Below are 57,671 nucleotides of genomic sequence, written 5' to 3'. Positions count from 1 at the left end.
AGATTTTGCGCGTATGTGCTGCAGCCTCGTAACCCGCGGTATCCGCAGCTTCATACAGAGCTTCGTCGATCATTTCGTGCTGCTGGTAGCGATGGCGTACTTCAGAGAACAAATCGACCATTTGTACCAGCAGGCGTTTCTCCAAGCGATTCGCGTACATATCGATCAAGAGGCTGTTCAGAATGATCGCGGTAAGCAGAATGATAAGCAGAAAGCTGATGCTGGGATTGAGCAAGAAAAGAATGATAGCCGATAGTCCCAATAGTAGAATAATAGTCAGCGTAATCTTCGCCGTTTCGCGACGCAGCTTGATTTCATCATAAGCATGAACACCGGACAGCCTTTTTCTGATCTTACGCAAGTATGCTGATAGAAGCGGTGTCTTCGACAGGATGACGTAACATTTTTGCAGCCATAGGCTGCTTCGTTCACGAATGCTGAGGCGCTTGAAAGTCGGATTCCCGAGAAAATGCTGCTGTACCGCCTGCCTCTGCCGGCTCATGAGCCAAGCGAGGACGGCGTAAGCCGCTCCGAACAGGAATAAAGAGAGAACGAGAATAAGGAATAAGGCCGTTTTAATGTTCATGGGCGGATCTCCAATGATAATCCATAAATTCACGGAACCTTTGTGCATCCGCTTCCCCCATCTGTTCTTCCATTTCCTGGACGTTAAACGGGGATAGCGGCTCTACTGCAACATATTCTCCATGCCTGTATTCCACAATGTTTCGGGATACGAAAGCTCCTCTCATCGAATCCCTTCCATGATGTAACAGCTGTGCTGAACTTCTGTCACTCCTCTCGGAATAGCCTTTCCCGTCACTGCTGCTCTGCTGAAAAGCTAGGTTCGTTACCGGTACGCACTCGGTTATCCGTTCGATATACCGCTTGCCGTCTGCATCTCTTTTCATATGAATATCAAAGTTAATCACTTGAACGACTTGCTCTTCCGCAATATGCTCGTTTTGAAACACGCCGATTTTGAGCAGGGAGTTCCGGAGTGAATAGACCAGGTCACGAAACGTCTTGGCATGATGCGTAAATACCGTAAACAAGCTCGCCACTTGTGACATTTGGATCATCCATGCCGCAACCTCGTCACTCGCAACCTCACCCAGAATATTGACTGTACCGTCCGTCTTCTTTTGCAAATCTAATCCTTCCTGACCTGAAATGCGTTCCGTCTCGCGAAAAGACAGGATATTTCTACGGCTGTATATTTTGCGTAAATGAAGCTCGAAAGCCATCTCTTGCACCCGAAGAGTGTATGTAGGATTAATATGCTCGATCATAGCCATGAGCAGCGTCGTTTTCCCGGATCCCTGTGCGCCGGTAATGGACGTTATCCGGTTTCCTTTCATCAGAAACGTCAGAAGTTCAATCGGCAGCTCCGCTTGATCCCCTGTAATCAATTGTTGAAGGGAGGCATTGTTGATATCAAACTTGCGCACGAAAAATGCCCAAGATTCAGCAAACGGTGGTCTGACGACAACGACCCTGGAGCCATCCTTCATTTCGTTAACCTTATAACCGTTCGCTTCAGACAGCTGGCCGGGATGATTATACTTATAAATATTTTGGCAAACGCGCTTCAGCTCCAGTGCCGAGCCAAAAGAGAGAAAACCCATATGCACCGATTTGCCTTTGTAAAACAGCCATACGCTCTCTGTTACCGACAACGGTCTTTGTTCCTCATTTTCGTCAGCAAACATGAAGGGAGAAAACGGGCTACCGTATGTTTCTGTCATTCCATCATCGTTCAACCTGCCGCTCACGCCTCCGCTGATCCCGTCGATGCGCTGATCACGCAAATCGTCCACCACGGAAAAACCTTTATACTGCTGGTAAATCCGTTGTACGACGATCTCCAGCTTTTCTTCGAAATCAAGCTTGATATACTCGGCCATAAACATGCGTTCAATATCCTCGGCCGTGACCGCGTACACCGGCTGATCCCCATACCCTTCTACGATTCTCGGTTCATCCAATCCGTAGTGCTCTAATATTTGCGATAAAGCTTCCTGCCCATATTGTTTTTGGTATAAGTAAAATATAATTTCAAATTGATCCTGCGGCGTCAAATGCTCAATATCCTCAAAAGGAATCGCCTCATCGATATGTTCCTCCGTTAAGCCATAGCTCTTGACGAGCAGGTCAGCCATGAATTGCTTAACATACCGCTTCTCGTGAATATCTCCCGAGATGCACTCCTTTAATGCCTTCCGGAGCTCGCTTCTTTTATGAAGCCTCCGCTTATAATCTTCTTCATGGAGGCCCAAATCGGTCAACTGGCTGTGAGTCAGTTCATGCAGCGTTTGCTTGACGAATTCGGTCATGTGATCAATGGTGAACTGCCCTGCGGAGCCGCTTACTCTCGCGACAGGGGTGCGGTAATCCAGCCATTTCACATAAAACAGCAGAGCTGCAAACAGAACAATCACTGCCATCAGAAGAATGTTCATGACCATTCCGGAAATCATTCATGCCCCCCTTTCCACCAGCTTGAGTGCTGAAGTCATCTCCAGCTGCGTTAGAATGTCTTTGTTTAACAAGCGAACGCTTTCCAAAAAGGCTGCTGAAGGCTGACGATTGTTTAAGTTGCGGCTGCGCTGCAGGTAGGGCAACACGCTGCGCATGTTCCACGCATCCAGAAAATCGGTTGTATAGGGTATCCCGTGTATCGGACCTTTGTAGCCGAATCTTCGTTTTACATTGTTCAACGTACAGTGAGAGTACTTGTCATACCGGCCCAGAACAACGATATGCGGCTTATCCTTAATGCCATCCGGACATCCGCCGTCCTTGAAGAACAAATCCAAGGCTTCAATTGACTGATTCAAATTGACGATAATCATGTCGGCCGCTTCAAGCAGCGCCTGGTCTCCGCTTCCTTCCTTGGGTTTACCGCTGCCTGCATCGGCAAACACAAGATCATAGCACTGGTTGGCTACGGTGCATATGGAATTCAGCAGCTGTTTGCGGTAACCGGGCATCGTTCCATCCTGCTTCGCATTTCCCTGTACGATATCCACCCTTTCCGGCAGCAGCGGTAGCGTGTAGTCCTGTAAATTATCACGAGTTAGTCTCCGATTCAAGCACAAACGTTCCAGAGCATCCATGCCGTGATCCTGGAAGGTAACCAGGGAATGATCCAAGGAATAAGACGCCGTCTGAAAAGCCCCTTCCACCCTTTCTTTTGCCATCCCGCCATGAGCTAATAACAGCTTCAGGCGATAATCCATGCCCATCGTGACAGCTGCCACTGCCGTGTGGGCCGAAGTCCCGCTTCCACCTTGCAGCGGACTCCAAAATGCGACCGTACTCATGCCCTACTCCTTTCCGCGGCTCGCAGCACGCGATGAATTTGCTTTTGATCCCAACCCGTCAGCATCTGAACCATCTCGCATACCTTTCGTTTGTACCCCCGGGTTAACGGCTTCATTTGCACGGTCCGGGTATGCTCATTCCGAAGTTTTACAGACCAGTCGAGCTCGTTCCAAGGCATGATGAGCGGATCATCCATCCAACAAATCGGGAGATGGCTGAAAAATCCCTCCAGATAGAATAAATCGAACCATTCGTCAGCGGTCCGAACGATGACTTTATGCATTTCCGGCTCCATATCCTCGCTGAAATGACGATGAATCGCATCTTGAAGCCACAGCCCTCCGTTTTCCAGTGTCCAGATTTCGTAATCCGTCACCCATATTCTCGCGCTTGCTTCCCTCCATGTTGCGGACGAGCAAAAATCAGGAATCTCCAGGTCGTAGATAACGTAATCATATTTCTTGCTTCCATCCGAGCACTCGAGATAAGCGTTCAGGGCGGCTTCGTCATCAAACCCGCAGGCGACGTCAAAACCGGAAAACTCGGTAATCCACAACGGCTCGTCAAATCGGCCAATGAAACTCGGATATTTTCTTTTTTCTGTCGCATCAACGAAAAGCACGCTGTAATTTCCCGCTGCCAGCATTTTGCAGACATACATCAATAGCTCGCTTTTGTCGCATATTCCGGCAAAAATCCATGTGTTCAAACCGCTCGCTCTCCTTTCCATTCAGCATATATCTCGCAGCGATTCCATCATTACGGCGGGCCGGCGATTCCCGTTCCATCCGCATCAGGGGCTGAATTCCTGGCATTTTGCTCAAGCAGCCTGTTATCCTGCACCCCTCCCAGTGAAAAAGAATCGGCAGCTTGGGACTCATTCGCAAGTGGAGGAAGCTGGTCTTGCTGATCGTTAGCTGCAGCGGACGTTGCGGTTCCTGCTTGTTTCAAATCGCCAAACATCGGTTCAGGCTGACTCACGGGAGCACTCGAGGCCGGATATGCATTTTCATTCAGATAGGATAAGCTCGACTGGGAATCGGCAAAGCTTTGAGCCTGTCTCTGCCTTCCGTCCGATGTTGATTTCGCCAAATCCTTTTCCAATGAAGTTCGCAGAGCTTCGGACAATTTTTGCTCCGCTTTCTTGACGATGTTCGGATTACTGGCTATCAGCTTGAGCACTTCGGTATTAACCGGATACGTCGGAATCGCTTTGTCCTGCATCTGAGGCTCTACATAGGTGACCGCATACAGCTTGGCATCATGCATGTAAGCATCCACCATGGCACTGGAGAAAGAAAGGATTTCCTGCTCGTTCAACGTGATCCATATTGAAGGACTGGCCAGCTTGTCGATTGTTTTCTTGGGCAAGACAATGTAATCCTGTCCAGTAGGAAACTGGATGCGTACGTCGATCACCTCATGCTCCACTAAATTCGAGGGCAAAGCGACTACCTGCAGCTCCCTGTTTCTTAGATCGGCTGCCAGCGGCTCCTTGTCGTAAATCATGGCATCCGTCAGTGCGGTCCCTTTCTTCAGCTCGATCTTGGCTATTTTCACATCTTTCTCCCCGCCGTTTTGAATCAGGTTTACCGGAGCAGCTCCAAGAGGGAGCTTCACCTGTACCAAATCCTTGGTTGTAATGGCTTCTCCGGCCGCGATATCCCTGGCGAGAACCCAACTGGAAGGCATCTGTTTTTCTTCTTCCGAACGAGCCTGCTCAATTTTGGCGATCTGTGCGCGATAATCCGCCTTCAGCCGGGCTTCTCTCGCATGGTGCTGCACGCTGCTGAATATCGCATATCCCGCAAACACAACTCCCATGACGGCGGCTCCAGACAGGGCCGCATAGAGCATATGCCTCGTTCGCTGTCTCAGCTTTGACATGTACCTGCTCATTCTCCTCTCTTATATTCCGAAGTCAGCTGAGTCCAAACCTGAATTTTCTCCTCCGCTGAATTCCGGTCAATGTCCCTTGAAAAATATGGTGCAAGGCCCGATCCATCTCTTCGCTTTGATCAAACGGATCCATCTGCAAGGGCAAGGAGAAAACCCTGGTCGTATTCAGCTGCTTGCGAAGCCGATGAACGGCGTCCGATTGGGCCAGCGGCAGAAAATACATCCACTTCTGCTGCGGATATCTCGACAATCCCCGTACCATGTCCATCACATCCTGCTGCCTCCATTCCGCACCTGAAGCTACCACGATGGAGACGTCAGCTCTTAGAAACTCCTCGAACCGTTCCCTTTCCCGGTAAGTGCCCAAGTCGATGACCACATAGCTGTAGCTTCCGGAAAGCAGCATGATTACGTCTGCTCTCGCAGTCTGCCGCCAATAGTCCACGCCGTTCACTTCAAACTTGCGATTCCCTGATCCATGACCTCCCCGCTCTCCATCAACAATCTGCTGAATTCTCCGAAAAGCCGGGGATTTGACGTTCATTTCTACCAGCGCTACCTTGCCTTGGCCGCGAGCCAGAAAGTGGCTGATTGCTATGGCCGTATGCGTCGTGCCCGTTCCGCTTCCCGCTCCCAACACCGCAATGACTTGCGTGCCTGGCTTGCCTGTTAAGCCGCGTATTCGCTTCGGATCGGTAGCAAGCTCCTGGCGAGCGGCCGTTCCCAGCTCTTTCCGGACTTGACGGGCCGACACATAGCGATCCTCAGGTCTAAGCTGCAGGAGCTTGCGGATGATCGGAACCAGACTGCGCGGCAGGTCGGCACGGAAGCTTTTCGCCGCTTGATCCGACCATTCGGTATATTCGCCGGCGGTTGATAGATAGAGGAGAATCGCCCCGAGTCCGTACAGATCGGTTCGGGCATCGCTTTGCCCCGAGCCGTATTGCTCTGGAGCCGCAAATCCGACCGTCCCCAGCTTGACCGTGTCCTGTGACTGCTCCTGCTTATAATTCCGGGCAATGCCAAAATCGATTAGCCTGAGTTCCAGATGCTCCGAAACCATAATGTTCGACGGTTTCAAATCCCTGAAAATGATCACCGGATCATGCGTATGCAAATAATCCAGAACCTCCAGCAGCTGATCCGCAATCTGAACGATAAATTCGCCGGGAATCCTGCCGCGATAACCATGAAAGTATTTCTCCAACGTAATCCCTTGGATGTAATCCATTACCAGATAGGTATATCCGTCATCATCCGGTGGAAAAAAATCAACAATTCTCGGAAGTCTTGCATGGCTCAATGAAATCAGCAGCTGCGCTTCTTCCCTGATGCTGCTATGCTGCTTCGGATCGGAAATGCTTTCTTTGATCGCCCACAGCTTGCCGGGGAGCTTCAAATCTTCAACCAGATAAACATGGCTCATTCCGCCTTCACCAATTTTACGGATAACCTCGTATCTCCCCCCAATCGTCAGTCCGATATGCAGCTTGGAAGGATGATCCATCTCGTTCCCCCGCTTTCTTAGACACAAAACAAAAAGGGAAAGCCTCCGGGAGCGGCCGATTACGGAAATCCGTAATGCCTTACTCCGGGATGCTTTCCCTTTATTTATGTCAGGATGAATTTGGTATCATTATATAGCAATGGCAATATCTGTGTAAAGATCTATTTTCAAGTTCATGACTCGCTTGATTTCAGCAGCCATAACATTCACTCCATTAATATTTAATCATATAAAGCGTGATTTCATCCCGATTATGGAACAACTGCTTCGCCCGCTGAATTTGCATATCTGCTGCTTCGAACGAGGATATGACGTCATCGATCAGCGCCATCGGCTTTTTGTGCATCAGCTTAACCGTGACGACCGCTGTCCCTCCCGTTCTTAAGCTTGGAAGCAGCTCCGTTACCAGCTTGACCATCTGCTTGGGGCTCCAGCTCATATCGCAAACCAGCAAATCAAACTCGCCGTCTTGGAACTGTACCTCAGACGCATTTTTTTTGTAAATGCGCAGCGAAGGATGCTGCTGCAGTGATTCATGCATAAGAGCAGGGTCCACCGCCGTGACTCGCAGTCCACGCTCAAGCAGGAATGATGTCCAGCCTCCAGGTGCCGCGCCAATATCAAGACCGGTATCAAACGAAGCAAAATCGATACCGAAGCTTTGTTCAGCCTCCAGCAGCTTGAATTTCGCCCGTGAGATCTGTCCTTCCTCCCGCTGAAACCGGATAGCGCCGCCGCTCCAATCAGACAAGTTATTCACAGGCTCAGACACGCCGACATACATTCGATCTTCAGCCGCAAACACGGATATCACCCAGACCGCATCGCGCACAACAAATTCAGCGCTTAGCCCTGTAAGCATGCTTTGAATGCTTTCCCGCAGCTGCCCGGCGCTTTCCTCCAGTATGCTGCTATCCGCTTTTCTTACCTGCAGGGATACTTTTGCACCGTGAAGCTTGTCCTGATGCATCAAATACTGCACCAGCTGTTCAAAAGCGTTATCCGCCTCTGCATTCAGTTCAAGCTGTACGGGCTGAAGATGCCGCAAAAAGATAGGGGGATTGCTGACGATCATATCCACCGCCCGATCGGCTCCCTCAAACAGCGTTACCAAGAAGGTTTCGCCGGAAATCAGCGTTCTGCTCTTCAGCTTGCCGAATCTGCGCCGGAGCTCCTCCTGCGCATAGGGAGCAAAGCCATGGTTCGCCGTGCAGATGAACCGGGATGCTTCGTTGTTCATTTCTTCGGTTTGTAATAGTTTATCATCCAAAATGGATTACCCTCCAGAAACCACTTTAATCCAAGGCCGGCCGCCGTCCCATTCGATCCTTGCCGGAATATCGTAGGTTTGTTTTATCGTTTCATCGTTTAGAACCGTTTCTTTCGGACCTGCTGCCGCGATTTTGCCATCACGGATCAATGCCGTATGCGTAAACATCGGCATGATTTCCTCTACGTGATGCGTCACATAGACAACCATGATATCCAGATCACCTAGTCGTTCGACCTCCGCCAGCATTTTCTCGCGCTCATACAAGTCCAGGCCGGCACAAGGCTCGTCCATAATCAGCAGCTTGGGCTCGGTCATCAGACTGCGCGCCAGCATGACTTTTTTTCGTTCACCTTGCGACAAGGTCCCGAGCGGATGGTAAGACAGCTTACCCAAATTCATTTCTTCCAAAAGCTTCAGGGCCCGTGCTTTGACTTCCTCAGGAATTTCCTGATAAAAGCGCAGAAACGCATAGGCTCCGGTTGCGACAACCTCCCATACCGGATCGCTGAGGTTCAGCTTCTCAAGCAAATTCGGGCTGATATAGCCGATTTCCTTACGGACTTCACGCACATCGCATTCACCGTAAAGGTTGCCAAGTACCTCAATCCGGCCTTCGCTTGGAAAAAGATATCCCGTAAGCATCTCGAGAATCGTCGTTTTGCCCGAGCCGTTCCGTCCCAGAATGACCCAGTTTTCCCCCTTTTTCATTTCGAGAGATACATGATCCAAAATTTGATTTTCTTCTCTCCGCAATGAAACATCCCGCATCGATATCATCAGAGCACTCCCCTTATCTGAGCTAAAAGGTCGGCGACCGACCCCATGGAATATACGACCTCAGGCTTGCGGCTCCGCTGGGCATCGGTGATTAAGAGCGCCGGAACGCTGCGGATCTTGTACTGCTCCACGACTTTTGGCAGCATGTTCACATCCGCTTCAGCAATAATCCCTTCGGGCAGCATATGCTCCGTAACCTCCAGCATGCGCCGCGCAACCTTGCAAGTCCCGCAAAACGGAGTATGCATAAAGACCGCAAGCGGCTTGCCCTTGCTCCACAGCTCTTCAAGCAGCTGCTTTTCGTCAAGCTGCCTCATGCCTTCCCCTCCTCTGCAATGCGCAATAGCATCTCGGGAGGGATCGGTCCATTATGCAGCTTAACATGCCCGGGGACAGACTGGTACAAAAGCTCGTACATTTCCTTCTTTCCCCACATGCTGGACGTATGCAAAAAGATTTCCTTAGGAAACCGCTGCATCGAGATCATCCCAAGCACCACGGATTTACCTGTAGGTTCACCGGGGCCAAGATCGTAGTCAAGCGATAAAATGTCGACCTCGCACTCCCCAAGCATCAGGAGGCACTCCTCAGCATTTTTGGCCAGAGCGAATCCTTGCGGACAACGCCGGCAATCATCCAGAAATACATGTATCACAGCCGTTTCCCCTTTCTCCCGGCCTTCACGTTGTCAAAAGACAGGCTTTATCTCAACTTTGCCTGATCCAAAGCCCGGTTTATCGATTCGATTTCATCCCGGTGGGTTCCATCGCTTCCTGCCTCCGTCTCCAAAATCACAGGTTTGTGCTGAAATTCCGGATAGGAAAGCAGTTTGACTATGCCATCCATGCCAATATACCCTTCACCGGCGCGGGCATGCCGATCCTTGCCCGATCCTGACGGATACTTGGAATCGTTCAAATGGACGGCCGCAAGCTGTTTCCAATAGCCCAACTCGCGGCCGCGTTCCATAAAATGCTCCGTCTGACCGGGAATCCATGTATTCGAGGCAAAGGCATGGCAGGTGTCCAGGCAAAAAGCGATTTTTTGCGGCTCATCCGCCAAATTGCGGACGTTGGCCAGCTCCTCCAATGTGATTCCCATCGAACCGGGCTGTCCCGCCTGGTTTTCCAGAAGGATTTTGGCTTTGCCCTGCCAATCCGCCAGTGTTTCATTTAAACATTGTATTATATTTTTATAGCCTTGTAACGGGTCCGCGCTTTTTAAATGACCGAAATGTACGACAATTCCGATAGACCCGCAGGCTTCGGCGATCATCAGGTCATTTTTCAGGGAAGCCACGGTAGCCTCATAAAGGTCTCTTCCACGCGTAGCGCCCGCAGCGATGTTGACCGGATACGGTGTGTGGGCAATGCTCGGAAGCCCTTTTTCAAGGCAAAAACGCAAGCAATCCGCCGCAGCGGCAGTATCGAGCTCTTTCCATGCCAAGCTGCGCGGATTTTTAGGAAAATATTGAAAAGACACGGCTCCCATATCCCATGCCCGCCTGGCCGCTCTCCCGAAACCGCCGCGGGTACTGACATGACAGCCGATCCAAATGTTACTGCTCATGCTGGCAGGACGGGCAGAAAAACGCTTTGCGTCCTGTCAATTCCACTTTGTTTACCACCCCGCTGCAGCGTACGCAGCTTTCCCCTTCCCGGTCGTAAACGTTGCACATCTCATCATACCCGCCGGTCACCGCATCGCCTTCCATAAAAGGCGCTTCCATATAGCCGCCATGCTCCAGCGCCTCCGTAAGAACCTTGACAGCAGCATCATATAAACGGCCCACGGCTTCCGCGGAAAGCTCCTGTATTTTGGCGGAGGGCAGCAATCCTGCTTCAAACGCGATTTCATCCGCGTAACAGTTGCCGATGCCCGCAATCACATGCTGATTGACGAGCAGGCTTTTCAAAGCCCCGCGACGCCCTTTCAGCAGCTCAATAAAACGCTCCTTGCTCATGCGGCGGTCAATCAGCTCCGGCCCTAACGGCTTCAGCGCCTCCTCCACCTCTTTGGCGGTCAGCAGATGAAGATAACCGAGCCGAAGCCCTATGAAGAACAGGGTATGCTGTCCAAACGTAATTTCCACCTGGGTACTCCGGTCGGGCCGGTCCTCGTCGCTACCATAGTATAGCAATCCGCCAAGCATCAGATGAAGCAGGAGACGGCGGCCATTGTTCATGTGGAAAATCAGATGCTTTCCCCGTCTCTCCACAAAAATGGCACGCAGTCCCAAGAGCTCCTGTGTAAACTGGTCCGCAGGCACGTTCAGGGACTTCTCCCGGTTGACCACGACCTGGGTAATCGGTTGGTTTATGATGTACTCCGAAAGAAGTCTTCGGTAATTTTCCATTTCCGGCAGTTCCGGCATTGATTCATCGATCCTTTCGTATACAGCAATGATGGTCTGCATCTATTTGGGCGTTCTATGCTCGCGTAGTTAAAAGCTCCGTTAATTCGTACAATTCTTTGCAGATGATATCCGGTTCAAGCCCTGCTGCCTGTATATTCGCTTGCAGGTTTTCCTCCGTCGTCAACCCGGTCAGCACTAGAATGGTCTGGCAACCGGCTGCAGCTCCTGCGGCAATATCCGTACGCATGTTATCTCCGATCACAGTCGCTTCCGCTGGAGAGATTCCCAGCCGATCCGTGGCATACTTCATGAGGTGGCTCGCCGGTTTGCCGATGATGACGGGCTCGGCAGCTGCCGCAGCTTGAATCGAGGCACTTAAAGCACCAGCTCCCGGCACCAGTCCCCGATCCGATGGAAGCAGCAGATCCGGATTGGTCAGCACGTAGTTCGCCCCTTCGCGAATCCAGTGAACGGCCTGTGCCAAGGTTTCGTACGTAAACGAACGATCGATCCCCTGCACGACATATTGCGGCTTCTCTACCACGATGCGCAAGCCTGCCTGCAGCAGGGCTTGCCGGAGTCCTTCTTCTCCTAGCATAGCCACCGCGGCTCCTGGAGATTCTTCGCCGATATATTTCGCTGCCGCGAGCGAGGAGGTGCATACCTCCTCAGCTGACGCGGGTATTCCCATCTCGCTCAAGTGCTTGGCTACGCCTTCTGCTGTCCGGGAAGAATTGTTGGTAACGAACATATAAGGGATATGACGTTCTTTTAACGCTTGAATCAGCGTATCCGCCCCGGGTATGCGGTTGATTCCATGATACAAAGTTCCATCCAGGTCAATGAGCAGCCCCTTGGTTGCTTTATACTGTGTCATTTTTGCGCCTCTTTCTGCTTAGACAGATCCATAGGATCAGGCAATCATGAATTAGCAAGAGAATATCCATGCGATGCTATTTCCCGCTTTTAGCCAGGAAATTTCTCCTTCGAAGCGGATATTCCCCTTATTTCCTGCGATAATGCACATTCTATTTTAAGAAAAATGAAGAAACGCCGCAACTCATTCCAGCATTCTTTCGAAAAACGCGACGTATTTGACACTTTTTCTCCGCCGTTCGTCAAAGTACATAGGCTGGCAGCACTTTTTGAACGCAAAAAATTATGCCTGATGTCACTTCCTGCGCTTTCCCGGAAAATAATCCGTCCACTCTCGCTCCGCATTTTACCGGTCTGCTATATAGAATGAACTAAAGAAATGAAAGTTACAGGCCGCAATGGGCCGTTATATCAGGAAGTTCAATGAAAAACTTTAGTTCAATCTATACAGCTAAAAAAAGCTCCGGCCGGAGCTTTTCGTTTCCTTCTTCAGTTTTTAACGTGAACTTAGGTATGCCTTTGAACCGGGAATAAAACCAGTTCTTCCGCCAGCAAGGTATTCGGAAATACCGTCCGTGCTTCGTCAAGCAGCGGCTGCAAATGCTCCATGTCTTTATATCGGGAGCTGAAATGCGTCAGAATCAACGCTTTGGCCCCAGCCCGCAGCGCAGCTTCCGCCGCTTGAACCGAAGTGCAGTGATGATAATTATAAGCTGATTCCTTTAAATCATCCATGAATGTCGCTTCATGAACGAGCAAATCCGCATCGCGCGCCAGGGTCAGCACGTTGTCGCAAGGACGGGTATCCCCGAGGATCGTTACGACCCGGCCCTTTTTAGGCGATCCCAAAACATCTTCCGGCTTCAACATCCGGCCATCGCCCAGATCGATGCTTTCTCCGCGTTTAAGCTTGCCGTACACAGGACCCGGTTTAAGCCCATACTCGGACATCCGCTTCAGATCAAGGCTTCCGGCTTTATCTTTTTCAGTAATACGATAGCCATAACTATCCACCCGGTGGTCTAGCAGCAGCGATTCGACTGTAAATTCCTGATCCTCGTATACAGTTCCCCCCGTGTGTTCGACCACCTCAAGCTCGTATTCGATTCGGGACTGGCTGAGCGTCAGGCTGACATCTATAAACTGCTTTAGTCCCGGTGGACCGTACATGGTCAGCTTCGTCGTACCGCCTTGATAAGCTCGACTGGACAGTAATCCCGGCAGGCCGAAAATATGATCGCCGTGCAAATGGGTGACAAAGATTTTTTCCAGCTTGCTGAGCTTTAACGAAGATCGCAAAATCTGGTGCTGCGTTGCCTCTCCGCAGTCAAACAGCCAAAACGTGCGCCGTTCTTCGAACATGCGCAGCGCCATGGACGTTACGTTGCGCTGCAGCGAGGGCACTCCAGCATTGGTCCCCAAAAATTCAAGTTCCATCACAAGCAACCTTCTTTCTATGTATGTCAAAAAGCGAAAAAGAGCTGCTGCTTCATAAAATGAACTCAAGCTGTGTTCTTCTTCGCCATGAATTTTGGGTGTCATCAGGGAAGAAGCTACTTTTCTTTCGTTCAATTTACATTTAACAGCAAGCAGCATCCTTTTATACGCTATTCAGGATTTGTCGGCAAAAAAACCTCCAGAAGCGGAGGATTTTTTGCTCGTATCACCTCTATGAAGAGTATATCATTTAGCCTTGTCCACATTAAAGTAACGGGCTTCCGGATGGGCAAACACCATAGCCGATACCGATGCTTCCGGCTCCATCATGAAGCCTTCCGTAAGCTGAACGCCGATATCTTCCGGTTTCATCAGATTAAATAACGGCTCCTGATCTTCCAGATCCGGACAAGCCGGATACCCGAAGGAAACTCGAATCCCTTGATAGCGGGCCCCATGGCGCTGCTTCATGGTCATATCGGCAGGATCCGGGAAGCCCCAGCTGTCCCGCATGATGTGATGGACCCGCTCCGCAAGCGCTTCGGCTGTCTCGAGCGCCACCGATTGAAGGACATGGGAGCGAAGGTAATCGCCTTTATCCTTCCATTCGGAAGCCAGCTTGGAAATCCCCTGCCCGGCTGTCACCACCAAGAAACCTACGTAATCCATCTGTCCGCTGTCCTTGGATTTCAGGAAATCCGCCAAGCACAGGAAAGGCGGCACGTTTTGCCTTGGAAAGCTGAACGTATGAAGCACCTTCGTCGTATCCTCGGGATCGTATATGACAATATCATTTCCCCGGGATTGGGCCGGGAAGAAACGATACATCGCATGAGCCTGAATAATGCCTTCCTTCGATGCTTGATCAAGAATGCTGTCCACCGTTGCTTTCAGTTCGACCGCCTTCTCGTTGCCATCGGCCAGCAGCTGTTCCACCTGTCCCCTCAGCCCCAAATGATGACCAAGGAGCATCTGCATATTCATATACGGAACGATATGCTTGATCGGGTAGTTCCGGATAATATGACGCTCCATATCCGGCGGATTAAACACCGGCACATCCGTCGATACGCTGGACTTGGCCGCTCTGGTCGGTTCCGGCATGGCCTTCGGCTTTTCGACTTCAGCAGCCAGCGCTTCGAGCTCAGCCTGCATTTCAACCTGCATCAGCTCACGCTGGATGGGATCCATCAGCTTATTGGCCAGATCCAAACCGTCCATGGCATCCTTGGCGTACACGACCATGCCTTCGTATTCAGGACGGATCCGGGTTTTCGTAAATTTACGGGTCAGCGCAGCTCCGCCCACCATGATCGGAACGTCGACTCCTGCATTTTTCAAATCCTGCGCGGTAAGAACCATCTGCTGTGCAGACTTGACCAGAAGGCCGGATAAGCCGATCATATCCGCTTTCTCTCTGCGGTAGGCTTCAATGATGGTTTCCGGTGCTACTTTTATACCCAGATTGACGATCTGGTAACCGTTATTCGAAAGGATAATTTCTACCAGATTTTTCCCGATGTCATGCACGTCGCCTTTCACGGTGGCCAGAAGCATTTTGCCTTTCACGGAGGATTCATTCTTTTCCATGAACTGCTCCAAATAGGACACGGAGGCTTTCATTACTTCGGCGCTCTGCAGTACTTCGGCCACGATCAGCTCGTTGTTGTTGAACAGACGCCCAACCTCGGACATGCCTTCCATCAACGGACCGTTAATGATTTCGAGCGCTCCGTATTTTTGCAGGGCTGCTTCCAAATCAGGGATAAGCCCTTCCTTGGAGCCCTCGACGACGTATGAAGCCAGCCGCTCCTCCAGCGACAGATTGGACAACTTTTCCTTCTTCTCGACTTTCTTGTTACGGAATGCCGCAACAAAGGAGGCCAGTGTTTCATCATTTGTATCGTAGATCAAGGCTTCCGCAAGCTTGCGTTCTTCCTCCGGAATCGAAGCATATCGTTCCAGCTTCTCCGTGTTCACGATCGCATAATCCAGTCCCGCTTTCGTGCATTCGTATAAAAAGACCGAGTTCAGAACCTCACGCCCGGCTTCCGGAAGACCAAAGGACACGTTGCTGACCCCAAGAATCGTCTGGCATTCCGGCAAAGCTTCCTTAATAAGGCGGATCCCTTCAATCGTCTCCTTCGCGGAGCCGAGATACTGCTCATCGCCTGTACCTACCGGAAAGACCAGCGTATCGAAAATCAAATCTTCCGCTTTCAAATGGTATTTGTTCACCAGCAGATCGTAGGATCGTTTGGCTACCTTTAATTTGTCATCCCGATGAATCGCCTGTCCCGTCTCATCGATCGTTCCGACGACGACCGCCGCGCCGTATTTATGAATGAGCGGCGTCACCCGCTCGAATTTTTCTTCACCATCTTCAAGATTAATGGAGTTAATAATCGCTTTGCCCTGGGAATAACTGAGCGCAAGATCGATCACTTCCGCGTCCGTGGTGTCGATCATCAGCGGCACTTTGACCTTCTTCACGACGAGCTCGAGAAACTGCTTCATGTCCTCCGCTTCATCGCGATCAGGGTCCTGAACGCACACATCGATCACATGAGCTCCGTTTTTCACTTGTGCGCGGGCAATTTCCGAGGCTTCCTCGTATTTGCCTTCCACAATGAGACGCTTGAATTTGCGCGAGCCGAGCACATTCGTACGTTCCCCTACCATATACGGCCGGTTGTCGGATTCAATATAGACCGGATCTATCCCCGAAATGGCCGGCGAATGGGTTCCTTCCATTGGACGCGGATCATACTGGCTCATCACATCGGACAAAGCCCGAATATGATCCGGGGTCGTGCCGCAGCAGCCGCCCGCGATGTTCAACCAGCCCTGCTTTGCGAAATCCTCCATTTTACGGGCAAGCGAATCCGGTGATTCGTGATAATGCCCGTTTTCGTCCGGCAGACCCGCATTTGGATAACAGCTGACTGCCGTCTTGGCCATAGCCGACAAAGAGCGGATATGATCGCGCATGAATTCCGGTCCTGTCGCGCAGTTCAATCCCACCGAAACCGGGTTCAAATGCTCCAATGAAATATAGAAGGCCTCGATGTTTTGCCCTGCAAGCGTCGTTCCCATCGGTTCAATCGTACCGGAAATCATCACCGGCAGCGTGATGCCGCTGTGATCGAATGCCCGCCGAATCCCGATGCTCCCCGCTTTGACGTTGAGCGTATCCTGACTCGTCTCAAGGAGCAGTGCGTCAACGCGCCCCTCAATTAAAGCGTAGGCCTGTTCTTCATAGCTGTGAATCAGTTCCTCGAACGTAACTCCGCCAGTGACCGAGAGCGTCTTGGTCGTCGGGCCCATGGCCCCGATAACATACCTCGGCTTGTCCGGCGTGCTGAATTTGTCGGCTGCCCGGCGGGCGATCTCCGCTGCCTTCAGGTTTATCTCTCTCGCTTTTTCGGGTATATCATATTCCGCAAGCACAACGGAAGTTGCGCCAAACGTATTCGTTTCAATTAAATCTGCTCCCGCTTCCAGATATTTTTCATGAATTTCTTCAATTACATCCGGACGCGTCAGCACCAGCATTTCATTACAGCCTTCGAGCTCGTCCCCCCCAAAATCCTCTGGACCAAGCTGGACCTGCTGGATCATGGTGCCCATTGCGCCATCGAGTATCAATATTCGTTGTTTCATTATTTCCTGCAAGCCAGGTCTGTTCATGTTATTTCCTCCCTGCAAAACGTTAGCTCTTAGTTTAACAGAATCCTATCTATTAGAAAAGTGCCAGAAAACGCTCTACCCCTACACCTAAAAAGGAATACGACATCGACAAAGGTGAAGGGGTTCGTTATAATATAAATTAATCCAAGTGGAAAAGAGGGGTAACCAATGGCTGAAATCGTTATTCGTAACACGAACGAAAGAATCTCTGGAGACGAAAACGTTCGTGATTTTTTAAACAAACAAAATGTATTATATGAAAAATGGGACGCTTCCAAGCTTCCTGCCGAGCTGCAGGATAACTTTCAATTGACGGATGATCAAAAAAATCAGATCCTCAGCGTCTACGACGAAGAGATTCGCGATTTGGCCGCGCGCCGCGGTTATCAAATTTGGGACGTCATCACGCTGTCCGATGCAACCCCGAATCTGGATGAACTTTTGAATAAATTCGAGGAAGTTCACACGCATACGGAAGATGAAATCCGGGCGATCGTTTCAGGTAAGGGCATCTTCGTTATTAAAGGCAGCGACGACTTGGGTTATTTTGATGTTGAACTTGAAGCCGGTGACGTTATTTCCGTACCTGAGAACACGAACCATTTCTTCACACTCATGGACAACCGTAAAATCATTGCCGTGCGTCTCTTTATCGAAAAGAACGGCTGGGTTGCCTATCCGGTGGAAGATCCTAGCTTTCAAAAGGCCTAATTCATTCATGAGCTGAATGTTTAATAGCATGTAATTTATTAAAAAGAACCTGCCCTTTTCATGACAAAGGCAGGTTCTCTTTTATGTCGCTCCAGCTTCATGCCGGGTGTTATTTGCTGACCGTCAGCTTTTTCGTAGGCATCGTGTGCTGTGGTCCATAGGTTACATGGGAAGTAATGCTGTAGGTTCCGTCGTTCGCGAATGTTTTTTCAAGCACGTATTTTCCATCGCCTTTATTTTCGGCAGCGACCTTTTCATGAGCACTGCTGTCTCCCTCTTTGGCGATTTCAATCATGACTTCATCCGCTTTGTCCACTTTCTTATCCTTCTGGGTCACGTTGACCTCAATGGATACCTGCTGCCCTACTTTCACTTGTTCCGGCGTCCAGCTTAAATCCACGGATAACGGATCCATCATCCCCTCATCCATGTTCATCCCGTCATGGCCGGTATTGCTGCCGCAGCCCGCCAAAGCGAAGACGACTAGCAGCATAACGCCCATCAGCCACCATCTGTTTTTCATATGCTGTCACTCCCTAAGATATCATTGATTATGTATGCTTACGATACCGCAAGCTTTATCTATTATACATGTTTTGTACTCTTTCAAAACACAGGCAAGTTCACAATTTGGTGACAAATGTCACATGATAGTCACACCAGGGTCGCCACAAGACGCCAAAAAGTCTGATTCAGCGCAACAAGGGTACCTGGCTGTATCAGACTTGTCTTGCTTCAAAACTATGAAACCATTCTACAGCCCTTCAAGGATTCCGTGAAGTTCAGAAAGATGCTTGATCTCATAATCCGGTTGGATTTCCGGGTTGTGCGGTCTGTTGTTACGGTTGATCCAAACCGTCTTGATGCCGGCGCTCAAACCGCCCTTGATGTCCGTGGTCAGCTTGTCGCCTACCATGACAGCATCCTGAGGAGAGATGTTCAAACGGGATAGGGCATGCTCGAAAATACTTGTATCCGGTTTTCCTTTGCCGAAGCTGCCGGAGATGATAATTTCGTTAAAATAAGGGATGAGCTCAGGCACACCGTCGAGTTTTTCCTGCTGTAATCCGGGACAGCCATTCGTAAGCAGCAGCAGCTTGTAGTTCCCTTTCAACTCGTCAAGCACCTGAAAGGTCTCTTCATACACATGCGGACGAGAACGTCTTTCTGCTCCGAACTGGTCAGCCAGCTGCTGCGCCAACTGCTCGTCATCTACGCCAAGCGCCTGCAGACCACGGTTCCACGATTCCTTCTGGTAGCTCGGAATCAGCTCGGCCATCCGGCGGAATTCAGGCTGCTGGCCGACTGTAAATTGTCCCCACAGCGCTTCAAAAGGATTGATTCCGATCATTTTGGTAAATGCGTACGTGTCATATGTTTCGTACAACGCTCTTGCCTCACGACGAACCGCGGTTTCAAGCGCGGCAGCATCGACGCCTTTTTGTGCGGCAGCCGTATCGCAAGTGGCGCGGAAAGATTCCTCCACGCTCCGTTCATCCCACAACAGCGTATCATCCAAATCGAAAAACACAGCGGTAGCTCCCATTTTCATCCATCCCTCTCCCGAATGCATTATCTTTTATTTTTCAAATGGAATGTCAAACGTCGTGGCGAAACGCTCGAGCCGTTCACCCATGGCTACCGTATCATAACGGTTGATCAGCCGGGTGAATACCCAGTTGCCGCCTTTGCTGACTTTTCCTTTTTTATTTTTCGATCCTTTAAGCTCAATGACAACCGAACCCGATCCGACTTTGATCATTGCGATCTGATCCGCAGTCAGGCGCCGGTCGCGATTAAATTTGATCGTCGAAATTGAGTTTTTGTCGACCTTAAGAAATGGACGGCGCAAAAAGATGACGACGGCGAGCAACACATACAGTCCAACCACAATCCAGGTTAAGGATGTACTCATCACTGCCTGATCGCTTGCAACGCCAAGCAAAATGTATATGGCCGCTAATGCCACCAGCGTGATCGGAAGGACGAAATTACGGCCTCTGAAAATATCTGCTGACGACGAGCCATTCGACGCATACAGCGACGGTTTCCCCTGCTTTTTACGCTGTTTGTTCACTTGAGCTGTGTTTTTTTGGACCATTCTTTCCCAGGAACGGGACATCGGACTTCCCCCTTAAGCATCCTAATATCATGTATTTTACTTGCCCTTACCGTCCTGCTGGTCTTCTACCCACTCAATCGTCTCCAATTGGGCTTTGAAGTTGCGGCGGACATTTTGAAGATATTGTTCCCGCAGTTTGGCACGTTCCTCTGTTTCTTCCTTGCTCAGCCCCGATTCTTTCAGTTTGCGGGCGAGCTCGTTAATCCGCTGGACTAAGCTGTCGATATCCATACACTACTCCTCCATTACATCAATTCATACCTAACTTTGCCATGAGAAAAAGAGCTTGTCAAGGTATGCACCTTTCCAAGCTCTCAAGCGTGAAAACTATTCATATAAACTATTCATATATAGGAAGAGACAGCACATCTCCGGCTTCAATTTCACTCGTCTTCAAATGATTGGTCTTCTTAATGACCCGAATATAATCCCTTGTATCCATATCCTTCGGTTTATAATCCACGGCAATCTCCCAAAGCGTGTCCCCTCTGGAAATCACCACTTGTTCCATGGGGATTTCATCATGAGCAGATCCGGCAAATACGCGGATCATGCCGGTGCAGCCGGCGATAATGATGACTGCTGCGAGCACAAGCTTCAACAATAAGCGGCGGGAAAACAGCCCAGACATGGTTTGAATCTTTCCTTCAGTGCTCCAATTGCTTCCCGCATGAATAACTTCATTATTATAAATACTCTTGTATGTAGTATGTTTCAACATAATATAATCTCCTCCAAACGTTTGTTCTTGTCTGAAAATAATATAACACGAACACATGTTTTGTTCAATAGTTTTTTCGAACGATTGTTCCCCTTTTTTTTCAAAAGAAGACGAACTGGCTCATGCGACTAGAACAAATGGAGTTATTATTATTTTATTGGAAATCAATGGGTAAACCTGGTAAGGAAGACGCCTCGCATCCAATCCTGAAACAAGCAGACGAATCATATGGTTAACGGTTGATTTTTTTAGAACTTGTGTTTGTACGAACGGAAGTTCTATGTTATAATTTTACCAAACGTTACTAATGGGGTTGATGGGGAATGTCGAAGATATCTAGCCGGCAGCAAGCGATATTGGAATTTATCAGAAACGAAGTGCGGGCCAAGGGTTATCCCCCTTCCGTCCGCGAGATCGGTGAAGCCGTAGGCTTGGCTTCCAGCTCAACTGTCCACGGTCATCTGGATCGGCTTGAGAAGAAGGGATTAATCCGCAGAGACCCTACGAAACCTCGGGCCATTGAGATTTTGGGTCAGGAAGAATCCGAGAGCAGCAACCTGTTTACACATACAATTGCAAGAGTACCTGTAGTAGGTAAGGTAACAGCCGGTGTGCCGATTACCGCTACAGAGAATATCGAGGATTACTTCCCTCTCCCGCAGCATTTTGTCGGTGACGAGAAGGTGTTTATGCTTTCCGTCATGGGGGACAGTATGATCGAAGCAGGCATTCACAACGGGGACTATGTCATTGTTCGTCAGCAGCAGACTGCGGATAACGGAGATATCGTCGTTGCGATGACAGATGAAGATGAAGCGACAGTGAAAACTTTTTATAAAGAAAAGGATCATATTCGTCTGCAGCCCGAGAATCCGTCCTATTCACCTCTCCGGTTGAATCATGTGACGATTCTGGGTAAGGTTGTCGGCTTGTTCCGGGATATTCATTAATTTTGCCGTACAATTGTACAAGCCCTTGTTCTTTCGTTAAGAGAGAACAAGGGCTTTATATTTTGGCTTCAATCCAACTGCCCTTGCTGCCACAACGTGGCTACCTGTCCTAACAGGCTCTTCGTCTGATGTACGCCAGGATCAGCATTCATCATCCACACCCCTCCTCTTCGCGTCTCGGGGTATGCGATCATCATACATTGAAATCCACTACCCCAGCCCAAGGATGATATTTCCAGGCCCTCGCTGGATGGTTCCAGAAAAACGCCCAGCCCCGTCCACTTAAAGCAGCCTTGAGGTTTTATCATCTCTCCAGCAGTTTCGGCGGATATTCCCAGCTTGCCCTCTCCCTGAAGCGAAGCCAAAAGCTCCAACATTAACAACGCAAGATCCGTTGGAGTTGTCCATAACCCGGCTGCAGCCGGATAAGGATATATGGGGTATGGTTTAAGCAACCTTTCCCCATGCTTGTTATGTCCGCTCGCCGAGCCGGCCCGGATCTCGGCATCCGCCAGCACGATCCGGCTGTTGTTCATATGTAAGGGTTCGAAGATTCTATCCTGAAGTAGCTGACCAAAGTTCACACCCGTCACATCCTCGATCAGCAGCTGGAGTACGCCAAATCCGGTATCCGAGTATATAAATCGGCTGCCAGGCTCCGCGGTCAATGCAGCAGGCTCCGGGGAATAGGGGGTGGTGCCCTCCAGCAGCTGAGGCATTGCCGGAATGCCTTGTTCGCGAATATATTCACCGTGCCCCCCTTTAGGATCGACAAAGCCGGCCTGATGGCTGAGAAGCCTGCGCAGCGTAACCGCACGGAAATCATACGAAGGATGCTCGGGGATGGTCCAAGAGGTCAGATATGGTCTGATATCCTCATCCAAACCCAGAACCTTTTCCTCAACCAATAGCAGTGCCAATATGCTGGCCGCAAACTTGCTGATCGAGCATGCGTTGAACATCGTATCCGCCTGGACTGCCTGTCCGCGTCCCGCCTCCATTTCGCCATGACACTCGCTACGTTTGAGCATCCCGTCTTCAATAAAAGCGATGCTAAGTCCAGGTACATGCCTGAGCCGCATCATTTCAGCCATATTCCATTTATCCGTAATCAAAACTCAACCCCCCGTTCCATCTTCGCTCGTCAGGAGCTGTTAACTCAATTATAGAACATTTGTTCCTATTTTACAATATGCGCATCACCTATGAAAGTAAACAGCCTCACTCTGATGCTTCCTTCAGGTCTGACATGGCCTTAACCAACGATTCCGTCTTGCAGTGAACACAAAAAGCCCTGCCTAACAACGAGGCAGAGCTCACGAAATAAATTTTCGAATGTCTTGATTCCGAACAAAGCGGCTGCTTAATCTTACGGACACGCGCTGCTCATATTGGACTTGGATGCCAAATGTTGACGGTATTCAGTCGGCGTAACATGCATCCGCTTGCGGAACACCTGCGTGAAGTGCTTCACGTCCTGATAACCGATTTTCTCGGCGATGTCGACCAGCTTCAATTGCGTATGCTCCAGCAGATAGATCGCCTTCTCGATACGCAATCCGGTGACATATTCCTTAAAACCGCTTCCCGTCTTTTGCTTAAACACCTGGCTGAAATACGCCGGATTCAGGAAAACGACGGAAGCCACCTTTTCAAGCGTGACATCGGTATTATAGTTAGCCCGGATGTACTGTACCGCAACTTCCATCGCACGGTTTCCGCCCGGCGCGTAATAATCGAATTCAAACGATTCCGTATCGCGGCCCATTTTTTGAATGACGCCCGGTATGCTGTTGAAATCATGGATGACATCCGAGAATTGAATCTGAAAAGGAACCTTGACGTATTTTTTCAGATGGCTTTTCAGTTCCTCCACCAAGCTGCGCATGTGTTCCTTCGAATCCACCGTCATCAGACCGAGCAGACTTTTTCCGTCCAGGCTGGTGACGAACCCTTCACCGTACCTTTCAATCAGCTCGTTCAGCACGTTTTCTACGATATAATGCTCCAGATGTACAGCGTGATCGCTTTCCATTTTGATCAAGGCGAGCTGAAAATGGGGGTGGCGCTCCACGAACGGAGCAATATCCATATTCCCGATATCCAGTCCCATCGCAAAACGCTGAAAGACGGCTTCCCGCAAAAATTTCAGGTTGCTGCGCAGCATCTTGGTTTCCTGCTCCTGTTCGGCATCCCGCCCCACTTCCTCGCCAAGCTGCGTCATCATCGAGACGAGAAGCTCCTTGCCGATCGGCTTCAGCAGATAATCCTTGGCCCCCAGCCTGACCGCTTCTTTGGCATAAGCAAATTCCGAATAGGCGGAGATAATAACCCATTTGACATGCGGATAACTTCCGCGCGACAGCTGCATAAATTCCAGTCCGGTCATCCCCGGCATCAAAATGTCCGTCAGCACCACGTCTATCGGATCACTTCTCAGGATCTTGACGGCTTCGTCCGGACTTTCCGCTAAATATACGCCGTGCTCAGGAAAAGCCCTGCGGATCGTCCGTTTGATTCCTTCACGGATCACACTCTCGTCGTCCACGATCAAAATGTTCATTGAAAGTCCTCCCCTCTCGGCGGAATCGGAATCGTGATCCTCACCACCGTGCCCACATGAAGTTCGCTTTCGATATACAAACCGTAAGTCTCGCCGAACATCATGACCAGCCGGTCATGCACATTCCGGAGCCCGATGCCCCTTCTTGAACCGTTCCCTTCACCGTTGGTCGTTTCTACTTGTTTATGTGAGAGCATATCCCTGACTCTGTCCAGAGTTTCTTCATCCATACCTGCACCATTATCTTCGATCCGAATCATCAGTTTGTTCCCCTGCGCTTCCGTACTCACCCTCAAGTATCCTAACCCGCCCTTGGGCTCCAATCCGTACTTCACCGCATTTTCTATAATCGGCTGAATCGTCATTTTGGGCAGCCGCACGTCGATCCATGCTTCTTCGGCCGTGATATCGGTTCGGACCCTTCCGCCCAGCCTCGTTTCGATAATCGTCAAGTAATGCCGGATCTGCTCCAGCTCGCGTCCGAGCGTGGTCTGCGATGCCTCCTCCCAGTTGCTGCTGTATCTGAACATTTGCGACAAAGACAGCACGACCCGGCTCAGCCGTTCATTCTCCTGCTCATCCAGCATCCAGTAAATCATATCCAGCGTATTATACAGAAAATGAGGATTTACCTGGGCTTGCAGCGCCTGCAGCTGCGCGTTCTTTTCGCTGACCGTCGAGATTTTGATCGTCTCGATCAGTTCATCCATCCGGTGTACCATCCGGTTAAAGGAGGACACCAAACTGTTTATTTCATCAAAAGAGTTCACGTTTACCGAACCGCTGAAATTACCCATTTCTACCTTTTTCATCTCCCGGATCAGCAGCTTCAGCGGCGACGCAATATTCCGTGAAACGATGGAAGCCAGCACCGTAGACAAAATGATCAGTACCAGCACCACGATCAGCAGAAATTTCGTCGTCTGATATACCTCTGCCCGGATATCTTTTTTCGGGGTTAAGCCGTAGATCGTCCACCCGGCTATGGAAGTGTTTGCGCCTATGATCAACTGGTCGGAGGTATTGTCCACCACAATATTATCATCGGGCGATGGTGCCGGCAGCTTATCCAGCTCGGGGCGCTTTGCCCCCTTCTTTTCGGATGAAGCAATGATTTTGTGGTCTTCCCCTAGAATGTACACGCGCGTTCCCGGGCTGATGCTCACATTAGAGAGTGCTTCCATGATGGGGGAAGGATTCGTCTCAATCACGAGAATGCCGATCTCCTTATGGTTGGTCAGATCATACAATTTCCGGCCAAAGACGAACACCTTCTCCTGCTGCTGCATCGTGTTGATCGGCGACCCGGGATACAAGCCTAGCCATACCATATTGCCCGAGGATTCACCGAGTTTTTTGTACCATTCGGTTTGGGCATAATTGTTGTCGATGACGCCGGCAAACTGCCTTTCGTAGCTGTACACCTTGCCATCCTTCGATAAAATATGAATGCCCACCACTTCGCTTCGCGAATAGTAGGCTGCTCCGATAATATTGGTGATCGTACGCTCATTTATGACGCCGACCGCCGGATTCGAAGCGGTTTCCTGCAGCAGGCGCGTCAGCTCATAGTTGCTGTTCAGCGACTTGGACAAGCTGTTATATCCCTGCAGCATCAGATTGAATAGGCCGGCCGTCTGGGAAATGTTCTTCTCGGCGATATCGCTTACCTTCGAATGTATAATGGCAAGAGTACGATTGTAATACAGCACGCTGACAAGAATCAGAATTCCTGTCATGCACCCCATAAAAAGCAGGAACAAGCGGTTTCGTATGGATCGGAAGCGTCTCACAAAAGATGCGTTCTCCTTTCAAAAATCGACATTTCGTGTCAATTTTAGCATACTATCCGCTTGTTCCGTACTAGAAAATTTCTATATCAGCCCTTGACGGCGCCAGCTACCATCCCCTGCGTGATTTTATCCGCGAGCAGGAAGTACACGATGATGACCGGGAGCGCGCCAAGCACCAGAAAGGCTCCAATCGCGCCATAGTTGACCGAATACTGGCTGACGAAGCTGTTCACGCCGAATGGAAGCGTTTTGAGCTTTTCAGATGATATGAAGGTTGCTGCCAAAATGTACTCGTTCCAGATGTTAATGAACGTCAGAATGCATACCGTCATTACAGGCGGAACCGACACCGGCAAAATGATGCTTCGGAAAATTCTTCCGATGTTTGCACCGTCCATGACAGCCGACTCTTCGATCTCATGCGGAATGGTCTTCATAAACCCGCTCAAGATGAACACCGCGATCGGCATGGAAAAAGCGACATAGGGCAAAATTAGCGACAGATGCGTATTCAGGACGTGAATGTTTTTGAAAATAATCATCAGCGGCAGCAGTGTCGCCTGCATCGGAATCATCATCCCGACGAGGAACAGCAGCATCACGACTTGCCCGTAACGCCAGCGGAAGCGGCTGATGGCATAAGCGCACAGTGAGCTTAGCAGAATAACGGTCAGCATCGTTACCGATGTCACGAACAGGCTGTTCAGCAGGTAGCGAAAATAGTTCCCCTCCAGCGCGGCGCTGTAATTGCTCCACTGCGGCGCATGCGGGAGTGCGAAAAAGCTGCCAGACAGAATCTCTTCATTGGTCTTCAGTGAATATAAAATCAGCCACAGCAGCGGATACACCTGTGTCACCACCAGGATGGACAGGAACACGATCACGATCGTTTTTGCAATGGAATATCGTCCCCGCCCGGCAGCCGTCGCCGGCTTGTTCAATGAAACTGCAGTGCTAGTACTCATGGCGATGCCCCTCCTTTACGAGAACCGTTTTTCCAATTTGTTGAAGATCAGGTTGATCAAGAATGTCGCAACCAGACACAGAATGACCAGGAACGCGGCGATCGAGCTGCCGTATCCGTATTTCATGGACAAGAACGACATGTTGTACATATGGGTCGAGATGACATCCGTTGCATGCGCGGGACCGCCGCCCGTCATGACCATGACCATATCGAAGGCCTGCAGCGAGCCGATGAATGCAAGCACGATCGATATTTTAAAAATCGGGATGATATTCGGGAATGTGATGTAACGGTCGGCGGCGAAGCCGTCAGCGCCATCGATTTTGGCAGCCTCGTAAATTTCCTCCGGCACGTTCAATATCCCCGTATACTGAATCAACGTGTGATATCCGAGATACTGCCACAAGGCTACAAAATACAGTGAGTACATGGCGACGGAAGGTTCGGTAAGCCAGGCATGCGCCCAGGATCCAAGACCGATTGCTTCCAGCACCTGATTCAGCATGCCCCCCATCGAAGCAGGGTTATAGATTGTTTTCCACAGCTGTCCGACCACGACGACCGACAAAATGACCGGCAAAAAATAGCTCGATACGAGAAAATTCGGTCTGCGGATATACCGTTTCAGCAGGATGGCCACCAGCAGCGCGATAGGGATTTCCGCCATGGAAAAGACGGAAAACATCAGCGTTCTGCGCACGGAAGGCCAAAAAACCGGATCATGAAAAAATAGATTCCTGAAGTTGTCCAAGCCGATGAATTTGGATTCTCCGATCCCGTTCCAATCCAGCAGCCCGCTGTACATGGACACCATAATCGGCACAAACACGATCCCTACATAAATGATCAAGCAAGGCAGTACAAACGCGGCGATCGTCAGTCGGGAGACCTTCAGCACGTTCATAATTTACCCCCTCCTCTTCTGACTGGTTCTTTAAGGAGCAGAAGGGAACGGCATGCAGCCTTCGGCACGCGTTCCCTTCTCCACGGTCATGCTTATTTGTTGTTTGCTTCGAATGCAGCCTGATGCTCTTTGGCAACATCAGCCGCGTCCTTCTTCTGGGCAAACAGGTTCTGGATGCTGGTCAAGTGAACTTGAGCCGTGCCCGGATTCATCGTATTATCGAATGCCAGGTCTCCACCCTTCACTTCTTTGAAGAGATTCAGCACTTCCATGGCCATATCGGAGTATCCGGCTGCTTTAAAGTCGCCGTCCACTTTTTGACCGATACCTACCGCGCCTTTCGCATCGAACGCTTCTTTAGGGAAGTTGGTCATGAACCAGTTCAAAAACGCTTTTGTTTCTTCCAGATGCTTGCTGTCTGCGGAGATTGCGAACGCGCTGCCTGGTGCCAGCATGAATTCGTCCGGATTGCCTTTACCGTTAATGGTCGGGAATTTGAATACGCCAACCTTACCGTTTACGGAAGAGGTTTCGATGCCGCCGGTTGCCCAGGTGCCCATGAAGTACATGGCCGCCTTGCCTGTCTTGAACAGGTTCTCACCTGCGTTGTAGTCGAAGGAGGTTGCGCCTTCCTGGAAGGCTCCGGCCTGTACCAGGTTTTCGAACGCGTCTACCGCTTCTTTGAAGGCAGGATCATCAAACGTTTTCTTTTTCTCGAGAACGTCCTTCAGGAATCCTGGTCCATTGTTCGTGCGAAGCAGCATGTTCATGAACAGGAACGAACCCGTCCAGCTATCCTTCTCACCGATTGCCATCGGCTGGATGCCTTTGGACTTCAGCGTCTTCACCACGTCGAGCATTTCTTCGAACGTCGTTGGCACTTTCACGCCGGCTTGGTCGAACAGCTCTTTGTTGTAGTACACAACGGCGATGTTATTGCCGTCAGGGAGAGCATATGTGTTGCCGTCAAAGCTGTACCAGTCGAGCAGACCATCCTGGAAGGTGTCTTTAAGTCCGTTCTGGTCCAGCATATCGTTCAGCGGTGCCAGCAGCTTCGCATCGACGAAAGGCTGCATCTGTGCTGCAGGGTTCACGACCGTAATGTCCGGCACTTCCTTGGAAGCCGCTTGGGTTTTGAGCTTCAGCTTCTGCTGGTCGGTGTTCAGGGAATCCAGCTCGATTTTCACGTTCGGATGATCCGTTTCGTACTGCTTCACCAGCTTATTCATCAGCTTGTTCTTCGGATCGGTCGGATCCGGGTAGATGTTTTGGAAGGTAATCGTAATGTTCTTTTCCTTCGGTGTTTCCGTCGTATTGCTGGATGTGCCCGAAGCATTGGAGGAGGTGCTTCCTTCATCAGACTTGCTGCCGCCTCCGCATGCGGTCAAGCTAAGTGCCAGCGTGCCCGCCATAACAAGGCTTAACAATTTCGACATCTTCGCCATCGTTTAATCCCCTTTTTGTTTGGTATGAACCCATTATGCAGGGAAATGACGATTATAGGGAGGTGTGAAATTCAGGTTTTAGGTTTGTTTTCTATAGATTCCATCCCATGTCAGTCAACATTCGTCATAAATCAGCAATCAACTGGCTGTTATAGGAATCATTATCAAAAATCGCTTTTAATTAAAAAAGTTAACCTTTCTGGGCTTCGAGCTGCCTCTTGTCATGATCTTGGTCTTTCTTCGAATGCTTCCTTTAGTTATGACAACACTGTAATTTTCATTCTGTTTATTTGCCGACCCATGCGTTTAATATATATCTGAACTTCCAGAATGACGAATGTAAGGAGAATTACGGTATGGAAAATCATCATATTCAGCAAGCATTAGAAAGTCAGTCGGATACGATTGTGCATTTAGTCAGCGGAGAATTTTACCGCGGGATCTGTCAAAAGAACGACTCCAGCACCTTCAAGATCCTGACCGATGCCAATGAAACGATTACGATCCCTTACTGGACCGTAAAGCGAACGGTTTCGCAAAAATAACAGACCTGGATTCCCCTGATGGAGCCGGGTCTTTTTTTTATTCCCGGACCGCCCTATCATATATGAGGAGCCTAAGTCCTAGGCCATTCCAAAGTCTCGATTAAATTGCTGTAAGCATATACAATGAAGACGCGTGATTAACTAGACACAAGGAGACAAAGAAATGCGGACTTTCCTGAAGCTGAACCTCATCAGCATGCTTTATGCGATTACGTTTTTCATCCTGACGGAGCTCCTAGTGAATGTTTATCGGCTTGAAAGATTATCAGGTTACGAGCACATGAATACATTGATCGACGGCGTGATGTTAATCATTATGATATTGGCGCCAGTCGCTTTTTACTATCTTACCCAGCGTCTCTTGAGACAGCGCAAATCAAAGTACGCCGCTGCATTTTTATGGATCCCTTATTATGTACTGGCTATTGGCGCCTTTGCCTTGATGCTTCCGCTCACGGACCCGCAAGAGCAGCCTCTTCCCGCAGCGGGCTTGATCATTATCGCCCTAGGGCTGCTGCTTCCCGTTCTCATTACGATGATCAATGTCGCCACGACGATCCACAGCGATGCCAAAGGATCAGGGACTAGAACCCGTCATTTTTGACGCATTTCAATCAAACGGAATGGACTTATAGGGTGTAGCGCATCAAAAGTATGTTTTATTTCCGAAGATTACCGACAAGAAACACCAGCAGCACCAGCGGAATATAGATCTCTTTCAGCAATTCCGGTCCTTTTACGGTCAGGCTGACTACGATAAAAATCGCGACAAAACCGGTCTCCTCGCGTAAGTATTGACCAAACGTATGCTTCTTGATCCGGTACACCATAATACCAACATACAGCGCCATAAGCACCGTATAGACTATTGTAATAAACATATTCTGCAACTCCCATCCACAACGTTAAGTGTCAATCACGAGCTTTTCTATTTTATCTCGAAAAACGTACACAGGAAAAGAACCTGCTGAAGAATACTTCAGCAGGTCCTTTGTCGTCGGTATTCAATCGAGGAAAATCACAGGACATGAATAGACGGTTTGATATTTCCGATTAATTCATTACCAGATGAAGGCTTTAGAAATGATGACCAGCAAAATGAACAGAACCAGAATCGCTCCGATTCCGCCACCTCCAAAACCACCGTAACCGTAACCTGCTCCTACTCCGCCAACAACTTCGCTCATGTTCTACACCTTCCTTTACTTTAGAGATATCGTATCATATGGAAAAATCGGCTGATGGTCAGGGCGCTTCGGTAAAAAACAAAAAATCTTTCCAAAGCGGAACCTAATTTGTCATGTTCAGAATCAGAATTGATTTCTTTTCAACATGTATTTCATCCGTTTCACAAAATCCTTGTTTATTGGATCAATGAGACATTTTTTCGATAAACACTCATGGATAATAAAGGGATTTCAACATACATAAAATGAGGTGGACGCGTGAGATGGATACATGGACCGTATTTTTATGGATCGTCTTAGGCTTAGAAATCATATTTTGGTGACTACAGGGCATGTACATTTATTATTTATATGTTGTTAGCTTCACTAATTCCCGTTGAAGTACCGTATCGCCAGTCTGTGGTTTGAAGGGGGATCGGGTTACGCCATATTGGTTTTTGAACTTCTTAGTATATACGACTTGCTTTCTTTCATCTATATCCCTCCGTCATATATCTCGAGTAAATACAAAAGAACCTGCCAGCATAATGCCAGCAGGTTCTGAGTGGGATCTTTACTTAGAAGAAGAAAGATCTAGTAATGATAACAAGCAAAATGAACAAAACGAGGATCGCTGCTGTACTTGTGCCCAAACCTCCGTAGCCTACTCCTCCTACAACTTCGCTCATGAGTGTGCCCTCCTTTAAAATAGAGTACATCATATCTTATGGAATCAGCCGAGCTTTGGAAGGGCGATAAGGTAATTAAAATTAATTTGAATATCCGGGGAAACCATGCTTCGTTTTTTGGCTTCCAGCTCATTCTTTTGTAGGTGAGACATGACTTACTCTGATGTAGGCTAATCCTGATCGATCCGATTTTGAAAAATGGGTTCAAAAGTATTGTTATTTACTTCCCTTTACAAGCGGGAATACCAAGGGTAAGATAGACAGGATTTGATGAAAAATTTCCTTTGAAGCTGTCGGAAGAGTGCTCTCTTCCAAGGGCTTCTTTTTACGATATATGATTGGAGGATACATTGTGTTTGCTCTACTTAATAAAATGCGAGGTTGGCTAGAAAAACGCTCTCCTGCCCAGGCTATAACCGGCTATTATTTACTTGCCGTAACGATATCTATCGGATTATTCAGCCTTCCAGGCGTTTACAGACGTGGCACAGAGGTAAGCTTCTTTGATACGGTATTCACTGCAGTTAGCGTCGTAAGCGACACAGGACTTGCGGTACTGAACGTTGCAGATACCTTCAGTGTTTTTGGATACTTCATCATTATGTTGGTGCTGCAATTCGGTGGACTTGGGATTATGGCGATGAGCACCTTCTTCTGGATCCTTATTGGACGTAGAATTGGATTGCGTGAACGCCAGCTTATTATGGTAGACAACAACCAGTTTCAATTATCGGGGCTGGTTCAATTCATCAAGGAAATTCTGGGAATTATTTTGCTCGCTGAACTCATTGGAGCTGTTGTTTTCGGAATACACTTTCTTCATTATTTTCCAACCTGGCAGGAAGCCTTTCTGCAGGGATTGTTTGCCTCAGTCAGTGCAACAACGAACGCCGGAATGGATATAACAGGACAATCCCTGATACCTTTTGCCCATGACTATTTTGTACAAATTGTTACCAGCTTCTTGATCATATTCGGAGCCATCGGATTTCCTGTATTGATTGAAATAAAGACTTTTTTAGCAAGAAAAAGAGACAAGCAGGCTCAGCCATTTCGTTTTTCCTTATTTGCCAAATTAACGACATCGACGTATGTCATTCTTTTGATCGTCGGGACAATTCTTATTTTCCTGCTTGAATATCAGCATTATTTTAAGGGAATGTCATGGCATGAGGGCTTCTTCTATTCGTTCTTCCAAAGCACTTCAACCCGAAGCGCAGGATTAACGACGATGGATATCACTCAAATGTCAGAATCTACTCTGCTTGTTATGAGCATCTACATGTTTATCGGAGGATCTCCAAACTCTGTAGGCGGAGGAATTCGAACCACGACCTTTGCAGTATGTACCTTATTCGTATATCACTACGTCAGAGGGAATCGAGAGATCAAAGTGTTTAACCGAGAAATTCATCCGGATGATGTCATGAAATCACTGGCGATTATGCTGCTTGCCATTATCATGTGCGGAACCTCCGTTATTGTGATCAACATTACGGATCCGCATCATCAACTGATATCCATCATTCTGGAGGTGTGCTCAGCCTTTGGTACGGTAGGGATGTCCACCGGCATTACACCGGAACTAAGCGCCTTTGCCAAATGTCTGCTGATGCTGCTCATGTTCATCGGTAGAATCGGTCTGACATCGTTTATCTTTATTATTGGAGGCAAAAAAAAGAAACCGAAAATTCATTATCCTGTGGAGAGAGTGATTTCGGGGTAACACACAAAATACCTGTGCCGAGGATCCCTTTGATTGCACATCCGAATCCATCAAAAATTGATCTGAAATGATGCATCCTGATTTGTAAGAAAAAACTCACCCGAAAAGGTGAGTTTTTGTGTGTAGAGTCCTGAGTCAATAACCATTTATGAATGGGTGTGTTTTACTCATTATGAAAGTAGAATGGTAAGCTAAACATTAAGCTCCCACCAACTAACATTGATTGATACATCAGCATTAGCTTGTTCATTTTGTAACAGAACAACCAATGTTTGATTGGTCGTCCTGCTGGGGATGAGCCATTTACCATCAAAATGGATTTCTGTCGGTCCACCTAATTGTTGAATCGTTTGTAAAAGCACGCCACCAGTAACCGGGTTCCCGGTTTGAGCTACCCATGTTCCAGTGACTACACTCGCATCTGCAAATCCCCAATTGGTATTACGAGGTGTTGCTGACGTCCCACTCACGCTCAAGGTAGCATTGCGATACATGCTAATTACTGAAGAAACAGATGATGTAGCTCGAATTAATTCAAACCGGATAGTCTTTCTTGAATTTGCTGGATTCGTTAATGCGAGAGCCAAGAAACCATTTGCACCACTAACAGATTGGCTTCCGGTTGTAATAGTATAATACAACCCATTTTGAGCGGCCGAATACTCCGGAGGTACTGCACCTATAGGATTATAGATCGGATTATTAAAAACATTGTTATTCGTCATTCATTTTCCACCTACATTACTCTCTTTTATCATTATTTTTATGTTATCAATAAGAATAATGCAAATGGCATTTCTACCCTTACACGCTTAAACAGACCTTTGTACCAAGAAACTTTTTTGCTGAGAATGGCACAAAAAAGACTGGGAACCAACCCCCAAAATACCTAATCCCTCCATATGCCCCCAAAACTAAAAACCCCTCACGCCATACGGCGCAAGGGATTTCCATCCTAGTACAGAGTCATGTATTGATCGCGTTCCCAGTTGTGAACTTGCGTGCGGTACATGTCCCATTCGATTTCTTTCAGCTCATAGAAGTGGGCCAGCGCATGCTCGCCGAGGGCTTCGATGATCACTTCATCGCGAACCATTTCGTTCAGCGCTTCTTTCAAGTCGGCTGGCAGGCTTGGAATGCCTTCCTCAATGCGCTCTTCTTCGGACATCACATAGATATTGCGGTCGATAGGAGCCGGAAGGTTCATTTCTTTGCTGATGCCGTTCAGACCGGCACGCAGCATAACAGCCAGTGCCAGATAAGGGTTTGCAGCCGGATCCGGGTTACGCACTTCGACGCGGGTACTAAGTCCGCGGGAAGCCGGAATACGGATCATTGGGCTCCGGTTGCTTCCGGACCATGCCACGTAGCAAGGCGCTTCATAACCTGGTACCAGACGCTTGTAGGAGTTTACGGTCGGGTTCGTGATCGCCGCGAAAGCGCGTGCGTGCTTCAGGATCCCTGCCATGTAATAGCGTGCTTCCTTGCTGAGGCCAAGCTCGTCGGACTCGTCGTAGAATGCATTCACGTCGCCTTTAAACAGCGATTGGTGACAGTGCATACCGGAACCGTTCACGCCAAACAGCGGTTTTGGCATAAAGGTCGCATGCAGGCCGTGCTGGCGGGCAATCGTTTTAACAACCAGTTTGAAGGTTTGAATCTGGTCGGCTGCCTTAATGGCATCTTCATATTTAAAGTCGATTTCGTGTTGACCTGGAGCCACTTCGTGGTGGGAAGCTTCAATTTCAAATCCCATTTCTTCCAGGGTAAGCACGATCTCGCGGCGGCAGTTCTCACCAAGATCCGTCGGCGCAAGGTCGAAATATCCGCCTTGGTCGTTCAGTTCCATCGTCGGGTTGCCTTTTTCATCGGTTTTGAACAGGAAGAATTCCGGTTCCGGGCCTACATTCATCGAAGAATAACCCATAGCCTCGGCTTCCTTCAGGTTACGCTTCAGAATTCCGCGCGGATCTCCGGCAAATGGTGTACCGTCCGGCATATATACGTCACATATCAAACGTGCAACGCGATCTTCAGCCACCCACGGGAAAATAACCCAGGTGTCAAGGTCCGGATAGAGGTACATATCGGATTCTTCGATACGAACATAACCTTCGATGGAAGAACCATCGAACATCATTTTGTTGTCAAGCGCTTTTTTCAACTGACTCACCGGAATTTCCACGTTTTTGATCGTTCCGAGCAAGTCGGTAAATTGAAGGCGGATAAAACGTACATTCTCTTCCTTGGCGATACGAAGAATATCTTCTTTAGTGTAGCTCACAGGATCCTCTCCCTTTCCAATTATAAATCTGATTATTTTTTATTAAAAAACCGGGATAACTCACCTTGAATCAATGATACCTGCCCCGGTCTCTTACCTGAAACGAGCTGCTGCTTCAGCAGGCGGTGTAATTGGGATTCTGACATTTCTTTTCGTTTCACTTCCGTATCCGCAGTAATGACAGTCGCTTCCTCGGACTCCTTGGACACCGGATTCATGACCTGCTTGATGCCGGCGATGTTCACGCCTTTCTCAATCAAAGACTTAATTTCCAGCAATCTTTCCACGTCGTTAAAAGAGAACAAGCGCTGATTGCCCGAGGTACGCGCAGGCACAATCAGGTTATGCTGTTCATAGTACCGGATTTGTCTGGCGGACAAATCGGTAAGTTTCATCACAATACCAATTGGGAACAATGCCATGTTTCTGCGAATCTCATCACCCATGACTCATCTCAACCTTCCAGTAAACTTTTCTCACTCATATTGTACATTTCCTGATCTCATGCGTCAATAACATGTCAGATAAACTTACAATAAATTTTGATCTTTCATCTTTTGCAGCGCTAACATGACCCCAAATTTAACATGAGAGTATGTCAAGCCTCCCTGCATGTAGCCGATGAAAGGTTCACGGATAGGTGCGTCTGCGGATAATTCGAGACTTCCGCCTTGAATGAAGGTGCCGGCAGCCATGATGACAGGATGTTCATAACCGGGCATGTCCCATGGCTCAGGCACGACATGGCTGTCCACGGCGGCCGCGCGCTGAATTCCCTGTACGAATGCGATTAAATGCTCCGCGCTTTTGAAAGAAATGGCTTGGATGAGATCAGTCCGTGGTTCATTCCATGCCGGCTTCGATACAAAACCCGCCTCTTCGAACATCGCCGCGGCGAAAATGCTCCCCTTCAAAGCTTGTCCGACCAGCGTCGGTGCCATGAACAATCCCTGATAGATTCCGCGCGTCGTGCCCAGCATAGCTCCGACCTCGCTACCGATGCCAGGTGCTGTTAACCGGTAGGCGCACAGATCCACAAGCTTTTGCTTGCCGCAAATATATCCTCCGGTTTCAGCAATGCCGCCACCGGGGTTTTTGATGAGGGATCCTGCGATCAGATCGGCTCCCACCTCTGTCGGTTCCTGCACCTCGGTAAATTCTCCGTAGCAGTTATCCACGAAAACGATCACGTCCGGCTTCATTTCCTTCACGCGTCTGACCATTTCGCCGATTTCATCGACCGTGAAGGAAGAACGCCAGTCATAACCTCTGGAGCGCTGAATACCGATCACTTTCGTCGATTCATGAATGCCTGCACGAACGGCCTCCCAGTCAATGCCGCCCTCTTTTGTCAATTCCGCTTCCCGATAGGTAATGCCGAAATCCTGCAAGGAGCCGGTTCCGTCGCCTTTTCGTCCGATGACCTTATGCAGCGTATCGTAGGGACGTCCCGTAATGTAAAAAAGCTCGTCCCCGGGTCTGAGCACGCCAAACAATGCGGTTGAAATCGTGTGCGTTCCGGACGCAAAATGCGGGCGTACCAGAGCCGCCTCGGCTCCGAATACGTCCGCATATACCAAATCAAGCACTTCTCTGCCCCGGTCATTATACGCATATCCGGTCGAACCTGCGAAATGAAAATCACTTACCTGATGCTGTTGAAAAGCTTCGATGACCTTCCACTGGTTATGGTCGATCACGCGGTCCAGCTTACGAAATTGTCCTTCAATCCGCTCTTCAGCGGCTTCCTTCCATTGTTCCAACTCGCTAGCAAACTGTTTCATGTCTCCGAATTTCTCCTCCAAGTCAATCCATCAATCTTTTACGAGATAGGGCGCAAGCTGATGCCCCCATTTCTCGTAATCAGGCTTGTGTACCTGCACTTGATAGATCATATCATGTTCGTCGGCCTGTTGTCCCACTACATCTCCCACCCTGTACAGCAGTGCCATGGCGTTTCCGTCCTCCGGCGGGATCCGGAACAGATGGATTCCGCCGGACAGACGGTTTTGAATCTCTTGTTTTAATATCTGCAAATCTACCGGATTCAGAGCGCTTAACTTCAAATATCCCGCACCGGAAGGAAGCATTTCCTGCTGCTCCTTTGTGCAGATATCGATTTTATTGAAAAGAATCAGCTGCGGCTTATCCGCGGCTCCCAGCTCTTCCAGAATCGAATCGACGACCTTCATCTGCTCGTCACGCATCGGGGATGAGGCGTCGACCACATGCAAAATCAGATCTGCTTCATTCGCCTCCTCCAGGGTCGCCCGAAAAGCGGCTACCAGATCATGAGGGAGGTTCTGAATAAACCCTACCGTATCTGTCAGGATCACTTCGCTGCCTCCAGGCAGCTCGAGCGTCCGTGATGTCGGGTCAAGCGTGGCGAATAACTGGTTTTCAATGTATACATCCGCGCTTGTCAACTGCTTCAGGAGGGTGGATTTACCGGCATTGGTGTATCCGACCAGCGCGATTTGGATCGCCCCGCTTTTTTGCCGGCGCCCCCGGTACAGCTTGCGGTGCTTAATGACCGCTTCCAGCTGCTTTTTCAAATCCCCGATACGGCCGCGGATATGACGTCTGTCCGTTTCGAGCTTGCTTTCCCCCGGACCCCGTGTTCCGATCCCGCCGCCCAGACGAGAAAGGTTCTTGCCGTGTCCAGACAACCGGGGAAGCAAATAAGACAGCTGCGCCAGCTCAACTTGGATGATGCCCTCCCGGGTTTTTGCCCGCTGGGCGAAAATGTCCAGAATGAGCTGTGTCCGGTCGATGATTTTCACATCCAGACTCTGCTCCAGGTTGCGGACCTGGGCTCCGGACAAATCATGATCAAAAATAGCCGTGTTTGCTCCCACGGAGTCGATAGAAATCCGAAGCTCCTCCACCTTGCCTTTGCCGATCAGCCAGCGGGCATCCGGTACGTCCCGGTTTTGACTGATGACATCCAGCACCTCGACGCCGGCCGTTTCAGCCAGACTGACAAGCTCCTGTAGGGAATGCTCCGGATTCATGCCGGTCCGCTTGACTTCATCCGTCACTAGACTAACCAGGACTGCCCGGTCGCGAATGTTCGTGTTCGTATTGTGAATGGTGTGTGCCACAATGATCTGCCCCTTTTCCGCTATCCTGCAGTCCTTCGCAAATTTACACCGTCCCCTTCACGTCAAGCTTGAAATCTTCCGTCCTCAACGTCATCAGCTCAAGCTTTCCGGGGTTCGTATGTGAATATAGATTCAGCAGCCTCACAGCTTGATTCCGAATCGATTTTTCAATCGTGTTCCGGACGTACCTGGCGTTGCTGAAGGCGTGTTCGGTCTCATGCTTCTCTTGAATCAGATGCTGCCTTAGTTTCATTATCGCCTGCGGCATCAGAATGTAGTCTCTTTCCTTCGCCATCAGCTCCGAAATCTGGATCAGCTGGTCAACGGAATAGTCCGGAAACTCCACCTGGATTGGAAAGCGGGATGGAAGACCCGGATTCGTCTGCAGGAAAAAATCGATCTCCTCCGAGTAGCCGGCCAAAATAAGAATAAATTGATTTTTGTGATCCTCCATGGCCTTGACCAGCGTATCGATCGCTTCCTTGCCAAAATCCTTTTCACCCCCGCGGGCCAAGCTGTACGCTTCATCGATGAAAAGAATGCCGCCCAGCGCCTTTTTGACCAGGTCCCTGGTTTTCTGGGCCGTATGACCGATATATTCGCCAACGAGATCCGCGCGCTCCACTTCGATCAAATGACCTTTACTGAGCACGCCCATCTTCTGGAACAGCTTGGCGATGATGCGTGCCACCGTCGTTTTTCCAGTTCCGGGATTTCCCTTGAAGACCATATGGTATACCTGCCCTCCACAGGCAAGGCCTGCCTCCTGGCGCATATGTGCGATCTGGAGCAGGGCATAAATTTCAAAGACGAAATCTTTAATATTTTCCAGACCTACAAGCTTATCCAGCTCTTTTTCGATTTCCTGGTACAGCGTATGCTGGACGAGGCCTTTTGCCGCTGGGGCGGACTCTTTCTCGGGAACTGCGCTGCTTAATACAGGAGGCTCCTGGCTGCGTAAAATAACATTGATTTGTCTGGATGGCCTGCCTTCCGGCCGGCCGTTCGCGGCCGCAACACGCCCGTTCATGCATCCATCACCTCATATCACGCAAGATGTGTTCTCTATTCAATGTATTCTACTTAAATAGCGGTTATTAGCAGTTTCAGCCTTATTTCCAGCCAAGCCGGATCAGCAGCTCATCGACCTTCCACTTGGTATAAGCAAGTACCTCCCGGGGTTTGTGATATTTCATTTGCAGCGTCCGTGATTCTGTCAGCCCAAGCTGGGGATGATTGTATTTCAAAAAATCCGCAATATTTTTGGAGCGCATCCCATGATACTGATGCGTAACAATAACAGCACTCGTCCATCCCCGCTCCTTCATAATCTCTTGGCTGAAAAGGAGATTTTCATAGGTGCTTCGCGCCTTGTTTTCCAAAACAACCGATGTCTCCGGAATGCCGTGGGCAACCAAGTACATCCGCATGCCCTCGGCTTCCGTATACTTATACTCCGGCCGATCCAATCCGCCGCTGACGATGATATGACTGAATTTCTTTTCCTGGTACAAACGCAGCGCTTCGTCCAACCGCTCCTTCAACCCCGGACTCGGAGAGTCGCCCCACATGGAAGCTCCCAAAATGATAGCGACGTCGCTAGGCGCATCCAAATTCGAGCTTTGGGTACGATCCATCTTCCACCAGACGTATCCGCCCCATAAACAGCCTAAGAAGACGATGACGGCCAAACCGTAGAAGGCGAGTTTCAGCGGGGAGCGCTTTCTGGGGGAAGATAACAGCGCCCTCTGTTCAGACATGTTCATGTTCTCCTCCTGAAATCTCCATTCTCGAACAGCCGCTTACGGTGATCCAGCGACATGAGGAAATACGGAAATTGATGTGCCTTGATATCATGCAGCACTTCCCTGGCCGTGGTGTTCGCAAGCATGTAATCCTCTTTTGTGATGACGCCTCTCGACAAAGCTTCTTCCAGCTCATCCTCATCCAGGAGGAAAACCTCTCCGTTTCGTAAAACGACGATATCCAGATAGAGGTCATCGAACCAAGGAACTCCTTGCTCCGTGACGCCCTGCGTCTTGCAGGTGTCTATGTACCATTGAATGATTTCCTGACGCTCATCAAACATGGCGGTGACGATGTAATGGCTGTTTTTAGGAAAATACTGCAGCCATGAGTATCCCTTATCGGCGATACGATACGTATGTGTACCGTAATGCTTCCAGAGAGGCTCCTTCAGGTTATAAATCGTGTAGAGCGTTATGTACCCGGTGAATGCATCACTTTCGACATAACGGCAGGCAAATCGCCGGCGGGAAATCCGGCGCCAATTCGCTCGATCACCAAATTTTCGTTTCATGGAAATTTCCCTCTCCAATATGTTAGCTTCAGCTTATCACATTTAGGAAACACACTCAAAATCTATACCTTTAATATAGCGCAAGAGCAAGCGATTGTATAAGCAAAAATGAAAAGGACTCCCTAAAAGGGAGTCCTCTTCTCATCCGTATGATCGTAATCCCTTAGGGATTGGTGCCGTCTATAGGCAGCCCTGAGCCGGTATTATCCTGCTTTTTGACGCCGTCCCCAGGTCTGCCCGGATCGGTTGAGCCGCCGCCGGGATCCGGAGGTGCTGTCGTTCCGGTATCGGGTCCGCCGCTTCCTGCTCCACCTGGGCCGGTACCTGCACCGGTGCCATTGCCCGGGTTGCCTTGTCCGTTGCCATTTCCATTGCCGTTATTGCCGGGATTGGAATTTCCGTTACCGTTCCCCATGTCGTTACCGTTTCCGTTGTTACCGCTATTGCCTTGATCGGTGCCGTTTCCTTGGTCCGTATTCCCTTGATCGCTGCCATTGTTTCCGTTCTGATTTCCTTGATCGGTATTTCCATTATTACCGTTGTTTTCATCAGGCGGAATCTGCTCGTCTGGCGGCCCCTGAATCGTGACCGTCACCGTATTCGAAGGATCGGATTCGATTCCGGTATCCCGAGATACCGCTGTTACGTAGTATTCGTAGGTGAGACCTTCCGAGGCTCCGACATCTTCTGCACTCGTATTCGTTACGCTATCCATGAGCAGCGTGAAGTTTGCTTCGGAAGATTCTTTGCGGTACACCCGATAAATCCCATCGCCGCTATCGACGCCGTTCCAGGACAAGGATACGGTTTGTGTGTCCGGATTATAGGTTGCCGCAAGGCCGCTCACATGATCCTTATTCTCTTCGACCGGAGGCGGCTCCGGCAGCTTCATGTCATCCGGCACTTTAAAATCTTTGGCCGGGAAGTTCACCAGTGCCTGCTTCATAACCTTGCCCCAGAATGCAGCTGCGAGCGGACTGCTGTTATGGAGCATATGATTTTTATCCGGATTGTCGTAGCCCATCCATACCGCAGCCGTCAGTTCAGGCGTGTAACCGACGAACCAAACGTCGCGGTTGGATTTCAAGCCGGTTATGCCGCTTTGCGTCGTACCCGTTTTACCGGCTACAGGGCGGTCGATTCTAGCCTTCGTACCGGTACCGCTGTTAACGACCTCCTGCATCATTTGGGTCATCTGATAAGCGGTGCTTTCCTTCATGACTCTCTTGCCGTCGTCTTTATGCGTATAGACCGCTTTCTTGTCGCTATCCACGATCTGTTTGATCGAAAATGCTTTGTTAAATGTGCCACCGTTGGCAAATGCCCCGTAAGCCTGGGCCATTTCCAGCGTGTTGGTGCCTTTGCTGATACCCCCCAGGGCCATTGCAAGGTTCTTGTCATCTTCCGTAAGCTGAATGCCAAGTTTCGTCGCGAAATTAAAGCCTGTCTTCACGCCAATTTGGTTGAGCAGCCATACTGCCGGGATATTCTCCGACTTCGTGATGGCATCGGCCATGCCAATGGTGTCGGAATAGCCGTGCAGATTGCCTGGGCAGTATTTGCCGAAGCATTGCTTCTTGTTATCGAGCTGAGAATTCATGCTGTACTTCCCGGTTTCGAGTGCCGGAGCATAAGAGACGATCGGCTTGAACGCGGAACCCGGCTGCCGGCGGCTGTTCGTCACGCGGCTGTAGCCTTTGCGTTCATAATCGCGTCCGCCCAGCAGGGCGATCAACGCGCCGTTCTCCTGGTTCATGATCACCATGGAGCCTTGTACCTGCTGATCATCCTTGCTCTTTTCGAAGTTGGATGCATCGGCAAATTCTTTTTCGAGCACCTTTTGGGCGTCAGCGTCCATCGTCGTATAAATCTTGTAGCCGCCGATGTTCAAATCATCTTCGCTCAAACCGGTTACGTCTTCAGCTTCATTCATAACGTAGTCCATAAAGTTCTGATAGTTCTGCTTTTTCTTCGGAGGCTCGTAGTCGTAGACGACCTTCTTCGCCTCGTCGGCTTCCGCCTGTGTAATGTAACCCTGTTCGGCCATGAGGCTCAGAACGACCGCTCGGCGCTGCATGGACAGATCCGGATTGCGGAGCGGATTGTATTTGGATGGCCCTTTAGGCATAGCAGCCAGCGTCGCAATCTGCCACAATTTCAGCTGCTTCAAGTCGCTTTGACCAAAATAATATTTGGAGGCTTCTTTAATTCCGTAGATTTGTCCGCCGAAAGGAATGCGGTTCAAATACATGGTAATGATTTCGTCTTTGTTCAAGTGACGGTCCAGCGCAAGCGCAATGGAAACCTCCGTCGCCTTGCGGAAGAACGTCTTGTCGCGGGTCAAGAAGATGTTTTTGGCCAGCTGCTGCGTGATCGTACTGCCGCCCTCCACTTTGGAACGGGCGATGACGTCTTTCACGGCTGCACGCCCGATCGACCATAAGTCGACGCCGCTGTGCTCCTTAAAGCGTTTATCTTCTGTGGCGATAAATGCATTTTTAAGCAGGTCTGGAATGTCTTCGCTCTTGACCGGATCACTCTTCTGAAGGGAAAGCTCGCCCATCAGCTTTCCGTTACGGTCATAAACCTTGGACGTTTCATGCACTGTAATTTTGTCTTTGTTCGCCTGGTACAGACGCTCACCGTTGATCGATATATACAAGTATCCGGCCAGGGCACAAAATACGGCAATGGCGCAAGTGAAGAACAACGTCCAAAAAATACGTTTGCCCGACAGTTTTCTTTTTTTCTTTTTCGGTGTCTTGGGGGGTTGTTCTTTATTTCTATTCCCCGTCCGTGACAGTTTCTCGTTATCCATGGTGCCTCCTGACTCCCTTTTAGGATCATTCTGGTTTTGGAATGAAAAGAACAACCTTGTCAGGTTGCTCCGCTCCATTACCTATGCCTACAGACACTGGTATCGCTGCGATTACACAGCGCTCGCCATCCGTCTATATACTTAAACGAAAATCATCCAGAAAAGTTTCAATTTCGTCCGTTAGCCTTCGTTTGGCGTTTCCTGCATCAATGAAACATTGCGTTGAGGCGTAACCGTGGAGATGGCGTGCTTGAACAGCATTTGCTGTTTCCCATCGGAATCGACAACGACGGTAAAGTTATCGAAAGCTTTGATGGTACCGCGAATCTGAAATCCGTTTACGAGAAAAATGGTTACCGGGATGTTTTCCTTACGCAACTGATTTAAGAATGTATCTTGGATATTAATGGATTTGTTCATGTACCCGTACCCCCAACGTTTCATTTAGATTGTTTTGAAGTATATTCAAGATTTGAGAGAAACTTTCCTGCTATTATATCACGAATTTCCGCCAATTTAGCAGAAAAATTTACGGGTTCCGTGACGTCCACCCATGAGATATCCTTCATGTGGCGGAACCAGGACAGCTGGCGTTTGGCGAACCGGCGTGTGTCTCTCTTCAGGATCGTAACCGCATCATCCAGGGATTCGCGGCCTTGAAGATAGGATATGATTTGCTTGTAGCCCAGTCCCTGCATGGAGACCAGATCTGATCCGTAGCCTTTGTCCAGCAGCGAAGACACTTCTTCTACCAAACCCTGCTTCAGCATTTCATCAATGCGGCCTTCAATACGGTTATAAAGCATTTGCCTATCCATTGTCAAACCGACGAGGCATAATTGATACGGAGATTCCCGTCTTTGCCCCGCCGGCTGGGCCGAAAGTGGGATACCTGTCAAATGGTAGATTTCCAGAGCCCTAATAATTCGTCGCTGGTCGTTCGGATGGAGCTTATCCGCGCTTTCGGAGTCGACCGCCATCAGCCGAGCATGCAACGCTTCCGCTCCATGCTTTTCGGCATACGCGGCTTGTTCATCGCGAAACGGCTTGTCTTCGCCCACCTGAGCAAACTGAAAGTCATAGCAGACGGATTCCACGTACAGCCCCGTCCCGCCGACGATGAAGGGAAGTTTCCCCCGAGCATGGATCTCCCCGATCAGGCGGTGGCACTGCTCCTGAAATTCCGCAACGGAATAAGGCTCGTCCGGGGAATGGATATCGATCAAATGATGCGGGATTCCCTGCATTTCCTCCTGCGTTATTTTGGCGGTTCCGATATCCATTTGACGGTATACCTGCATGGAATCGCCGGAAATGATCTCGCAGTCCAGCTCTTTAGCAAGCTCGATGCTCAGCTTGGTTTTGCCCACGGCCGTGGGACCGACGAGCACCAGCAGCCGCGGTTTATTCTCGGTGGCGTTACTTCCTGTCAACGGTGATCACTCCATATGAAATTTTAGAATGGGCGCGTCCCTGCTCCGTAAACCCGAGCCGGGCGAATTCGCCGCTGCCCCGCTTTTCTTTCAGCACAACGGTCTTCCGGGCTACCCTGACCGCTTCCCTAATGCTTTCCTCCGCGAGCGGCTCACTGTTGGCGAACCAGCGCAAGGGCCGAATCGCAGAGGAATCCATCAGCGGCTCTCGGAACATGGGGTCAAAATATACGACATCCACACTCCCATCCGGCATCGAACGCAGCACGTCCAGATGATGCCGGTTCACAACATTCACCCGCCGCATGGCATCATTGATCTCGTCGACGCCAGATGTGTAATGGGCAAGGCCCTCAGACAAGAGCGCAGCGAGAGAAGGCGAGCTTTCCACTGCCGTGATTTTGGCGTTCCTGCCGCCTTTAACCGCGAAAACCAGTGCGTCCGTAGCCAGTCCTGCCGTACAATCCAATACGCTATTACCCTCGGTCATAAGCGCCGAATCGAGCATCGGATCACTTTCTCCTTTTAAAATACGTTTAGCCCGTATAAATCCCATGCTCGGATGGAATTCCATCGGTTCTTCCCCGGCCCTGACTAGCCTGGCGCCGTTATCTAATACCACGATAATTTCGGCATCGCCATGCTGCTTGGCCATTTTGGGAAGAGAAGTATGTTTTCTCGGTACATATAAGCTTCCGGTTCGTGATGCCAGGGCTTCGGCACGGCTGATGATCTCTCGTCCGGCTTTATCCCCTGTCGTAATAATCATGTCTATCTCCATTCATCGTTCATTATCTGTTTGTTTTCTTAAGTCAACCTTAAATTACATAACGCGTTTAAACAGCTTCTCCAGATCATAAGTTGAAAAAGAAACCACAATCGGACGCCCGTGGGGACATGTATAAGGCTGTCTGCAGGCTCCAAGCCGGTCGAGCAGCGTAGTCGCTTCCTGCTCGGTCAGCTTCTGGTTCGCTTTGATGGATGCCTTGCAGGAGCACAGAATCGATGATTTCTCCCGCAGCTTCGCCAGGTCAATCATCCGCTCACCCAAAACCCACTCAGCCATTTCCTCGATCAGTTCCTTCTCTTCCCCTTTGGGAAACCAGTAGGGATGGGAGCGAACGCGGAAGGTTTGGCCTCCAAAATGCTCCAAATACACCCCAACCTGCTCAAACCAATGCAACCGATCTTTCAGCTGGGCCGCTTCCGATGGTGTAAACTCCAAAGTGATGGGAAGCAGCAGCTCTTGGGAGGCGTCCGCCGGCTGCCCGAATTTTTCATAGTAAAATTCATAATTCACCCGCTCATGTGCCGCATGCTGGTCGATTAAATACAGCCCTTGGTCGTTCTGGGCGATCAGATACGTGCCATGATGCTGTCCGATCAGCGTCAGCTCGGGAAATGCAGGCATCTCCGCATGAGCGTCTGCCGAAGATTCAAGCAACCGGCGAGAAAGCTCGGGGTTCACGCTCTGCGTATACCGCTGCTGCGGCTCGGAATACCCGCGGTATCCGGCAGCACGTTCCTCCTTGACCATGCCCGCACCCGCCTGTCGCTGGCTTTGCGGCGGCACCGTATATCCGCCGCTGCTTGGCGGCTGCTGTACAGGAGCCATGCCAGCAAAAGGCTGATCGAAGCGGGCCTTCCCCTCTTCCCGCTCTGCACCGGAATCAGGCGCGGCCTGAACGCGTTCGACCGCTGCGGCCGACTCTGCCCTGCTTGCGGAAGCTGATGTGCCCTGCGCGCTGCGGTTCGGAAAATGAAACTGCTCCTGAACAAAAGAACTGCTGTTCTTGCCGCCGATATTTTGTTTAACGGCTTGCGGGATCAGCACCTCCTGGCGGAGAACCTTATGAATGCTCTCCTCGACGAAAGGATACAGCTCCTGTTCCTTGCTGAAACGGACCTCCAGCTTCGCCGGATGCACGTTCACATCCACGAGCGAAGGATGCATCTTGACCTCGAGAACAGCTAGCGGATACCGGTTGATCGGAAGCAGTGTGTGGTAGGCCCTTTGAATCGCTTGATTCAATCCGTAATTCCGGATGTATCTTCCATTGATAATCGTTGAAACGCCGTTCCGGTTCGAACGGGTCCATTCCGGCAGGCTCACGTAACCGCTGAGCTCAAAATCGAGATTCTCGGCCTGCACCGGCAGCATGGCTTTGGCCGCTTGCGTGCCGTAAATGGCGGCAATCACCTGCAGCAAATCGCCGTTTCCGAGCGTTTTCAGCAGCTGGTTCTCATTATGGCGCAGCGTAATGGCGATTTCCGGATGGGAAAGCGCGATACGGTACATAAAGTCTGAAATATGGCCGAGCTCGGTTTGGACCGTCTTCATGTATTTCAGCCGTGCCGGCGTATTGAAAAACAGTTCTTTCACTTGAATATCTGTTCCGCGCGGGGCCGGCGTGTCTTCTTCGACCAAAAGCTTTCCGCCTTCAATACGGATGCGCCGGCCCATGCCGTCGTCGCGATGCGAGGTCAGAAGCTCTACCTTCGCGACCGCCGCGATACTGGGCAGCGCTTCACCGCGGAAGCCAAGGCTCGTGATGTGGAATAAATCCCTGCTGTTTTCGATTTTGCTGGTCGCGTGGCGGTAAAAGGCGGTGCCGCAGTCATCCGGTTCAATCCCCGAGCCGTTGTCGGTGATACGGATGCTTTCAAGCCCCCCTTCCTCCACATGAACCTCGATGCGGGTCGCACCGGCGTCGATGGAGTTTTCCACAAGCTCCTTGACTACAGATGCAGGACGCTCCACCACCTCGCCGGCAGCAATCTGGTTGGCAATATGCTCGTCCAAAATATGAATTTTTGCCATATCCGTCACCCCTTATTTCTATTCCATCTATAAGTTCCAAGGGAATTCTTTACAAATCCTTGGCTTTCATTTTCAAATCATTGAGCAGCTGCATGGCCTGAAGCGGCGTCATGTTCATGACGTCGGCGTTTTTGATCGTTTCCACGAGATGCGATAGCGACGGATCCGGCTTAAGTACATGCGCGTCCGCTTTGGCAGCCGGCGGTTTAATCTCATCTTCGCCAAAAATGGATAACTGTATCACTTCAGACGTTGCAGCTGCATGAGCCTGATCGGAAGCAGTCTCATCTTGATCGGCAGCGCTTGGCGTGCTGAGCTGCTTCTCGGCAGTTTCTAAACCGGCCGCTGCTTGAGAAACACCCTGCTCCAGTCCTTGCAGCAAACTGTAAGCCCGTCCAATGATGGAGGAAGGCAATCCCGCCAACCGGGCGCAGTAGATGCCGTAGCTGCTGCCTGCGGGCCCGGGTACCAGCTTGCGCAGAAAATGTACGTTTTCGCCGCTTTCCTGCACTGCCATCGAGTAGTTCCGCAAGCCTTTCAAGCTCTCCTCCAAATGGGCAAGCTCATGAAAATGTGTAGATACAAGCGATTTGCAACCGATCGTATCATGCACATATTCGATGACCGCCTGCGCAATGGCCATGCCCTCACTGGTCGAAGTCCCCCGTCCCAGCTCGTCAATGATGATCAAGCTTCGCGGTGTCGCTTTTTCCGTCATCACCTGGATATCTGCCATCTCCACCATAAAGGTGCTCTGGCCGCCTATAAGGTCGTCGGCAGCGCCGATCCGCGTGAAAATGCGGTCGATCATCGGTACCTCCGCCTTGCCTGCAGGCACGAAGCAGCCGATTTGCGCCATGATCGATATCAATGCGACCTGGCGCATATACGTGCTTTTCCCTGCCATGTTGGGCCCGGTGATGAGCAGGATGCCCGCATCATCCCGAGTCAGCCTTGTTGCGTTGGCAATAAACGACGAGTCCTTCATGACCGCCTCGACGACAGGATGACGCCCGGCTTCAATCACCAAATCATAGCCCTCGGTGAGCACCGGCTTCACAAACCCCTGCTCGGCGCTGACTGCAGCGAGCGACTGATACACGTCCAGCTCTGCCACTTTTTCGGCCAGCAGCTGCAGTCTGGAGATTTCGGACGCCAGCTTTTCACGAAGCTCCGTGAACAGCGCATACTCCAGATCGACCATCTTCTCCTGGGCTTCCAGGATGAGTCCTTCCTTCTCTTTCAGCTCCGGTGTCACGTAACGCTCCGCATTGGCTAACGTCTGCTTGCGCTCATATCTGCCTTCAGGCAGAGAGCCAACGTTGGCTTTGGTTACCTCAATATAATAGCCGAACACTTTATTGAAGCCGATCTTCAGTGACCGGATCCCTGTAACCTCGCGTTCTTTGGCTTCCAGCTCCGCAATCCAGCGCTTGCCGTTGATGCTGGCTTCGCGCAGCTCATCCAGATGCGGATCGCATCCCGGCTTAATGAGGCCTCCATCCCGCACGGATACAGGCGGATCCTCGACAATGGTTTGATCAATCGCCTCGCACAGATCACTGCATTCATCCATCTCGCCGGCGATGCGCTGCAAAGTGGATGAAGAGGAGGTTCTGCAGAGCTCCTTTAACGCAGGAACCTGCTGCAAAGATATTTTCAGGGCGTTCAGATCCCTCCCGTTGGCATTGCCGAACGCGATCCGCGCCACGAGCCTTTCCAGGTCGTAAATTTCATTGAGGGAGGATTTGATATCCTCGCGCAATATAAACTGGTTGTATAAATATTCGACGGCTTCCAGCCGTTCCTCGACCGCCTTGCGGCTAAGGAGCGGTTTATCGATCCAGCGCCGTAGAAGGCGCGCGCCCATCGATGTTTGCGAACGGTCCAGCAGCCACAAGAGCGAACCTTTTTTCGATCGGTCGCGAACCGTCTCCACCAGCTCCAAATTCCGGCGCGTGAACGGGTCCAAGATCATGTAATGCCCAGGTTCATAAGATGAAAATTGCGTCAGCTGCCCCATGGAGCGGCGCTGCGTCTCGCTCAGGTATGAGATAAGAACGGAAACGCACTGCTGACGCTCCGGATCCAGTCTGGCCCAAGCGGCCTCGCCGAATTGGCTGCGCACCAGCTTCTCATCCCTTTTCTCCCATGGCGTGTACACGATCGGGCGGCTCCACTGGATCTGCTCCGCTTGGATCAGCTCCAGCATGCTGCTGTCGCCGATGATTTCCGCCGGTTCGTAAATGCCGATTTCGTCCCGCAGCCATTCCACGGAGGAAGGGACCGAAGTCACGTACAGCTCCCCTGTCGATATATCACAAGCCGTAAGGGACATCATGCGGTCGCTTTCGGTTACGCATACCAAATAGTTATTGGATTTGTCGGCAATGGTTTTTCCTTCCATAATCGTGCCGGGAGTGACGACACGAACGATTTCGCGCCGAACCATGCCCTTAGTGACGGCAGGATCATCCATCTGTTCACAGATCGCGACTTTATAGCCTTTTTCAATCAGGCGTTGTATGTAACCTTCCGCCGAGTGGTAGGGCACTCCGCACATCGGAATGCGTTCATCCCCGCCTCCCTCGCGTCCGGTAAGGGTAATCTCCAGTTCCCTCGAAGCCTTCACGGCATCCTCGAAAAACATTTCGTAAAAATCACCTAAACGAAAAAAAAGAAAAGCGTCCTTCGCTTGTTCCTTGACAGCTAAATATTGTTCAATCATTGGCGTATACTTTGCCATGACGTACCTCCAAACCTCGAACTTTGCTCATGCCCTATTATAGCAGAAAACAAAGAATATCATATCAAGGCTGGAAGGGAATATTCCAGAGCGGACGAATATCGCGAAATTCATTCCAGACATTCCCTTCGCGGATCTGCCGAAACAGCGGCTCGGTATAAGCTTCCACTTCCTTATAGCGGTCAAGCGATTGAAGATCTGAGATTAGCGGCTCCAGACAAGCGCGCAGCTTTTCTTTATCCCCTGCGTAATAAGCGCGGTGAACCCGGTCATCATCGTCCAAAGGCCGCCGTGATAGCAAATGATAGTCGGACACAATCACATACGCCAGGTAAACGACGGCTTTGGTCAGCAATGGTGACACCAGAAAGCTTGGCAGCGTCCTGTATTCGAACCCTCCGTGCGGCTGCCTTCTGAAATCGCCGAGGTAACCGTATTTCGGCCGTCTCGACTGGCTGCTCGTAGCTTCCAGGACAGATACCGGAAGTGTCAGGTAATTATCCAGCGCTCTGAGCAGCTCCGCCGTCAGCTCAACGCCGCTGAAATGAAGATGGCCGCCGAGCGGCAGACCGGGTTTGGGCATGCCTCCCGCCAGCCATTGTAATGACCGGTCATGGATCATCTCTCCCGCCATGCGCATCGTCCGCATCAAACCAACCAATAGTCCTCGCGGATCCGGACTCGGAAGCGGCCGCAATTCCGCGATCGGATAAGTGGTTACCCCCTCTCCGTGGACGGCATCGCAGCCGACTTCACCTTCCCTGCCTAAGTATAAGGAAGCCGGCACCACATCCAGCTTCCGGGGATCGAGGATTATAAACTCGGGATCCATGCCCAGCATCAAGGTAGATGTGTTCTCCCCTTCTTCAGCAGTCTTCCGCTTTTGTTCACGTTCAGCCCGCCTGTAGAGCCGCTGAAGCCGCTGATCTTCAAGATGCGCCAGCGGCGTGACCTTTTCTACCGCGTATTTACGATCACCTCCGCCTGAAACTAGGATGACTTCGCCGGAGCTTAATCCCAGGGTATAGAGAACGCGTATAGCCATTTTCTCCAGCTGGCGGTACAGGGAAGGAGCAATCGCAGGCTGCTCGGCATCGGCTGCAAGGACCGGCAGGCGGAACAAGTGGTTCAGCCCCTCCGCCTTGGAAATGTCAAGCGCATGCATGGCGGAGATCTGGACGGCATACCTTCTCCGGAACACGCCTTCGCTTTGCGGCATGGCGTTCATCAGCAAAGATCGGATCCCGGAACGGGATAAACGCGAATGCTTAATAGAGACGGACCAGCCGTCAAAGCGTTCTGTTTCCTCCTGCATGCCCACCTGCGCACCTCCTCTGACTTTTGCCATCCCAGAAACATCGGATAACCGCCTTCCCTCAAAATTATTTTAAATAAAAATAAAAAAGGAGGGCATCCGCCCTCTACGCCGCCGCCCTCGCGTCATATAGTAAACCATACCTCTTTTGAAACCCCACTGACCTACAATTCATCATCCAGGGAATCCGGATCCAGATCGTCGTAATCCACGTCCTCGCCGAAATCAAATTCCTTGTCTTCGTAGTCTCCATGGCCTCTTTCGCACACCAGCACACGAACCTTGGTCTCGGCCACAAGCTCAACGCTGAATTCACGTTCGACCCGGATGATGACATTGCCTCCCCCGGAAGAAACACTGGCTTCAACACAGCTCGGTTCCTGCGTTGCCTCCGCAGATACCTCCACGGTTGAAGCCCGGTGTTTCGGATCCAGATAGGAGAGCGGAACGAGCTCTACATAGGATACCGTTTCTTTTGCGACGTCGGTTTGAGAGTTTTTGTCATAGGAATACCAGATGTTGATATCGTAAGTACCAATAACTTCAATTCCGTCGCCTGCGGCAACCGCTTCGTACTGATGGTTTATAATCCATGCCCCCAAGATGCTGGTCGGATTATGAGGCGGAGTCACGGTATGTGTTACGGTAGAGAACTTACGACCTTTGCCGCAGATCGCTTTCGTGATGATCTCTCTACATTGATGTTTATCGCTTAATGACATCTTTGAACCTCCTCCATACAATCATTCACTTAAGTGTATGCAGGACATAGGCATTTGTTGATTAAACGAGCATAAATGAATGAAATATTCTTCTTCCCTTCTAAAAAATAGGCTCCAGGCAAGCAATAAAGCAACATTATCAAGTAAAGCGGCGTTTATTAATTAATAGTGCAGAGCTTCATTCTTTAAGGGAAGTGGGAGAAGCGATGAAAAAAATGCTGATCCTGGCAACCTTGTCGGTTTGGCTCCTTATTGGGGGCTGCTTGAAGCCGGGAGCCGTTGACGCTCCTTCAGAGCAAGGATTTACAGCCGATCAGGCCATCGCCAAAGCGGTGCAGGATTTAAAGCGAAACGATTTCCCTTTGGAATCCGGTCAGCGGGAAGGCATCATTAAAGGAGGAGGCCCCTTTCCCGGCATCCGCGTGCCTGGAACCTTTGAATCTACGGCGAAGAAGCAGGGCGACGCTTCCTATGTCGTTACGCTCACCGAGCATTGGAGCGCTAAGGATTTCCGCGAAGGGGACAAGTCGGCCAATGCTGAGTTAAGCTATGATTGGAAGTACCTGGTTTCCCGCGACGCGGTGAAGGCAATCGGTGAGGGCGGGGATTTCCCGCCGGACCATGTGGAGTAAACCATAACGAACGCGAATGGACCCCTGCAGTTGTTCCGCAGAGGTCCATTCGTCTTATCTGGATGTAATCGCAGCTTTCCGTGCAGCTACAGAGGTCGGTGCCTTGTTTTTCTTCGCCAGCTTGAGATAGAGCGCGAGTTCGCGGATCAGCTGCAGGATGGCGGAGCGAATCTCGAACTCCTCCCGCGAGGCAGGCAGCTCCATCGTTTTTAATTCCTTCTCCAGCCGCTCGAGCAGGAATTCCGTCCGTCCCGTATATACTTCCTCGGTAACGTCATGACTGAGCTGCTCGAACAGCTCCGCCACGTCGTCCGCCTGCGGCAGTTTCTGATACACCTGCGATATGAGCTGCATCATGTTTTGAATCGATTCCAGCTGCTCTTTGCGCATGTAAAAATAAATGCTCCAGAACTCGTCCGGATGCAGCATTTGGTTCTCCATCGCCCGGTGCGAGGCTTCTTGTCCTGCCCGGATTTCTTTGCCGGCATCAATCAGCTCTTTGCCGTCCCACACTTCATCGGGGTCGCGCAAGGTTTGCGCGATCCTTGCAAAGATAATGGAGAACTGCTTATCCACCCGCTTGCGGATTTTGATCATCTGGTCGGCAGCTTGGGGCATATAAGCCAAATTCACGATCAGGGCGCTGCCAAGGCCGATGATCAGAAGCTCGATCTGGGTTACAAGCGTGGACAGGCTGATGCTCCCGTTCCCATAGACGCGAAAGACGACCACGGAGCTGGTGACGATGCCTTCCTTGAAATTCGCGCGTGCAATCGCCGGGAAGGCAATCAGAATATATATCGCCAGCACCCAGTAATGATAGCCCAAAATTTCGAACAGTACGCACGCAAAGGCAAGTCCTAACAATGACGCGAAAAACCGGGCGGATATCGTTCTTATGCTTCTTTTGCGGGTCACGTCCACGCCCAGCACCGCCAGCAGGCCCGCCGACAGCGGCCCGGGAACACGGAGCGCATCCGCGATCAGGATCGCCATAAGCGTGGCGAACGCCGTTTTAATGACACGAAAGCCCATGAAACCGCCTCTTTCTTCAACAATTGACGTATTCCATGGTAGCGGATTTCGGCGCTCGGCACAATGTCACACGGGCCTGTCAGCGTACGGGACGATACAATTGTCCTTTTTCGGTAACATTTAGAGGATGCTATCGTCTATGATTTAGCAGCTTCCGCTCCGCATAAACGACGAGCTGATACATGCCTGTCGCAACAACGGCAATGATCAGCAGACTCGACATGACAAGTGTGAAATTAAACACCTGAAAGCCGTAAATAATCAAGTATCCAAGCCCCATCTTGGCCACCAGGAATTCGCCGACGATGACACCGACCCAAGCCATGCCGACATTCACTTTCAAGGTGGATATAATCGTCGGAAAGGAAGCCGGCAAAATCACCTTGCGGAAAACCTGCGTTCTCGTCCCGCCGAATACCTGCACCACCTTGATCAGGTTACTGTCCACCTCGCAAAAGCTGTTATACACGACAAGCGTCGTCACAATCACGGTAATCGAAAGCGTTGTGACGGTAATGGACAGAAACCCGGCACCGAACATGACGATAAAAATCGGTCCCAAGGCCACCTTGGGCATGCTGTTAAAGACGACCATATAGGGGTCGAGCACTTTGGAGAGAAACGGGGACCACCAGATCAGCACGGCCAGCAGCGTCCCAAACAGCGTTCCAAAAACAAATCCCGCCGCGGTTTCCCCTACGGTCACGCCCAGATGTCCCCACAGTTCTCCGCTGGCCATGTCCCTGCCGATTTGGGCAAATACCTTGGACGGATAGCTGAACAGCAGCACATCGATCCATTTCAGACGGCCGGCGATTTCCCAAAAAGCAAAAAACAATACCAGCAACGCCAGTTGTACGGACAAAACCTGGAGCCGCCGTTTCTTCTGGCGCTTCAAGTGTGATTGATGCAGTGCCTGCAGGCTCTCCTCAGGAAGAACAGGCTTTCCCGTGTTTATTTCCAGCACCGACATCCGTCCTCACCCCTTCTCTCCGGCGCTCTCCATTTCGCGCCATATTTCATGAAATAATTCATTAAAGCCGCTTAGCTCTCTTGCCATCAAAGGTCTTGCGAGCCGGATATGCTCCGGAACCGTGAACGTTTTGCGAATCCTGCCCGGATGGCTTTCCAGCAAAATAACCTTATCGCTGACGGCAACCGCTTCGGAAAGATCATGTGTGACCAGCACGGCTGTCTTATTCTTTTCGCGCAGCGTCTCCGAGATCAAATCCTCCAGCTGCAGCTTCGTTTGATAATCAAGCGCAGAAAATGGCTCATCCAGCAGCAGCAGACCCGGGTCCGTCGACAGCGTGCGAACCAGCGCCACTCGCTGCCTCATGCCTCCGGATAACTGCTGCGGATACAGGTTGGCCTCCGCTTCAAGCCCCATCTCTTCAAGCAGGGACAACGTCCTGGCAAGATGCCTCTCATCCGTGCGCCCCGTCAGTTCAAGCCCGATCGAGGCATTCTCGAAGATGGTGCGCCAAGGAAATAAATAATCCTGCTGCAGCATATAGCCCACTTCAGGCGTAGGCCCTTGAACCTTTTTTCCATAAACGAAGGCTCCGCCTTTCGTTGGCTGGAGCAATCCGGCAATAATGGAGAGCAGCGTCGTCTTGCCGCACCCGCTTGGGCCGACAAGACTGACAAACTCCCCCGGGTACACCTTCAAATCCAATCCGTCCAGGGCCAGCGAGGCTTCGCGGTCACTGACGTATACATGCGTGATCTGCTGCAGTTCGACTACCGGCTCCATGCTTCCATTCTCCTTTCGGTACTGGAATGCTATTTCACGGAAGATTTGGCTTTTTCGGCAAAGCTGTTATCGACGATCGCTTTTGCCGGTACCTTCTCCTTCAGTTCTCCCGCCTGGCTCATCACGTCCAGCAGGTTATTCCATTCCGTGTCGTCCACGATCGGATCGGTTGCGTAAGTGCCTTGATCCTTGTAACGTTTCACGGACGAAATGATGATGTCTTTGTCAGCATCCTTAAAATAAGGAAGGATGGCGTCAGCGATTTCTTCTGGCGAATGCTGCTGAACCCAGTTTTGCGCCTTTTGCAGGGCATTCGTAAATTTCTGCACCGTATCGCCGTGCTTTTTGATATAACTCTGTTTGCTCATGAAGACCGTATAGGGAAGATGGCCGCTTTCTTCGCCGAAGGACGCCACCACATGTCCCTTGCCTTCCTTCTCGAAAATGGAAGCCTGCGGTTCGAACAGCTGCACATAATCACCCGTTCCGGATAAATATGCGGAAGCGATATTCGCAAAATCAATGTTTTGGATCAGCTTAAGATCCTTCTGCGGATCGATGCCATGCTTGCGCAGCGTGAATTCGCCGGCCATCTGCGGCATTCCTCCCTTACGTTGGCCCAGGAACGTGCTTCCTTTGACTTCATTCCAATCGACCTTACCTTCTCCTTGTCTCGCCATCAAAAACGTGCCGTCGGTTTGCGTTACTTGGCCGAAATTGATGACCGGATCATCGGAGCCCTGCTGGTACACATAAATCGAAGTTTCCGAACCGACCAGAGCGACATCGATCGCGCCGGACAGCAGCGCTGTCATCGTTTTGTCGCCGCCAGGGATCGTCTGCAGATCAACATCCAGACCTTCTTCCTTAAAAAAACCTTTTTCCAGCGCCACATATTCCGGTGCATAGAAAACGGATCTCGTGACTTCCCCCACTTTCACCTTAACCGCCTGGCCGCTTCCGGAGCAGCCGGAAAAGATGAATCCGAACAGGACCAGGGAGAAAAGTGCAATCCATCCCAAGCGTTTGTTCTTCAGCATAACCCTTCCTCCATCCTCTTGAATGCATATGCCATCATATGCATCCGCCCAAAAAAGGGTTAACTGTTGTCAAGTTCATGCCAGATTTACTTTTGCATGTAAAAAAAGCCCCTGAGGCATCCGCAAACGGGACGAACTCAGGAGCTTTGTTTTCATGATCGCATGATCATTAAGAAAAACGTCTATCGACGTACCTTCAAA

Annotated in this window: 55 protein-coding genes (1 of these 55 running past the window's edge); 6 read left to right on the top strand and 49 right to left on the bottom strand. The window is 50.3% G+C overall.

The genetic code is table 11. The features are described from left to right. From PCH05_RS11750 to metH, 15 genes are all read right to left on the bottom strand, one after another. Window positions 1–586: the 5' end (the start) of a hypothetical protein gene (locus PCH05_RS11750; protein WP_127602617.1), read on the bottom strand. 1,487 nt of this gene lie to the left of the window's left edge; the window shows 586 of its 2,073 coding nt (coding positions 1–586); its start codon is at window positions 584–586; its stop codon lies off the left edge, out of view. Further along, window positions 576–2,480, bottom strand: coding sequence for an ATPase, T2SS/T4P/T4SS family (locus tag PCH05_RS11745; protein WP_127602580.1), 1,905 nt, complete (start codon window positions 2,478–2,480; stop codon window positions 576–578). The genes PCH05_RS11750 and PCH05_RS11745 overlap by 11 nt, the downstream gene beginning before the upstream one ends. After that, the gene (locus PCH05_RS11740) at window positions 2,481–3,326 is read right to left on the bottom strand and encodes a hypothetical protein (protein WP_127602579.1); all 846 of its coding nucleotides are present in this window, start codon (window positions 3,324–3,326) and stop codon (window positions 2,481–2,483) included. Further along, entirely contained in the window at window positions 3,323–4,036 is a 714-nt protein-coding gene (locus PCH05_RS11735; protein WP_127602578.1) for a hypothetical protein, read from the bottom strand. The genes PCH05_RS11740 and PCH05_RS11735 overlap by 4 nt, the downstream gene beginning before the upstream one ends. Window positions 4,037–4,086: 50 nt before the next feature. Continuing rightward, window positions 4,087–5,214 carry an SAF domain-containing protein gene (locus tag PCH05_RS11730; RefSeq protein WP_164766630.1) on the bottom strand — a complete coding sequence of 376 codons (1,128 nt, stop codon included), beginning with the start codon at window positions 5,212–5,214 and terminating at the stop codon, window positions 4,087–4,089. A 34-nt stretch (window positions 5,215–5,248) separates the two neighbouring features. Continuing rightward, on the bottom strand, window positions 5,249–6,733 hold the full coding sequence (locus tag PCH05_RS11725) for a serine/threonine protein kinase (protein ID WP_127602576.1): 1,485 nt from the start codon (window positions 6,731–6,733) through the stop codon (window positions 5,249–5,251). Between the two features lie 214 nt (window positions 6,734–6,947). Next, window positions 6,948–7,973, bottom strand: a complete 1,026-nt coding sequence (locus PCH05_RS11720; RefSeq protein ID WP_127602616.1) for an SAM-dependent methyltransferase — start codon at window positions 7,971–7,973, stop codon at window positions 6,948–6,950. A 36-nt stretch (window positions 7,974–8,009) separates the two neighbouring features. After that, complete coding sequence (locus PCH05_RS11715) at window positions 8,010–8,783, bottom strand: ABC transporter ATP-binding protein (protein WP_127602575.1); 774 nt, start codon at window positions 8,781–8,783, stop codon at window positions 8,010–8,012. Then, window positions 8,783–9,100 (bottom strand): thioredoxin family protein, encoded by a 318-nt coding sequence (locus PCH05_RS11710; RefSeq protein ID WP_127602574.1) that lies wholly within the window; start codon window positions 9,098–9,100, stop codon window positions 8,783–8,785. Before PCH05_RS11710 ends, PCH05_RS11715 begins: the two co-directional genes overlap by 1 nt. After that, window positions 9,097–9,438, bottom strand: a complete 342-nt coding sequence (locus PCH05_RS11705; RefSeq protein WP_127602573.1) for a cyclic-phosphate processing receiver domain-containing protein — start codon at window positions 9,436–9,438, stop codon at window positions 9,097–9,099. Before PCH05_RS11705 ends, PCH05_RS11710 begins: the two co-directional genes overlap by 4 nt. 47 nt (window positions 9,439–9,485) lie before the next feature. Next, entirely contained in the window at window positions 9,486–10,352 is an 867-nt protein-coding gene (locus tag PCH05_RS11700; RefSeq protein ID WP_127602572.1) for a deoxyribonuclease IV, read from the bottom strand. Next, window positions 10,342–11,157: an Fpg/Nei family DNA glycosylase gene (locus tag PCH05_RS11695; RefSeq protein ID WP_127602615.1), complete on the bottom strand. Its 816-nt coding sequence runs from the start codon at window positions 11,155–11,157 to the stop codon at window positions 10,342–10,344. The genes PCH05_RS11700 and PCH05_RS11695 overlap by 11 nt, the downstream gene beginning before the upstream one ends. 55 nt (window positions 11,158–11,212) lie before the next feature. Continuing rightward, entirely contained in the window at window positions 11,213–12,016 is an 804-nt protein-coding gene (locus tag PCH05_RS11690; protein ID WP_127602571.1) for a TIGR01457 family HAD-type hydrolase, read from the bottom strand. A gap of 506 nt (window positions 12,017–12,522) precedes the next feature. Further along, a complete protein-coding gene (gene rnz, locus PCH05_RS11685) occupies window positions 12,523–13,452 on the bottom strand; it encodes a ribonuclease Z (RefSeq protein ID WP_127602570.1) in 930 nt (309 codons plus the stop codon). A gap of 246 nt (window positions 13,453–13,698) precedes the next feature. Beyond that, a complete protein-coding gene (gene metH / locus PCH05_RS11680; RefSeq protein ID WP_127602569.1) occupies window positions 13,699–17,142 on the bottom strand; it encodes a methionine synthase in 3,444 nt (1,147 codons plus the stop codon). 168 nt (window positions 17,143–17,310) lie between these two features. On the opposite strand from metH, the gene mtnD reads away from it, so the two are divergent. Further along, entirely contained in the window at window positions 17,311–17,853 is a 543-nt protein-coding gene (gene mtnD / locus PCH05_RS11675) for an acireductone dioxygenase (RefSeq protein WP_127602568.1), read from the top strand. 109 nt (window positions 17,854–17,962) lie between these two features. Here mtnD and PCH05_RS11670 read toward each other — a convergent pair whose 3' ends face one another. The 5 genes from PCH05_RS11670 to yneA form a co-directional block, all read right to left on the bottom strand. Next, window positions 17,963–18,376, bottom strand: a complete 414-nt coding sequence (locus PCH05_RS11670) for a FixH family protein (protein WP_127602567.1) — start codon at window positions 18,374–18,376, stop codon at window positions 17,963–17,965. 231 nt (window positions 18,377–18,607) lie between these two features. After that, window positions 18,608–19,399, bottom strand: a complete 792-nt coding sequence (locus PCH05_RS11665) for an HAD family hydrolase (protein ID WP_127602614.1) — start codon at window positions 19,397–19,399, stop codon at window positions 18,608–18,610. 33 nt (window positions 19,400–19,432) lie between these two features. Then, window positions 19,433–19,975 carry a hypothetical protein gene (locus tag PCH05_RS11660; RefSeq protein ID WP_127602566.1) on the bottom strand — a complete coding sequence of 181 codons (543 nt, stop codon included), beginning with the start codon at window positions 19,973–19,975 and terminating at the stop codon, window positions 19,433–19,435. Between the two features lie 36 nt (window positions 19,976–20,011). Beyond that, window positions 20,012–20,206: a DUF896 domain-containing protein gene (locus PCH05_RS11655; RefSeq protein WP_127602565.1), complete on the bottom strand. Its 195-nt coding sequence runs from the start codon at window positions 20,204–20,206 to the stop codon at window positions 20,012–20,014. 109 nt (window positions 20,207–20,315) lie between these two features. Continuing rightward, the gene (yneA, locus tag PCH05_RS11650; protein ID WP_164766629.1) at window positions 20,316–20,606 is read right to left on the bottom strand and encodes a cell division suppressor protein YneA; all 291 of its coding nucleotides are present in this window, start codon (window positions 20,604–20,606) and stop codon (window positions 20,316–20,318) included. Window positions 20,607–21,019: 413 nt separating this feature from the next. Here yneA and lexA point away from each other — a divergent pair, with 413 nt between their 5' ends. Next, the gene (lexA, locus tag PCH05_RS11645) at window positions 21,020–21,646 is read left to right on the top strand and encodes a transcriptional repressor LexA (protein ID WP_127602563.1); all 627 of its coding nucleotides are present in this window, start codon (window positions 21,020–21,022) and stop codon (window positions 21,644–21,646) included. Window positions 21,647–21,714: 68 nt separating this feature from the next. Here the strand turns inward: lexA and PCH05_RS11640 are convergent, their stop codons facing one another. The 6 genes from PCH05_RS11640 to PCH05_RS11615 all read right to left on the bottom strand — a co-directional run bounded on the left by PCH05_RS11640 (window position 21,715) and on the right by PCH05_RS11615 (window position 29,318). Then, window positions 21,715–22,761 carry a serine hydrolase domain-containing protein gene (locus PCH05_RS11640; RefSeq protein ID WP_246049496.1) on the bottom strand — a complete coding sequence of 349 codons (1,047 nt, stop codon included), beginning with the start codon at window positions 22,759–22,761 and terminating at the stop codon, window positions 21,715–21,717. A gap of 254 nt (window positions 22,762–23,015) precedes the next feature. After that, a complete protein-coding gene (locus PCH05_RS11635) occupies window positions 23,016–24,209 on the bottom strand; it encodes a response regulator transcription factor (RefSeq protein WP_127602562.1) in 1,194 nt (397 codons plus the stop codon). Then, window positions 24,206–25,948, bottom strand: a complete 1,743-nt coding sequence (locus PCH05_RS11630) for a sensor histidine kinase (RefSeq protein WP_246049494.1) — start codon at window positions 25,946–25,948, stop codon at window positions 24,206–24,208. The genes PCH05_RS11635 and PCH05_RS11630 overlap by 4 nt, the downstream gene beginning before the upstream one ends. 140 nt (window positions 25,949–26,088) lie before the next feature. Next, window positions 26,089–26,967 carry a carbohydrate ABC transporter permease gene (locus tag PCH05_RS11625; protein ID WP_127602561.1) on the bottom strand — a complete coding sequence of 293 codons (879 nt, stop codon included), beginning with the start codon at window positions 26,965–26,967 and terminating at the stop codon, window positions 26,089–26,091. A 15-nt stretch (window positions 26,968–26,982) separates the two neighbouring features. After that, entirely contained in the window at window positions 26,983–27,873 is an 891-nt protein-coding gene (locus PCH05_RS11620) for a carbohydrate ABC transporter permease (RefSeq protein ID WP_127602560.1), read from the bottom strand. Between the two features lie 92 nt (window positions 27,874–27,965). Next, entirely contained in the window at window positions 27,966–29,318 is a 1,353-nt protein-coding gene (locus PCH05_RS11615) for an extracellular solute-binding protein (protein ID WP_127602559.1), read from the bottom strand. Between the two features lie 356 nt (window positions 29,319–29,674). Here PCH05_RS11615 and PCH05_RS11610 point away from each other — a divergent pair, with 356 nt between their 5' ends. Both PCH05_RS11610 and PCH05_RS11605 read left to right on the top strand, forming a co-directional pair. Next, window positions 29,675–29,863: a hypothetical protein gene (locus tag PCH05_RS11610; RefSeq protein WP_127602558.1), complete on the top strand. Its 189-nt coding sequence runs from the start codon at window positions 29,675–29,677 to the stop codon at window positions 29,861–29,863. 163 nt (window positions 29,864–30,026) lie between these two features. Continuing rightward, window positions 30,027–30,467 (top strand): hypothetical protein, encoded by a 441-nt coding sequence (locus PCH05_RS11605; RefSeq protein ID WP_127602557.1) that lies wholly within the window; start codon window positions 30,027–30,029, stop codon window positions 30,465–30,467. A gap of 55 nt (window positions 30,468–30,522) precedes the next feature. Here PCH05_RS11605 and PCH05_RS11600 read toward each other — a convergent pair whose 3' ends face one another. The 3 genes from PCH05_RS11600 to PCH05_RS11590 all read right to left on the bottom strand — a co-directional run bounded on the left by PCH05_RS11600 (window position 30,523) and on the right by PCH05_RS11590 (window position 31,718). Continuing rightward, window positions 30,523–30,744: a hypothetical protein gene (locus PCH05_RS11600; protein WP_127602556.1), complete on the bottom strand. Its 222-nt coding sequence runs from the start codon at window positions 30,742–30,744 to the stop codon at window positions 30,523–30,525. 180 nt (window positions 30,745–30,924) lie between these two features. Next, a complete protein-coding gene (locus tag PCH05_RS11595; RefSeq protein ID WP_127602555.1) occupies window positions 30,925–31,050 on the bottom strand; it encodes a dihydroorotate dehydrogenase in 126 nt (41 codons plus the stop codon). A gap of 557 nt (window positions 31,051–31,607) precedes the next feature. Next, complete coding sequence (locus tag PCH05_RS11590; protein WP_127602554.1) at window positions 31,608–31,718, bottom strand: sporulation protein YjcZ; 111 nt, start codon at window positions 31,716–31,718, stop codon at window positions 31,608–31,610. Between the two features lie 373 nt (window positions 31,719–32,091). Between PCH05_RS11590 and PCH05_RS11585 the strand changes: the two genes are divergently transcribed. Next, window positions 32,092–33,444 (top strand): TrkH family potassium uptake protein, encoded by a 1,353-nt coding sequence (locus tag PCH05_RS11585; RefSeq protein WP_246049500.1) that lies wholly within the window; start codon window positions 32,092–32,094, stop codon window positions 33,442–33,444. Window positions 33,445–33,635: 191 nt separating this feature from the next. On the opposite strand, the gene PCH05_RS11580 is transcribed toward PCH05_RS11585, so the two are convergent. From PCH05_RS11580 to PCH05_RS11505, 16 genes are all read right to left on the bottom strand, one after another. Further along, window positions 33,636–34,169: a hypothetical protein gene (locus PCH05_RS11580; RefSeq protein WP_127602552.1), complete on the bottom strand. Its 534-nt coding sequence runs from the start codon at window positions 34,167–34,169 to the stop codon at window positions 33,636–33,638. A 230-nt stretch (window positions 34,170–34,399) separates the two neighbouring features. Continuing rightward, a complete protein-coding gene (gene glnA / locus PCH05_RS11575; RefSeq protein WP_127602551.1) occupies window positions 34,400–35,728 on the bottom strand; it encodes a type I glutamate--ammonia ligase in 1,329 nt (442 codons plus the stop codon). A 32-nt stretch (window positions 35,729–35,760) separates the two neighbouring features. Then, window positions 35,761–36,174: a MerR family transcriptional regulator gene (locus PCH05_RS11570; protein WP_127602550.1), complete on the bottom strand. Its 414-nt coding sequence runs from the start codon at window positions 36,172–36,174 to the stop codon at window positions 35,761–35,763. Window positions 36,175–36,258: 84 nt separating this feature from the next. Beyond that, window positions 36,259–37,512 (bottom strand): methionine gamma-lyase family protein, encoded by a 1,254-nt coding sequence (locus tag PCH05_RS11565; RefSeq protein WP_127602549.1) that lies wholly within the window; start codon window positions 37,510–37,512, stop codon window positions 36,259–36,261. Window positions 37,513–37,542: 30 nt separating this feature from the next. Continuing rightward, the gene (gene hflX, locus PCH05_RS11560; RefSeq protein ID WP_127602548.1) at window positions 37,543–38,832 is read right to left on the bottom strand and encodes a GTPase HflX; all 1,290 of its coding nucleotides are present in this window, start codon (window positions 38,830–38,832) and stop codon (window positions 37,543–37,545) included. 43 nt (window positions 38,833–38,875) lie between these two features. Further along, window positions 38,876–39,862: an AAA family ATPase gene (locus PCH05_RS11555; protein WP_127602547.1), complete on the bottom strand. Its 987-nt coding sequence runs from the start codon at window positions 39,860–39,862 to the stop codon at window positions 38,876–38,878. 82 nt (window positions 39,863–39,944) lie between these two features. Then, the gene (locus tag PCH05_RS11550) at window positions 39,945–40,592 is read right to left on the bottom strand and encodes a YdcF family protein (protein WP_246049493.1); all 648 of its coding nucleotides are present in this window, start codon (window positions 40,590–40,592) and stop codon (window positions 39,945–39,947) included. A 2-nt stretch (window positions 40,593–40,594) separates the two neighbouring features. After that, a complete protein-coding gene (locus PCH05_RS11545) occupies window positions 40,595–41,152 on the bottom strand; it encodes a ribonuclease FAU-1 family protein (RefSeq protein WP_127602546.1) in 558 nt (185 codons plus the stop codon). A gap of 163 nt (window positions 41,153–41,315) precedes the next feature. After that, window positions 41,316–43,970 carry a PBP1A family penicillin-binding protein gene (locus PCH05_RS11540; RefSeq protein ID WP_127602545.1) on the bottom strand — a complete coding sequence of 885 codons (2,655 nt, stop codon included), beginning with the start codon at window positions 43,968–43,970 and terminating at the stop codon, window positions 41,316–41,318. Between the two features lie 180 nt (window positions 43,971–44,150). After that, window positions 44,151–44,390, bottom strand: a complete 240-nt coding sequence (gene hfq / locus PCH05_RS11535; protein WP_127602544.1) for an RNA chaperone Hfq — start codon at window positions 44,388–44,390, stop codon at window positions 44,151–44,153. A gap of 20 nt (window positions 44,391–44,410) precedes the next feature. After that, on the bottom strand, window positions 44,411–45,403 hold the full coding sequence (miaA, locus tag PCH05_RS11530) for a tRNA (adenosine(37)-N6)-dimethylallyltransferase MiaA (RefSeq protein WP_127602543.1): 993 nt from the start codon (window positions 45,401–45,403) through the stop codon (window positions 44,411–44,413). Next, window positions 45,390–46,172, bottom strand: coding sequence for a class I SAM-dependent methyltransferase (locus tag PCH05_RS11525; RefSeq protein WP_127602542.1), 783 nt, complete (start codon window positions 46,170–46,172; stop codon window positions 45,390–45,392). The genes miaA and PCH05_RS11525 overlap by 14 nt, the downstream gene beginning before the upstream one ends. 54 nt (window positions 46,173–46,226) lie before the next feature. After that, window positions 46,227–48,224: a DNA mismatch repair endonuclease MutL gene (gene mutL / locus PCH05_RS11520; RefSeq protein ID WP_127602541.1), complete on the bottom strand. Its 1,998-nt coding sequence runs from the start codon at window positions 48,222–48,224 to the stop codon at window positions 46,227–46,229. A gap of 49 nt (window positions 48,225–48,273) precedes the next feature. Further along, the gene (gene mutS, locus PCH05_RS11515; protein WP_127602540.1) at window positions 48,274–50,970 is read right to left on the bottom strand and encodes a DNA mismatch repair protein MutS; all 2,697 of its coding nucleotides are present in this window, start codon (window positions 50,968–50,970) and stop codon (window positions 48,274–48,276) included. Between the two features lie 64 nt (window positions 50,971–51,034). After that, entirely contained in the window at window positions 51,035–52,318 is a 1,284-nt protein-coding gene (locus PCH05_RS11510) for a putative amidoligase domain-containing protein (RefSeq protein WP_127602539.1), read from the bottom strand. Window positions 52,319–52,449: 131 nt separating this feature from the next. Next, window positions 52,450–53,007: an outer spore coat protein CotE gene (locus tag PCH05_RS11505; RefSeq protein ID WP_127602538.1), complete on the bottom strand. Its 558-nt coding sequence runs from the start codon at window positions 53,005–53,007 to the stop codon at window positions 52,450–52,452. Window positions 53,008–53,213: 206 nt separating this feature from the next. On the opposite strand from PCH05_RS11505, the gene PCH05_RS11500 reads away from it, so the two are divergent. After that, entirely contained in the window at window positions 53,214–53,639 is a 426-nt protein-coding gene (locus tag PCH05_RS11500) for a hypothetical protein (RefSeq protein WP_127602537.1), read from the top strand. Window positions 53,640–53,693: 54 nt separating this feature from the next. Here the strand turns inward: PCH05_RS11500 and PCH05_RS11495 are convergent, their stop codons facing one another. The 4 genes from PCH05_RS11495 to PCH05_RS11480 all read right to left on the bottom strand — a co-directional run bounded on the left by PCH05_RS11495 (window position 53,694) and on the right by PCH05_RS11480 (window position 57,470). Then, entirely contained in the window at window positions 53,694–54,674 is a 981-nt protein-coding gene (locus PCH05_RS11495) for an aromatic acid exporter family protein (protein WP_127602536.1), read from the bottom strand. A gap of 130 nt (window positions 54,675–54,804) precedes the next feature. Beyond that, complete coding sequence (locus PCH05_RS11490; protein ID WP_127602535.1) at window positions 54,805–55,647, bottom strand: ABC transporter permease; 843 nt, start codon at window positions 55,645–55,647, stop codon at window positions 54,805–54,807. A 6-nt stretch (window positions 55,648–55,653) separates the two neighbouring features. Beyond that, window positions 55,654–56,430: an ABC transporter ATP-binding protein gene (locus PCH05_RS11485; RefSeq protein ID WP_127602534.1), complete on the bottom strand. Its 777-nt coding sequence runs from the start codon at window positions 56,428–56,430 to the stop codon at window positions 55,654–55,656. Window positions 56,431–56,459: 29 nt separating this feature from the next. Continuing rightward, window positions 56,460–57,470, bottom strand: a complete 1,011-nt coding sequence (locus PCH05_RS11480) for an ABC transporter substrate-binding protein (RefSeq protein ID WP_127602533.1) — start codon at window positions 57,468–57,470, stop codon at window positions 56,460–56,462. Window positions 57,471–57,671 lie beyond the last annotated feature (201 nt).

This window comes from Paenibacillus chibensis (assembly GCF_004001045.1).
Classification (GTDB): domain Bacteria; phylum Bacillota; class Bacilli; order Paenibacillales; family Paenibacillaceae; genus Paenibacillus_AQ; species Paenibacillus_AQ chibensis.
This window is presented reverse-complemented; position numbering and strand designations above follow the sequence as displayed.

What these genes read in the sequence shown, in the direction of transcription:
- PCH05_RS11745 (WP_127602580.1), bottom strand. Translation starts at nt 2,480, where the DNA reads ATGATTTCCGGAATGGTCATGAACATTCTTCTGATGGCAGTGATTGTT.
- PCH05_RS11740 (WP_127602579.1), bottom strand. Translation starts at nt 3,326, where the DNA reads ATGAGTACGGTCGCATTTTGGAGTCCGCTGCAAGGTGGAAGCGGGACT.
- PCH05_RS11730 (WP_164766630.1), bottom strand. Translation starts at nt 5,214, where the DNA reads ATGTCAAAGCTGAGACAGCGAACGAGGCATATGCTCTATGCGGCCCTG.
- PCH05_RS11725 (WP_127602576.1), bottom strand. Translation starts at nt 6,733, where the DNA reads ATGGATCATCCTTCCAAGCTGCATATCGGACTGACGATTGGGGGGAGA.
- PCH05_RS11720 (WP_127602616.1), bottom strand. Translation starts at nt 7,973, where the DNA reads ATGAACAACGAAGCATCCCGGTTCATCTGCACGGCGAACCATGGCTTT.
- PCH05_RS11715 (WP_127602575.1), bottom strand. Translation starts at nt 8,783, where the DNA reads ATGATATCGATGCGGGATGTTTCATTGCGGAGAGAAGAAAATCAAATT.
- PCH05_RS11710 (WP_127602574.1), bottom strand. Translation starts at nt 9,100, where the DNA reads ATGAGGCAGCTTGACGAAAAGCAGCTGCTTGAAGAGCTGTGGAGCAAG.
- PCH05_RS11700 (WP_127602572.1), bottom strand. Translation starts at nt 10,352, where the DNA reads ATGAGCAGTAACATTTGGATCGGCTGTCATGTCAGTACCCGCGGCGGT.
- PCH05_RS11695 (WP_127602615.1), bottom strand. Translation starts at nt 11,157, where the DNA reads ATGCCGGAACTGCCGGAAATGGAAAATTACCGAAGACTTCTTTCGGAG.
- PCH05_RS11690 (WP_127602571.1), bottom strand. Translation starts at nt 12,016, where the DNA reads ATGACACAGTATAAAGCAACCAAGGGGCTGCTCATTGACCTGGATGGA.
- rnz (WP_127602570.1), bottom strand. Translation starts at nt 13,452, where the DNA reads ATGGAACTTGAATTTTTGGGGACCAATGCTGGAGTGCCCTCGCTGCAG.
- metH (WP_127602569.1), bottom strand. Translation starts at nt 17,142, where the DNA reads ATGAACAGACCTGGCTTGCAGGAAATAATGAAACAACGAATATTGATA.
- mtnD (WP_127602568.1), top strand. Translation starts at nt 17,311, where the DNA reads ATGGCTGAAATCGTTATTCGTAACACGAACGAAAGAATCTCTGGAGAC.
- PCH05_RS11670 (WP_127602567.1), bottom strand. Translation starts at nt 18,376, where the DNA reads ATGAAAAACAGATGGTGGCTGATGGGCGTTATGCTGCTAGTCGTCTTC.
- PCH05_RS11665 (WP_127602614.1), bottom strand. Translation starts at nt 19,399, where the DNA reads ATGGGAGCTACCGCTGTGTTTTTCGATTTGGATGATACGCTGTTGTGG.
- PCH05_RS11660 (WP_127602566.1), bottom strand. Translation starts at nt 19,975, where the DNA reads ATGTCCCGTTCCTGGGAAAGAATGGTCCAAAAAAACACAGCTCAAGTG.
- PCH05_RS11655 (WP_127602565.1), bottom strand. Translation starts at nt 20,206, where the DNA reads ATGGATATCGACAGCTTAGTCCAGCGGATTAACGAGCTCGCCCGCAAA.
- yneA (WP_164766629.1), bottom strand. Translation starts at nt 20,606, where the DNA reads ATGTCTGGGCTGTTTTCCCGCCGCTTATTGTTGAAGCTTGTGCTCGCA.
- lexA (WP_127602563.1), top strand. Translation starts at nt 21,020, where the DNA reads ATGTCGAAGATATCTAGCCGGCAGCAAGCGATATTGGAATTTATCAGA.
- PCH05_RS11635 (WP_127602562.1), bottom strand. Translation starts at nt 24,209, where the DNA reads ATGAACATTTTGATCGTGGACGACGAGAGTGTGATCCGTGAAGGAATC.
- PCH05_RS11630 (WP_246049494.1), bottom strand. Translation starts at nt 25,948, where the DNA reads ATGACAGGAATTCTGATTCTTGTCAGCGTGCTGTATTACAATCGTACT.
- PCH05_RS11625 (WP_127602561.1), bottom strand. Translation starts at nt 26,967, where the DNA reads ATGAGTACTAGCACTGCAGTTTCATTGAACAAGCCGGCGACGGCTGCC.
- PCH05_RS11620 (WP_127602560.1), bottom strand. Translation starts at nt 27,873, where the DNA reads ATGAACGTGCTGAAGGTCTCCCGACTGACGATCGCCGCGTTTGTACTG.
- PCH05_RS11615 (WP_127602559.1), bottom strand. Translation starts at nt 29,318, where the DNA reads ATGGCGAAGATGTCGAAATTGTTAAGCCTTGTTATGGCGGGCACGCTG.
- PCH05_RS11610 (WP_127602558.1), top strand. Translation starts at nt 29,675, where the DNA reads ATGGAAAATCATCATATTCAGCAAGCATTAGAAAGTCAGTCGGATACG.
- PCH05_RS11605 (WP_127602557.1), top strand. Translation starts at nt 30,027, where the DNA reads ATGCGGACTTTCCTGAAGCTGAACCTCATCAGCATGCTTTATGCGATT.
- PCH05_RS11600 (WP_127602556.1), bottom strand. Translation starts at nt 30,744, where the DNA reads ATGTTTATTACAATAGTCTATACGGTGCTTATGGCGCTGTATGTTGGT.
- PCH05_RS11595 (WP_127602555.1), bottom strand. Translation starts at nt 31,050, where the DNA reads ATGAGCGAAGTTGTTGGCGGAGTAGGAGCAGGTTACGGTTACGGTGGT.
- PCH05_RS11590 (WP_127602554.1), bottom strand. Translation starts at nt 31,718, where the DNA reads ATGAGCGAAGTTGTAGGAGGAGTAGGCTACGGAGGTTTGGGCACAAGT.
- PCH05_RS11585 (WP_246049500.1), top strand. Translation starts at nt 32,092, where the DNA reads ATGCGAGGTTGGCTAGAAAAACGCTCTCCTGCCCAGGCTATAACCGGC.
- PCH05_RS11580 (WP_127602552.1), bottom strand. Translation starts at nt 34,169, where the DNA reads ATGACGAATAACAATGTTTTTAATAATCCGATCTATAATCCTATAGGT.
- PCH05_RS11570 (WP_127602550.1), bottom strand. Translation starts at nt 36,174, where the DNA reads ATGGGTGATGAGATTCGCAGAAACATGGCATTGTTCCCAATTGGTATT.
- PCH05_RS11565 (WP_127602549.1), bottom strand. Translation starts at nt 37,512, where the DNA reads ATGAAACAGTTTGCTAGCGAGTTGGAACAATGGAAGGAAGCCGCTGAA.
- PCH05_RS11555 (WP_127602547.1), bottom strand. Translation starts at nt 39,862, where the DNA reads ATGAACGGGCGTGTTGCGGCCGCGAACGGCCGGCCGGAAGGCAGGCCA.
- PCH05_RS11550 (WP_246049493.1), bottom strand. Translation starts at nt 40,592, where the DNA reads ATGTCTGAACAGAGGGCGCTGTTATCTTCCCCCAGAAAGCGCTCCCCG.
- PCH05_RS11545 (WP_127602546.1), bottom strand. Translation starts at nt 41,152, where the DNA reads ATGAAACGAAAATTTGGTGATCGAGCGAATTGGCGCCGGATTTCCCGC.
- PCH05_RS11540 (WP_127602545.1), bottom strand. Translation starts at nt 43,970, where the DNA reads ATGGATAACGAGAAACTGTCACGGACGGGGAATAGAAATAAAGAACAA.
- hfq (WP_127602544.1), bottom strand. Translation starts at nt 44,390, where the DNA reads ATGAACAAATCCATTAATATCCAAGATACATTCTTAAATCAGTTGCGT.
- PCH05_RS11525 (WP_127602542.1), bottom strand. Translation starts at nt 46,172, where the DNA reads ATGATTATTACGACAGGGGATAAAGCCGGACGAGAGATCATCAGCCGT.
- mutL (WP_127602541.1), bottom strand. Translation starts at nt 48,224, where the DNA reads ATGGCAAAAATTCATATTTTGGACGAGCATATTGCCAACCAGATTGCT.
- mutS (WP_127602540.1), bottom strand. Translation starts at nt 50,970, where the DNA reads ATGGCAAAGTATACGCCAATGATTGAACAATATTTAGCTGTCAAGGAA.
- PCH05_RS11510 (WP_127602539.1), bottom strand. Translation starts at nt 52,318, where the DNA reads ATGGCAAAAGTCAGAGGAGGTGCGCAGGTGGGCATGCAGGAGGAAACA.
- PCH05_RS11505 (WP_127602538.1), bottom strand. Translation starts at nt 53,007, where the DNA reads ATGTCATTAAGCGATAAACATCAATGTAGAGAGATCATCACGAAAGCG.
- PCH05_RS11500 (WP_127602537.1), top strand. Translation starts at nt 53,214, where the DNA reads ATGAAAAAAATGCTGATCCTGGCAACCTTGTCGGTTTGGCTCCTTATT.
- PCH05_RS11495 (WP_127602536.1), bottom strand. Translation starts at nt 54,674, where the DNA reads ATGGGCTTTCGTGTCATTAAAACGGCGTTCGCCACGCTTATGGCGATC.
- PCH05_RS11490 (WP_127602535.1), bottom strand. Translation starts at nt 55,647, where the DNA reads ATGTCGGTGCTGGAAATAAACACGGGAAAGCCTGTTCTTCCTGAGGAG.
- PCH05_RS11485 (WP_127602534.1), bottom strand. Translation starts at nt 56,430, where the DNA reads ATGGAGCCGGTAGTCGAACTGCAGCAGATCACGCATGTATACGTCAGT.
- PCH05_RS11480 (WP_127602533.1), bottom strand. Translation starts at nt 57,470, where the DNA reads ATGCTGAAGAACAAACGCTTGGGATGGATTGCACTTTTCTCCCTGGTC.